General features: G+C 57.9%; 61 protein-coding genes and 1 tRNA gene (1 of these 62 cut by a window edge). 34 read left to right on the top strand and 28 right to left on the bottom strand.

All coding sequences use genetic code 11. The annotated features are described in order from the left end of the window. Positions 1-344: the start of an aspartate aminotransferase family protein gene (locus B6S09_RS12640; RefSeq protein WP_166670321.1), read on the bottom strand. 1,018 nt of this gene lie to the left of the window's left edge; the window shows 344 of its 1,362 coding nt (coding positions 1-344); the start codon lies at positions 342-344; its stop codon lies beyond the left edge, outside the window. 26 nt (positions 345-370) lie between these two features. Continuing rightward, positions 371-1,120 carry a gamma-glutamyl-gamma-aminobutyrate hydrolase family protein gene (locus B6S09_RS12635; RefSeq protein ID WP_094278857.1) on the bottom strand — a complete coding sequence of 250 codons (750 nt, stop codon included), beginning with the start codon at positions 1,118-1,120 and terminating at the stop codon, positions 371-373. Positions 1,121-1,395: 275 nt separating this feature from the next. Here B6S09_RS12635 and B6S09_RS12630 point away from each other — a divergent pair, with 275 nt between their 5' ends. The 5 genes from B6S09_RS12630 to B6S09_RS12610 all read left to right on the top strand — a co-directional run bounded on the left by B6S09_RS12630 (position 1,396) and on the right by B6S09_RS12610 (position 7,263). Next, a complete protein-coding gene (locus B6S09_RS12630) occupies positions 1,396-2,769 on the top strand; it encodes a glutamine synthetase family protein (RefSeq protein WP_094278856.1) in 1,374 nt (457 codons plus the stop codon). A 13-nt stretch (positions 2,770-2,782) separates the two neighbouring features. After that, entirely contained in the window at positions 2,783-4,729 is a 1,947-nt protein-coding gene (locus B6S09_RS12625; protein WP_094278855.1) for a Na+/H+ antiporter NhaC family protein, read from the top strand. Positions 4,730-4,839: 110 nt separating this feature from the next. Then, positions 4,840-6,111 (top strand): histidine kinase dimerization/phospho-acceptor domain-containing protein, encoded by a 1,272-nt coding sequence (locus B6S09_RS12620; RefSeq protein WP_094278854.1) that lies wholly within the window; start codon positions 4,840-4,842, stop codon positions 6,109-6,111. Continuing rightward, the gene (locus B6S09_RS12615; RefSeq protein WP_094278853.1) at positions 6,108-6,638 is read left to right on the top strand and encodes a response regulator transcription factor; all 531 of its coding nucleotides are present in this window, start codon (positions 6,108-6,110) and stop codon (positions 6,636-6,638) included. The genes B6S09_RS12620 and B6S09_RS12615 overlap by 4 nt, the downstream gene beginning before the upstream one ends. A gap of 136 nt (positions 6,639-6,774) precedes the next feature. After that, positions 6,775-7,263, top strand: coding sequence for a copper chaperone PCu(A)C (locus B6S09_RS12610; protein ID WP_094278852.1), 489 nt, complete (start codon positions 6,775-6,777; stop codon positions 7,261-7,263). Between the two features lie 19 nt (positions 7,264-7,282). On the opposite strand, the gene B6S09_RS12605 is transcribed toward B6S09_RS12610, so the two are convergent. Continuing rightward, positions 7,283-8,185, bottom strand: a complete 903-nt coding sequence (locus tag B6S09_RS12605) for a LysR family transcriptional regulator (protein WP_094278851.1) — start codon at positions 8,183-8,185, stop codon at positions 7,283-7,285. Between the two features lie 106 nt (positions 8,186-8,291). Between B6S09_RS12605 and B6S09_RS12600 the strand changes: the two genes are divergently transcribed. After that, the gene (locus B6S09_RS12600; protein WP_094278974.1) at positions 8,292-8,903 is read left to right on the top strand and encodes a LysE family translocator; all 612 of its coding nucleotides are present in this window, start codon (positions 8,292-8,294) and stop codon (positions 8,901-8,903) included. A 62-nt stretch (positions 8,904-8,965) separates the two neighbouring features. Here B6S09_RS12600 and B6S09_RS18740 read toward each other — a convergent pair whose 3' ends face one another. The 12 genes from B6S09_RS18740 to gcvPA form a co-directional block, all read right to left on the bottom strand. Then, positions 8,966-9,076, bottom strand: coding sequence for a hypothetical protein (locus B6S09_RS18740; RefSeq protein WP_279586673.1), 111 nt, complete (start codon positions 9,074-9,076; stop codon positions 8,966-8,968). Further along, a complete protein-coding gene (locus B6S09_RS18735) occupies positions 9,060-9,383 on the bottom strand; it encodes a CoA-binding protein (RefSeq protein ID WP_279586672.1) in 324 nt (107 codons plus the stop codon). Before B6S09_RS18735 ends, B6S09_RS18740 begins: the two co-directional genes overlap by 17 nt. Positions 9,384-9,413: 30 nt before the next feature. Beyond that, positions 9,414-10,259 (bottom strand): pirin family protein, encoded by an 846-nt coding sequence (locus B6S09_RS12590; RefSeq protein WP_094278850.1) that lies wholly within the window; start codon positions 10,257-10,259, stop codon positions 9,414-9,416. An 11-nt stretch (positions 10,260-10,270) separates the two neighbouring features. Then, positions 10,271-11,257, bottom strand: coding sequence for a glutathione S-transferase family protein (locus B6S09_RS12585; RefSeq protein ID WP_094278849.1), 987 nt, complete (start codon positions 11,255-11,257; stop codon positions 10,271-10,273). 119 nt (positions 11,258-11,376) lie between these two features. After that, entirely contained in the window at positions 11,377-12,063 is a 687-nt protein-coding gene (locus B6S09_RS12580; protein ID WP_094278848.1) for an ABC transporter permease, read from the bottom strand. Continuing rightward, positions 12,063-12,758, bottom strand: a complete 696-nt coding sequence (locus B6S09_RS12575; protein WP_094278847.1) for an ABC transporter permease — start codon at positions 12,756-12,758, stop codon at positions 12,063-12,065. Before B6S09_RS12575 ends, B6S09_RS12580 begins: the two co-directional genes overlap by 1 nt. 39 nt (positions 12,759-12,797) lie before the next feature. Next, complete coding sequence (locus tag B6S09_RS12570) at positions 12,798-13,541, bottom strand: transporter substrate-binding domain-containing protein (protein WP_094278846.1); 744 nt, start codon at positions 13,539-13,541, stop codon at positions 12,798-12,800. Positions 13,542-13,572: 31 nt separating this feature from the next. Continuing rightward, positions 13,573-14,340 (bottom strand): ATP-binding cassette domain-containing protein, encoded by a 768-nt coding sequence (locus tag B6S09_RS12565; RefSeq protein WP_094278845.1) that lies wholly within the window; start codon positions 14,338-14,340, stop codon positions 13,573-13,575. Positions 14,341-14,349: 9 nt separating this feature from the next. After that, positions 14,350-15,120: an SDR family NAD(P)-dependent oxidoreductase gene (locus tag B6S09_RS12560; RefSeq protein ID WP_094278844.1), complete on the bottom strand. Its 771-nt coding sequence runs from the start codon at positions 15,118-15,120 to the stop codon at positions 14,350-14,352. Between the two features lie 12 nt (positions 15,121-15,132). Further along, positions 15,133-16,254 (bottom strand): ATP-NAD kinase family protein, encoded by a 1,122-nt coding sequence (locus B6S09_RS12555; RefSeq protein ID WP_094278843.1) that lies wholly within the window; start codon positions 16,252-16,254, stop codon positions 15,133-15,135. Beyond that, complete coding sequence (gcvPB, locus tag B6S09_RS12550) at positions 16,251-17,837, bottom strand: aminomethyl-transferring glycine dehydrogenase subunit GcvPB (protein ID WP_094278842.1); 1,587 nt, start codon at positions 17,835-17,837, stop codon at positions 16,251-16,253. Before gcvPB ends, B6S09_RS12555 begins: the two co-directional genes overlap by 4 nt. Next, complete coding sequence (gcvPA, locus tag B6S09_RS12545; RefSeq protein WP_094278841.1) at positions 17,837-19,231, bottom strand: aminomethyl-transferring glycine dehydrogenase subunit GcvPA; 1,395 nt, start codon at positions 19,229-19,231, stop codon at positions 17,837-17,839. The genes gcvPB and gcvPA overlap by 1 nt, the downstream gene beginning before the upstream one ends. A gap of 123 nt (positions 19,232-19,354) precedes the next feature. On the opposite strand from gcvPA, the gene gcvA reads away from it, so the two are divergent. Next, a complete protein-coding gene (gcvA, locus tag B6S09_RS12540; protein ID WP_094278840.1) occupies positions 19,355-20,245 on the top strand; it encodes a transcriptional regulator GcvA in 891 nt (296 codons plus the stop codon). A 15-nt stretch (positions 20,246-20,260) separates the two neighbouring features. Here the strand turns inward: gcvA and trxC are convergent, their stop codons facing one another. From trxC to B6S09_RS12520, 4 genes are read right to left on the bottom strand one after another with little or no spacing between them, the layout of a single operon-like run. Further along, positions 20,261-20,698, bottom strand: coding sequence for a thioredoxin TrxC (gene trxC, locus B6S09_RS12535; protein WP_094278839.1), 438 nt, complete (start codon positions 20,696-20,698; stop codon positions 20,261-20,263). After that, positions 20,698-21,108 (bottom strand): META domain-containing protein, encoded by a 411-nt coding sequence (locus B6S09_RS12530; RefSeq protein ID WP_094278838.1) that lies wholly within the window; start codon positions 21,106-21,108, stop codon positions 20,698-20,700. The genes trxC and B6S09_RS12530 overlap by 1 nt, the downstream gene beginning before the upstream one ends. Before the next feature lie 58 nt (positions 21,109-21,166). Further along, positions 21,167-21,577 (bottom strand): META domain-containing protein, encoded by a 411-nt coding sequence (locus B6S09_RS12525; RefSeq protein ID WP_094278837.1) that lies wholly within the window; start codon positions 21,575-21,577, stop codon positions 21,167-21,169. Between the two features lie 9 nt (positions 21,578-21,586). Continuing rightward, positions 21,587-22,576, bottom strand: a complete 990-nt coding sequence (locus B6S09_RS12520; protein WP_094278836.1) for a 2-hydroxyacid dehydrogenase — start codon at positions 22,574-22,576, stop codon at positions 21,587-21,589. Between the two features lie 157 nt (positions 22,577-22,733). Between B6S09_RS12520 and B6S09_RS12515 the strand changes: the two genes are divergently transcribed. Both B6S09_RS12515 and B6S09_RS12510 read left to right on the top strand, forming a co-directional pair. After that, entirely contained in the window at positions 22,734-23,429 is a 696-nt protein-coding gene (locus tag B6S09_RS12515) for an MOSC domain-containing protein (RefSeq protein WP_094278835.1), read from the top strand. A 56-nt stretch (positions 23,430-23,485) separates the two neighbouring features. Then, positions 23,486-23,562 (top strand) — tRNA-Pro (locus B6S09_RS12510). A 157-nt stretch (positions 23,563-23,719) separates the two neighbouring features. Here B6S09_RS12510 and ybcJ read toward each other — a convergent pair. Continuing rightward, the gene (gene ybcJ / locus B6S09_RS12505) at positions 23,720-23,935 is read right to left on the bottom strand and encodes a ribosome-associated protein YbcJ (protein ID WP_094278834.1); all 216 of its coding nucleotides are present in this window, start codon (positions 23,933-23,935) and stop codon (positions 23,720-23,722) included. A 281-nt stretch (positions 23,936-24,216) separates the two neighbouring features. On the opposite strand from ybcJ, the gene B6S09_RS12500 reads away from it, so the two are divergent. The 14 genes from B6S09_RS12500 (at position 24,217) to phnP (ending at position 36,150) form a co-directional block, all read left to right on the top strand. Continuing rightward, a complete protein-coding gene (locus B6S09_RS12500) occupies positions 24,217-25,350 on the top strand; it encodes an aminotransferase class V-fold PLP-dependent enzyme (RefSeq protein WP_094278833.1) in 1,134 nt (377 codons plus the stop codon). A 288-nt stretch (positions 25,351-25,638) separates the two neighbouring features. Continuing rightward, positions 25,639-26,493 carry a phosphonate ABC transporter ATP-binding protein gene (gene phnC, locus B6S09_RS12495; protein ID WP_094278832.1) on the top strand — a complete coding sequence of 285 codons (855 nt, stop codon included), beginning with the start codon at positions 25,639-25,641 and terminating at the stop codon, positions 26,491-26,493. Continuing rightward, the gene (gene phnD, locus B6S09_RS12490; RefSeq protein WP_094278831.1) at positions 26,490-27,479 is read left to right on the top strand and encodes a phosphonate ABC transporter substrate-binding protein; all 990 of its coding nucleotides are present in this window, start codon (positions 26,490-26,492) and stop codon (positions 27,477-27,479) included. Before phnC ends, phnD begins: the two co-directional genes overlap by 4 nt. A 51-nt stretch (positions 27,480-27,530) precedes the next feature. Next, positions 27,531-28,316, top strand: coding sequence for a phosphonate ABC transporter, permease protein PhnE (gene phnE, locus B6S09_RS12485; protein ID WP_094278830.1), 786 nt, complete (start codon positions 27,531-27,533; stop codon positions 28,314-28,316). Positions 28,317-28,408: 92 nt separating this feature from the next. Next, positions 28,409-29,104 (top strand): phosphonate metabolism transcriptional regulator PhnF, encoded by a 696-nt coding sequence (gene phnF / locus B6S09_RS12480; RefSeq protein ID WP_094278829.1) that lies wholly within the window; start codon positions 28,409-28,411, stop codon positions 29,102-29,104. Then, positions 29,105-29,548, top strand: coding sequence for a phosphonate C-P lyase system protein PhnG (phnG, locus tag B6S09_RS12475; protein ID WP_094278828.1), 444 nt, complete (start codon positions 29,105-29,107; stop codon positions 29,546-29,548). It begins immediately after the preceding gene. Then, the gene (phnH, locus tag B6S09_RS12470) at positions 29,548-30,144 is read left to right on the top strand and encodes a phosphonate C-P lyase system protein PhnH (RefSeq protein ID WP_094278827.1); all 597 of its coding nucleotides are present in this window, start codon (positions 29,548-29,550) and stop codon (positions 30,142-30,144) included. The genes phnG and phnH overlap by 1 nt, the downstream gene beginning before the upstream one ends. Positions 30,145-30,147: 3 nt before the next feature. Continuing rightward, positions 30,148-31,239 (top strand): carbon-phosphorus lyase complex subunit, encoded by a 1,092-nt coding sequence (locus B6S09_RS12465; RefSeq protein WP_094278826.1) that lies wholly within the window; start codon positions 30,148-30,150, stop codon positions 31,237-31,239. Next, on the top strand, positions 31,236-32,093 hold the full coding sequence (locus B6S09_RS12460; protein ID WP_094278825.1) for an alpha-D-ribose 1-methylphosphonate 5-phosphate C-P-lyase PhnJ: 858 nt from the start codon (positions 31,236-31,238) through the stop codon (positions 32,091-32,093). Before B6S09_RS12465 ends, B6S09_RS12460 begins: the two co-directional genes overlap by 4 nt. After that, positions 32,090-32,944, top strand: a complete 855-nt coding sequence (gene phnK, locus B6S09_RS12455; protein WP_341802688.1) for a phosphonate C-P lyase system protein PhnK — start codon at positions 32,090-32,092, stop codon at positions 32,942-32,944. Before B6S09_RS12460 ends, phnK begins: the two co-directional genes overlap by 4 nt. An 8-nt stretch (positions 32,945-32,952) precedes the next feature. Then, positions 32,953-33,663 (top strand): phosphonate C-P lyase system protein PhnL, encoded by a 711-nt coding sequence (gene phnL, locus B6S09_RS12450; protein WP_094278824.1) that lies wholly within the window; start codon positions 32,953-32,955, stop codon positions 33,661-33,663. A 12-nt stretch (positions 33,664-33,675) separates the two neighbouring features. Next, positions 33,676-34,812, top strand: coding sequence for an alpha-D-ribose 1-methylphosphonate 5-triphosphate diphosphatase (gene phnM, locus B6S09_RS12445; protein ID WP_094278823.1), 1,137 nt, complete (start codon positions 33,676-33,678; stop codon positions 34,810-34,812). Positions 34,813-34,828: 16 nt separating this feature from the next. Continuing rightward, the gene (gene phnN, locus B6S09_RS12440; protein ID WP_094278822.1) at positions 34,829-35,395 is read left to right on the top strand and encodes a ribose 1,5-bisphosphokinase; all 567 of its coding nucleotides are present in this window, start codon (positions 34,829-34,831) and stop codon (positions 35,393-35,395) included. Beyond that, entirely contained in the window at positions 35,386-36,150 is a 765-nt protein-coding gene (gene phnP / locus B6S09_RS12435) for a phosphonate metabolism protein PhnP (RefSeq protein WP_094278821.1), read from the top strand. The genes phnN and phnP overlap by 10 nt, the downstream gene beginning before the upstream one ends. A gap of 56 nt (positions 36,151-36,206) precedes the next feature. Here the strand turns inward: phnP and B6S09_RS12430 are convergent, their stop codons facing one another. Then, the gene (locus tag B6S09_RS12430; RefSeq protein ID WP_094278972.1) at positions 36,207-37,889 is read right to left on the bottom strand and encodes a methyl-accepting chemotaxis protein; all 1,683 of its coding nucleotides are present in this window, start codon (positions 37,887-37,889) and stop codon (positions 36,207-36,209) included. Between the two features lie 273 nt (positions 37,890-38,162). On the opposite strand from B6S09_RS12430, the gene B6S09_RS12425 reads away from it, so the two are divergent. Genes B6S09_RS12425 through rmuC form a run of 3 tightly spaced genes read left to right on the top strand, consistent with a single transcriptional unit; the run spans position 38,163 to position 40,674 of the window. After that, entirely contained in the window at positions 38,163-39,080 is a 918-nt protein-coding gene (locus B6S09_RS12425) for a PfkB family carbohydrate kinase (protein ID WP_094278820.1), read from the top strand. Continuing rightward, positions 39,077-39,316 (top strand): hypothetical protein, encoded by a 240-nt coding sequence (locus B6S09_RS12420; RefSeq protein WP_094278819.1) that lies wholly within the window; start codon positions 39,077-39,079, stop codon positions 39,314-39,316. The genes B6S09_RS12425 and B6S09_RS12420 overlap by 4 nt, the downstream gene beginning before the upstream one ends. Then, positions 39,313-40,674: a DNA recombination protein RmuC gene (rmuC, locus tag B6S09_RS12415; protein WP_094278818.1), complete on the top strand. Its 1,362-nt coding sequence runs from the start codon at positions 39,313-39,315 to the stop codon at positions 40,672-40,674. The genes B6S09_RS12420 and rmuC overlap by 4 nt, the downstream gene beginning before the upstream one ends. Here the strand turns inward: rmuC and B6S09_RS12410 are convergent. From B6S09_RS12410 to def, 5 genes are read right to left on the bottom strand one after another with little or no spacing between them, the layout of a single operon-like run. Further along, positions 40,649-42,094, bottom strand: a complete 1,446-nt coding sequence (locus B6S09_RS12410; RefSeq protein WP_094278817.1) for a TrkH family potassium uptake protein — start codon at positions 42,092-42,094, stop codon at positions 40,649-40,651. The genes rmuC and B6S09_RS12410 overlap by 26 nt on opposite strands. 11 nt (positions 42,095-42,105) lie before the next feature. Next, complete coding sequence (gene trkA / locus B6S09_RS12405; protein WP_094278816.1) at positions 42,106-43,482, bottom strand: Trk system potassium transporter TrkA; 1,377 nt, start codon at positions 43,480-43,482, stop codon at positions 42,106-42,108. After that, positions 43,479-44,774, bottom strand: a complete 1,296-nt coding sequence (gene rsmB / locus B6S09_RS12400) for a 16S rRNA (cytosine(967)-C(5))-methyltransferase RsmB (RefSeq protein WP_094278815.1) — start codon at positions 44,772-44,774, stop codon at positions 43,479-43,481. The genes trkA and rsmB overlap by 4 nt, the downstream gene beginning before the upstream one ends. A gap of 25 nt (positions 44,775-44,799) precedes the next feature. Beyond that, positions 44,800-45,744, bottom strand: coding sequence for a methionyl-tRNA formyltransferase (fmt, locus tag B6S09_RS12395; protein ID WP_094278814.1), 945 nt, complete (start codon positions 45,742-45,744; stop codon positions 44,800-44,802). A 20-nt stretch (positions 45,745-45,764) separates the two neighbouring features. Continuing rightward, a complete protein-coding gene (gene def / locus B6S09_RS12390; protein WP_094278813.1) occupies positions 45,765-46,274 on the bottom strand; it encodes a peptide deformylase in 510 nt (169 codons plus the stop codon). A gap of 130 nt (positions 46,275-46,404) precedes the next feature. On the opposite strand from def, the gene B6S09_RS12385 reads away from it, so the two are divergent. The 6 genes from B6S09_RS12385 to hemF are packed head-to-tail and all read left to right on the top strand — an operon-like array spanning position 46,405 to position 50,882. Further along, entirely contained in the window at positions 46,405-47,208 is an 804-nt protein-coding gene (locus B6S09_RS12385; protein ID WP_094278812.1) for a hypothetical protein, read from the top strand. Continuing rightward, the gene (gene dprA, locus B6S09_RS12380) at positions 47,189-48,286 is read left to right on the top strand and encodes a DNA-processing protein DprA (RefSeq protein WP_094278811.1); all 1,098 of its coding nucleotides are present in this window, start codon (positions 47,189-47,191) and stop codon (positions 48,284-48,286) included. The genes B6S09_RS12385 and dprA overlap by 20 nt, the downstream gene beginning before the upstream one ends. Before the next feature lie 2 nt (positions 48,287-48,288). After that, the gene (locus B6S09_RS12375) at positions 48,289-48,762 is read left to right on the top strand and encodes a DUF494 family protein (protein WP_094278810.1); all 474 of its coding nucleotides are present in this window, start codon (positions 48,289-48,291) and stop codon (positions 48,760-48,762) included. A 48-nt stretch (positions 48,763-48,810) separates the two neighbouring features. Continuing rightward, positions 48,811-49,353 carry a DNA topoisomerase family protein gene (locus B6S09_RS12370; RefSeq protein ID WP_094278809.1) on the top strand — a complete coding sequence of 181 codons (543 nt, stop codon included), beginning with the start codon at positions 48,811-48,813 and terminating at the stop codon, positions 49,351-49,353. Between the two features lie 33 nt (positions 49,354-49,386). Next, on the top strand, positions 49,387-49,950 hold the full coding sequence (gene tsaC / locus B6S09_RS12365) for an L-threonylcarbamoyladenylate synthase type 1 TsaC (protein ID WP_094278808.1): 564 nt from the start codon (positions 49,387-49,389) through the stop codon (positions 49,948-49,950). A gap of 23 nt (positions 49,951-49,973) precedes the next feature. Further along, complete coding sequence (hemF, locus tag B6S09_RS12360; protein WP_094278807.1) at positions 49,974-50,882, top strand: oxygen-dependent coproporphyrinogen oxidase; 909 nt, start codon at positions 49,974-49,976, stop codon at positions 50,880-50,882. On the opposite strand, the gene hdfR is transcribed toward hemF, so the two are convergent. Beyond that, on the bottom strand, positions 50,879-51,730 hold the full coding sequence (gene hdfR / locus B6S09_RS12355) for an HTH-type transcriptional regulator HdfR (RefSeq protein WP_208321747.1): 852 nt from the start codon (positions 51,728-51,730) through the stop codon (positions 50,879-50,881). The two genes, hemF and hdfR, sit on opposite strands and share 4 nt — an antisense overlap. A gap of 157 nt (positions 51,731-51,887) precedes the next feature. On the opposite strand from hdfR, the gene aroE reads away from it, so the two are divergent. Both aroE and B6S09_RS12345 read left to right on the top strand, forming a co-directional pair. Next, positions 51,888-52,712 carry a shikimate dehydrogenase gene (gene aroE / locus B6S09_RS12350; protein ID WP_094278805.1) on the top strand — a complete coding sequence of 275 codons (825 nt, stop codon included), beginning with the start codon at positions 51,888-51,890 and terminating at the stop codon, positions 52,710-52,712. Beyond that, positions 52,709-52,969, top strand: a complete 261-nt coding sequence (locus B6S09_RS12345) for a DUF1488 family protein (protein ID WP_094278804.1) — start codon at positions 52,709-52,711, stop codon at positions 52,967-52,969. Before aroE ends, B6S09_RS12345 begins: the two co-directional genes overlap by 4 nt. Before the next feature lie 271 nt (positions 52,970-53,240). On the opposite strand, the gene B6S09_RS12340 is transcribed toward B6S09_RS12345, so the two are convergent. Further along, on the bottom strand, positions 53,241-53,777 hold the full coding sequence (locus B6S09_RS12340; RefSeq protein WP_094278803.1) for a gamma carbonic anhydrase family protein: 537 nt from the start codon (positions 53,775-53,777) through the stop codon (positions 53,241-53,243). Positions 53,778-54,274: the final 497 nt, after the last annotated feature.

Below are 54,274 nucleotides of genomic sequence, written 5' to 3'. Positions count from 1 at the left end.
GTAAAGAACACATGATTAATGTGCTCCGGGGCCAGCTCGGTGAGTTTTTTGGCCAGCTTGATTGCCGGCGGATGGGCGGTTTTGAAAAAGTTGTTGTAGTAGGGCAGCTCTGTCATCTGGGCGGCGGCGGCATCTACCAGTTCCTGGCGGCCATAACCCAGGTTAACACACCACAGGCCGGCCATGGCGTCGAGAATACGGTTCCCTTCTGAATCCACAATATAGATGCCCTCGGCACCGGTAATGATGCGGCTGTTGCAGCCCAGATCCTTGGTGTCGGTAAAGGGATGCAGATGATGACGGCCGTCTTGTTCGCGCAGGTCTTGGGTATTGTACTGATGCATGATGGTGTCCTTTTCGTTCATGTTGTTCAGGCGTTGACGCGCTGACGATAGTGCGCGCAGGCTTCGCCAAAGGCGGTAAAAATGGCGGCATAGAGCGGATGTTCATCGGTGCGCCACTCCGGATGCCACTGCACGCCCAGGGCAAAAGGCAAGGTGGGATCACTGATGGCTTCCACCAGTCCGTCCGGTGCCAGGGCCTCGGCCAGCAGGCCGTCGCCGAGGCGATCGATACCCTGTTGGTGTAATGAATTCACCTCGAAATTCAGCTCACCGGTGAGCCGGTACAGCAGGCCGTCCGGATTCAGGTTGAGGGAATGGGCCGGCTCATAGTGGCCATTGACACCAGGAGTGTCCGGCTCGCGGTGATCCATCAGTCCGGGAAGTTCCTGCAGCGGCTGGCGCAGGCTGCCGCCCCAGGCCACGTTCATTTCCTGCAGACCGCGGCAGATCCCCAGCAGCGGCAGTTGCAGCCGGCGGGCGGCGCGGATCAGCGACAGTGCGGATCCGTCCCGATCGGGATCCAGCCGGCATTCGGCAGGATCCCGATCCGCAGCATAGTGGCGTGGATCAACGTTGCTGTAACTGCCGGTCAGGCAAAGTCCATCGAGCCGGCTGAGGATCCCTTCATTCAGACCCTCGGCCAGGGCCGGCAACAGCACTACTTCTACCTGCGCTGAGTGGCGCAGGGCGTCCACGTATTTGTTGACCACCATGTGGCACTGATGCCCTTCAATTTGTCGCTGACAGGCGGTAACGCCGATCAGAGGCTTGTGCATTATTCTTTCCATTGTTGCACCTGCTTAAACCAGTTGGTTTATATATTCAACGGCTCTCGCCGTCGGCTTGATGGGATTATGGAAGCATGCTAATGAGGTAAAATCCAGCTAAAAAGCGTGTTATTTCGGTGTTTAGGTTTAAATAGTGTGATGTGGTTAACTATTTTTTACAACTATTTAACCTTTTTTGTTGCTGGGTGATTGCCTTGTTTTGTTCATTATCCTATAACAAATGGAATTATTGATGGTTATTAAAACGCAACATGGAGGTCACCATGAGTGACAGGGGCATGCAAGAAGCCCGGGAGTTTCTGGAACGAAACCCGGATATTAATTCCATCGATCTGATGATCGGTGACATCAACGGGGTGATCCGCGGTAAGCGCATTCCTCGTGACAGCCTGCTCAAGGCCTATGAGGAAGGGGTTTGCCTGCCGGCTTCGCTGTTTGCCCTCGACATCAATGGCAACACGATTGAAGAAACCGGGCTGGGCCTGGATCAGGGCGAAGGTGACCGGCTGTGCTTTCCGGTGCCTGGAACCCTGAGCCGGGTGCCCTGGCAGGACAGACCCTGTGCCCAGTTATTAATGAGCATGTATGAAAATGATCATAATCCCTTTGTGTACGATCCTCGCCATGTGCTGCAGAGGGTTCTGGATCGTTTTTCCACGTTGGGACTGACGCCGGTGGTGGCGGTGGAAACCGAGTTTTACGTGATCGATCGGGAGCGGGACGAAGAACACCAGCTGCAGCCACCGGTATCGCCGGTGAGCGGTAAACGGGATCGTCAGTGCCAAGTATATTCATTGTCGGATCTTGATGATTATTGCGACTTCCTTGAAAGCATTCAGCAAGCGGCGCTGACCCAGAATCTGCCGGTGGACACCGCTATTGCCGAGTGTGCTCCGGGCCAGTTCGAGATCAACCTCAAGCACAGACCCGATGCCATGCAGGCCTGCGATGAAGCGGTGTTGCTCAAGCGGCTGATCAAGGGCGTGGCGGCGCGCCACAGCATGGAAGCCACCTTTATGGCCAAGCCCTACAACCAGGAGGCGGGCAGCGGTACTCATATTCATGTAAGCCTGGTGGATAACGACGGCAATAACCTTTTCTGCGGTAACAACGAGCAGGCTCTGGGCAGTGAGCTATTGCAACAGGCGGTGGCCGGGGTGCTGGCGCTGATGCCCGAGTCGATGGTGGTGTTTGCACCCAATGCCAACAGCTACCGCCGTTTTCAGCCCGGCTATTATGTGCCCATGAGCCAGACCTGGGGTGCCGACAACCGCACTGTGGCGGTACGCGTGCCTGGTGGCAATCCCGCAGCCCGTCGTTTGGAGCACCGTGTGGCCGGTGCTGATGCCAACCCCTACCTGCTGGTAGCCAGCATTCTGGCTGGCATTCATTATGGCCTGACTCATCAGCTGCAAGCGCCCGAGCCCGCCACCGGCAACGCCTATGCCAGCCATCCTCCCAGTCTGCCCAACAGCTGGATCCAGGCTCTGGATCAGTGGCAGCGCAATGAGATCCTGCCGGAATATCTGGGCCAGGAGTTCTGCCGCGTGTACCACGCCAACCGTTACGGCGAACGACAACTGTTTATGCGCCATGTCAGCTCTCAGGAGTATGACTGGTATCTGCGTTCGGTCTGACAGGAGACAACCCATGGAAGGATGTAACTTTCGACGCTGGCTGATGCCGCTGCTGGCCCTGATCCTGCTGTTGCCCGGGCTGGCCCGGGCCAGTGGTCTCACCCTGGAGGCGCCCCCCCTGGTGCTGAAGGGGATTCCCTTTGAGGTAACAGTGAGCGGTGTCAGCGACCAGCCTTTATGGCTGGTACAGGGAGAAGAGCGGCTGCCGGTCATGCTGAATGACGGAGAGGCTATCATTGAGCTGGTGACCGGAGCCGACAGCCTGGCGCTCAGCCTGCAGGATGAAGCCGGCACCGTACTGGCCGAGGCCGGCAGCCCGGCTATTGCTGCCTGGTTGTCGGTGGTGCCGGCGATGTTGGCCATTGTGTTGGCGCTGGCGTTCCGGCAGGTGATTCTGGCACTGTTCGTTGCCATTTGTTGTGGTGGCTGGCTGGGATATGGCCTAGCCGGCGACAAGCTGCTTAACAGTGTGCTCGACTCGGTGAATGTACACGTGCTGGCTGCCGCCAGCGATTCCGAGCATATGTCGGTGGTGCTGTTCTGTCTGTTGATCGGCGGTATGGTGGGCATTATCTCCCGCAATGGTGGCACCGTCGGTATTGCCCGGCACATTACCCGTTTTGTGCGTGGCCGGCGCAGTGCACAGACCACTACCGGTCTGCTGGGTACTGCCATCTTCTTTGATGACTACGCCAATGCCCTGATTGTGGGCAATACCATGCGCAACATCACCGACCGGCTGCGGATCTCCCGGGAAAAACTGGCCTACCTGGTGGACTCCACCGCCGCTCCGGTATCTGCCATTTTGCTGGTGACCACCTGGATTGGTTTCCAGGTGGGATTGATTGACGAGGCGCTCCGGCTGGTGGACGGATTTGAGGGATCTGCCTACGGCGTGTTTATGGCTTCGATCAGCTACAGTTTTTATCCCATTCTGGCGCTGGTGTTTGTGTTTATGATCAGCCTTTCCGGCCGTGACTTTGGTCCCATGCTCAAGGCTGAGCAAAGAGCAGTGAGGCAGCAACTGGAAGCGGACGACGAACTCACCGACCGGGAAGCCATTGCCGAGGAAGCCAGCATTGACGCCAAGCCGGGTATTCCCCACCGGGCCCTGAACGCCATTATTCCGATGACGGTACTGGTGTTCACCACGCTTGGGGGAATCTGGTATACCGGGATGAGCGAGCTGGGTTTTCCTGACGAGGCCGGCCTGCGTGATGTGTTCGGTAACAGTGATTCCTTTACCGCCATGATGTGGGGCTCTCTGCTCAGTACTCTGGTTGCTCTGGTGATGACCCGTATTCAGGGGCTGCTGAGCATGGATGAGGCTGCGCACTACTGGTTTGAAGGGGTGAAGTCGATGCTGCTGCCCATCACTATCCTGATGATGGCCTGGGCGTTGTCGTCGGTGAATGAGACGCTGAATACCAGCGACTACCTGGTGAGCGTGCTCAGTGACAGCTTGCAGCCGGAGCTGATCCCGGTCAGTGTGTTTATGCTGTCGGCCTTTACTGCCTTTGCGACCGGCTCTTCCTGGGGGGTGATGGGTATCATGATGCCACTGGTGGTACCGCTGGCCTGGGCGGTGCTGCAGCATCACGGGCTGGCCGGGGACCCGCAAGCCATGCATCTGTTCTATGCCTCGGTGGCGGCGGTGCTGGCGGGGGCGGTATGGGGAGATCATTGCTCTCCGCTGGCTGAAACCACGCTGCTGGCGGCCATGGCGTCGGGTTGCGGTCTGGTAGAGCATGTGCGTACCCAGCTGCCTTATGCGCTGTTTGTGGGTGTGATCGCCACTCTGTTTGGCGTTGTGCCCGTGGCCTACGGCATGCCCTGGTGGCTGGGCATTGTTATCTGCTCTCTGGCCATGGCTGCCGGCCTGCGGTTGCTGGGCAAGCGTGCCGATGCGGAGGAAAGCGAGGCCGGTACTGCCGTGAGTGCCGAAACCGCGGCTTCATAATCACAGGCCGGTCTTCACTAGCCTTAAGCCGGGAGTGCGACATTTCGCCGCACTCCCGGCGTTTTTGTCTGTGCTACCATGACGCTTTGTTTGCGTTTTGTTTTGTTGCCATGACCAAACCTCTCTCAGCTACCCTGCCGCTGCTCGATCTGGACAGAGTATTGCGCTTCAGCCTGTATAGCCGCTGGGCATTTTCGGCCGTGCTTGGTAGCAGCCTGCTGGTGTTTTACTCAATGCAACTGGCCCTGCCCTTGCTGCCTCTGGCGGCGGTGGCGGCGAGCATGGCCGGCGTGAACCTGTGGCTGAGCCGTAACTGGCGTAACGGCCGGCCAGCGCAGTGGCTGCTGGCTCTCGGCCTGCTGCTGGATATACTGGCGCTGGCCATTGTACTGGGGCTGACCGGCGGTGCCAGTAACCCGCTGGCGGTGCTGTTTTTGCTGCCGCTGGTGATGGCGGCGCTGGTGTGTCCGCCACGCTTTTCATGGTGGCTGACGGCCCAGGCCACCGGGCTGTATTTAATGCTGTTCTTCTGGTACTTACCCCTGCCGGCGGAGCAACATACCGGCCATGGTGATCATGAAGCACTGTTTAACATGCATCTGGTGGGGATGTGGCTGACCTTTGCGCTGTCGGCGGGGCTGATTACCGCCTGTGTGTCGCGCCTGGTGCGCATACTGGGGGAGCGGGAGCGCCGGCTGAACCAGGCCTACCAGAGGCAGGATACCGACGAGCGCTTGCTAGTACTGGCGATGGAGGCGGCGAGCCTGACTCACCAGTTGTCCACTCCTCTTAACAATCTGTTTTTGCTTAACGAAGAGCTGCGCGAAACCTCCAATCTGCCGGATGAAGTGCAGGAAGATTTGCAACTGGCCCATGCACAACTGAAGCAGTGCGCCGAGATCCTGAGCAGGCTCAAGCACCAGAGCCAGGCAGAACAGGAGCCGGTATGGCTGTATCGTGCCCTTGGTGAGCGCCTGGCGCAGTGGCAGAACCTGAGACCGGAAGTCCGGGTTGAGTGGCAGCGTCCGGCCGCTTCGCAAGACCGGGAAGTGCGGCTTAGCCCGCTGTTCTGGCCAGCGCTGTTTAATATACTTAATAATGCCGCCGATGCCGGAGAGGGACGAATAGATCTGCACACCCGGCTGCACCGCAACGGTGACTGGGAGTTGGGGGTGCACAACCGCAGCGGCGTGCTGAGTGAGGCCCAGCTGCGCCGGGCCGGGCTGGATCAGTTTGACTCGGTCAAACCCGCAGGTCTGGGCCTGGGTGTCTGGTTGTCGCACGCCACCCTGTCGCGGCTGAATGGTCGGCTGGAGCTCAGTAATCACGCCGAGGGCGGCGTTTATGCTCGTATTTTACTGCCACTGGAATTCATCTCATGATGACCGATTTTTTGCTGGTAGATGATAACGATACCTTTGCCCGTCTGCTGTGCCGGGGGTTTAAACGCCGGGGTCTTAGTTTGGAATGGGCGCAGACCGGCGCTGCGGCCCTGGCGTTGCCGGCTCGTTATCAGGGTATTTTGCTGGATCTGAACCTGGATGGGGAAAGTGGCCTGCAATTGTTGCCGGAGCTGGTTTTAGCTCAGCCTCAGGCGCGTATTGTGGTGCTCACCGGCTATGCCAGCATCAGCACCGCCATTGCCGCCATCAAGTTGGGAGCGGTGCAGTATTTGCCCAAACCGGCAGAAATCGACGCTATCCTTGCTGCCTTTGAGGAAGATGATGCCGAGCAGGCGGCCAGCATCAATATTGAAGAGGAGTCTCCTTCTCTTAAACGCCATCAGTGGGAATATGTACAGTTTGTGCTGCAGCAGCATGACGGCAATATTTCGGCCACCGCCAGGGCCCTGGGTATGCACAGACGCTCTCTGCAGCGCATGCTGCAAAAACATGCGGTGAGTCGCTGACAACTGCGACAATGTGCCGCATGGTGAGTGTGGCTTATTTTTTTTAGTATGAGCGGGACTCGTCTTTCACTGCCCGTGAAAAGAATTCCGGCGGTGCCAATCGGTACCGCATTTTTTTATCTTAAGGAGTGAAAACATGAACATAATCCGTAGCACGCTCGCTTCCCTGTTGTTGCTGAGCACCACCGGCGCCATGGCCCATGACTATAAGCAGGGCGGGTTGCATATCGATCATCCATGGAGCCGTCCGGCCCCGCCGATGGCTTCGAACGGCAGTGCTTATCTGGTGATCAACAATAATGGCAAGGGCGGTGATGTATTGCTCGGTGCCGAGAGCCCGGTGGCTGAACGGGTAGAGATCCACACGCATATCATGGACGGCGACATGATGAAAATGCGCCAGCTCAAAAACCTGCCGGTGCCGGCAGGTGAGACGGTGACGCTGGCACCGGGTGGTCATCATCTGATGCTGATGGGCCTGAAGCAGGTTCCGAAAGAAGGTGAACGTTTTCCCCTGACCCTGCATTTTGAACAGGCAGGCCAGGTGAAAGTGGAAATTTCAGTGGATGCGAATGATTCCCAAAAGATGGAAAAGGCTTCCGACGCAGGCCATCATCACCACTAACCGCCAAAAAGAACCTGTCTTAAGGGCAACATTTTCCATCGTTGCCCTGTGCTTCTGCCGGGGTTGGCACACACTGTGCCATTTGTGCCTGTAACCAGCGGGTGAACCTTTGTTCGAGTTCTGCCGGTGCCTTGTCCTGGTGCAACAACACGTAGTCATGACCGGATGGTACGAACCCAAAAGGAGCAATCAGGTTTCCCCGTTTCAGATCATCCATGATCAGCGGGTAGGGGCCCAGTGCCGCGCCCAAACCGTCTACCGCTGCCTGGATGCAGAAATAAAAATGCGCAAACGTTTGTTGCGGGTTCTGCATGAGTGATAGCAGTGGATGGCCTGAGAGCCACTGCTCCCACGCCCTGGGTCTGGTTTGGCTGTGGAGTAATTTAATCGAGCCAGTATTGGCTTGAACTTGCTGCCAGTATTCCGGAGAAACCACGGGGCCGACCCACTCTTCAACCAGAGAGAGCTTCGGGTAGTTGTGTAACTGCTCAAAGTCATCTCTCCGGATGGCCATTGACAGGCCTGTTGCTCCCAGGGTGACGGGGCCGCCAGCCGTTGATAAACGGATATCTGCGTCGCAACCCTCATTGAAGCCTGACAGGCGCGGCATTAACCACCTCATGGTGAGCGTCGGCTCACAGGACACCTCCAGGCACTGATGCTTTTGTTGGAGCAGTTTGCTGACACCGCTTTCCAGTGTCTGAAATGCCTGTTCGGTATAGGTTTTAAGCAGTTCCCCTTCCCTGGTCAGAAAAACATGCCGGCCCCGTTTGTAGAACAGAGGCTGGGACAGATAATGCTCCAGCACTTTGATCTGTTTGCTCACTGCACCGTGAGTAATGTTGAGTTTGTCCGCCGCCTCGCTGTAGGTGGCAGAAGAGGCGGCCACATGGAAAATGTGAAAGGACCTGAGATGTCTCATATGTGATTATTTCTCACAGATGGGGGAATTTATTTCGATTATAGGCAGCGTTAGTGAAGCCTACAATCACCCTTATTCACCACATAAAATCAAATCAGAGGTAGATATGGAGCTTGCTGGTCTTGCCTTGCTGGGCATGCTGATCGTTATCAGTCCGGGCGCAGACTTTGTTCTGGTATTAAAAAACAGCCTTAACCGGGGAAGGCTGGCCGGTGTTTGGAGTGCTGTCGGGATCAGCCTTGCCATCACTGTTCATATTGCTTATTCGATGCTGGGGATAAGTTACCTTATTTCACAGAATGAATGGCTGTTCAATCTTGTCCGTTATGCGGGGGCCCTGTACTTAATTTATTTGGGATTGAAGGGGATTTTCGGGGCACAACGCCAGAGCGGAGGAGAACCGGAAACAACGGAAAACGGCGACGGCTGGCGGTTCCTGGTTCAGGGCTTTCTGTGCAACTTACTGAATCCCAAAACCATGTTGTTTTTCCTCAGTGTCTTTAGCCAGGTTCTGTCACCGGAGGCAGAAAGCCAGCACATGGCGCTCTTTTATGGCGTGTACATGGTTGTGCTGCATGGGATTTGGTTTTCTATGGTGGCGGTGCTATTTACTGCTCCTGGTCTGAAAACCGTGTTACTCGGAATGAAACACCGGCTGAATCAGGCCTGCGGTGCAGGTCTGGTCATTTTTGGGGCCATGCTGGGACTGAAATCCTAACCGGCAGTCAATATCGCCCGCCAGATGTTGGAGCAGGACATCTGGCGGCTCATTCATACGTGTTAACCCAGCAATTCCCGGTGTACGACCTTGATGCAGCGGTTTTCCACATATTCCAGCTCGGCCTCGACGGCGGCTTCTGCCGCCGCGGCACAGCTAATGCCTTCCTGCAGCCACAGGCACTGTGCCTGATGCTCTATAGCTTCGCTGGCGATGTCGGCAGCATATTCCCCCCCGACGGAACACGTTCACCAGCTGGACCGGGTGATCCAGATCTTCCAGGCCGGCCACGCAGGTTTCTCCCAGGATCATGGCTCCGGCCAGCTGAGGGTTAACCGGAAAAACCCGGTATCCTTGCTGTTTCAGATATTCCATCACCTGATAGCTGGCCCGTTCGGGACGGTTCGAGGCTCCGACGACGGCAATATTCCGGGTATTGGCAAGAATCGTTTTCAGGCGTTGCTGTTCAGACACTTCCATGATGACTTCCTGCTGGTTTAAAAAAGCCTGTTATACCAGCTTGCCTGCCCGATAATCCATCATCGCCTGCTCTATTTCCGCTTGTGTGTTCATGACAAAGGGACCGTATTGCACCACAGGTTCATGCAGTGGCCGCCCGGCCAGTAATAATACCCGGCCACCGTGGCTGTCGGCCGTCAGCATCAGGCGGTCACCCGGGCTGAGCAGAGCGCTTTGTCCTTTGGGTAACGTCTGCTTATCGACCTTTATATCGCCCTCAAAGGCATAGAGCAGGGCGTTGAGTTCCTGTACCACAGGCAAGCTCAGTTGCGCCCCGGAAGACAGGTGAATATCGACAATCAGAGGCTGGGTATGATTGCTGTGGATCGGACCCTGCCAGGTATTGCCACCCAGGGTCAGGTTACCGGCCAGCAGCACCAGTTCGCCGTTTTCCTCAAGGGGAATGCGCGGCAGCTTGGCGGCGGGAATATCCCGGTAACAGGCCGGTTGCATTTTGAGTGCTGCCGGCAGGTTGAGCCAGATCTGAACGCCCTGCATGCGGCCGGCCTCCTGCTGGGGCATCTCCGAGTGGATGACGCCCCGTCCGGCTGTCATCCACTGTACGTCGCCGGGGCGCAGGTGGCCCTCGTTGCCCATATGATCCCGGTGCATCATGTGGCCGTCGAGCATGTAGGTTATGGTTTCAAAGCCCCGGTGCGGATGGTCGGGAAAACCGGCAATGTAATCGTCAGCCTTATCCGAAGCGAAGTGATCCATCATCAGGAAAGGATCCATGCGTTGTTCCGGGCGCTGGCCGAGGACGCGGCGCAGGCGTACGCCGGCACCATCCTGAGTGTCCAGAGCCGGGTAGATGTCGGTAATGGTTCTCAATGTCATGATATCGCTCCTTACAAAAACCGTTCGGCCCGGTCGTGGGCCTGCCACCAGTCCTGCTGCGGTCCGATGGAAATAATACCGTGAGGATTGATGGTATCGTGGCTGCGGAAGTAATGATGGCGGATGTGCGCCATGTTCAGGGTGTCGGCCACGCCGGGTTGCTGGTAAAGATCCCGTAAAAAGCCATAAAGGTTTGGATAATCACTGATCCGCTGGCGATCGCATTTGAAATGAGTGTGATATACCGCATCAAAGCGGACCAGGGTGGTCCACAGCCGGATGTCCGCTTCGGTCAGCCGGCTGCCCAGCAGCCAGCGCTGCCGGCCCAGCCGTTGCTCCAGCTCGTCCAGGGTTGCAAACAGTGGCCGAATGGCCTCGTCATAGGAGGCCTGGGAGGTGGCAAAGCCGGCCTTATATACGCCGTTATTGACATGCTGGTAAATGTGCCGGTTCAGGGTGTCGATGTCTTTCCTGCTCCCGGCCGGGTAGTAATCACCGGCAGTCGCACCTGCGCCGTTAAAGGCGCTGTTGAGCATGCGCACAATGTCTGCCGACTCGTTGCTGACGATAGTCTGGCGCTGTGTGTCCCACAATACCGGCACCGTGACCCGGCCCGAGTAATGTGCGTCGGCCTGGGTGTAGAGCTGGTGCAGGAAGTTGTGCCCGTACAGGCGATCGCCGGTGGCTCCCTCGAAATCGGTAGCAAAGGTCCAGCCGTGCTCTTTCATCAGCGGATGCACCACCGACACCGTGATCATGTTTTCCAGGCCTTTCAGCCGGCGCAGGATCAGAGCGCGGTGGGCCCAGGGACAGGCCAGGGACACATAAAGATGATAACGGCCCGGTTCGGCGGCAAAGCCACCCTGACCGGTGGGGCCGGGGCTGCCGTCTGCGGTGAGCCAGTTTCTGAACTTGCTTTCACTGCGCTGAAAGCGCCCTTCATGCTTGCCGGTGTCGTACCAGACGTCGTGCCAGATGCCCTCGATCAGCTTGCCCATAAGCAGCCCTTCTGTGTGTTTCGGATATATCAATCATTATGGGCAAACCGAGCGGTGGGACACAGCGGAGAAATTCGTCCGACTGTTTCAAATATTATGATGTCTTCCAGCCTCCGGTCCTATCCCGCTTGGCGGTAGCGGTTGAAATGGCATTCCAGCACCCGGAAGCCGGTCAACACCAGCAGGGTCAGCACCAGATAGATGGCGCCGGCAGCCATAAACAGCTCAATGGGGGTATAAGTTCGGGCGATCACCGTGCGTGTGACACCGGTCAGATCCATCAGGGTAATGGTGCTGGCCAGGGCACTGCCCTTGAGCATCAGAATGATTTCATTGCCATAGGCGGGCAGCATGGTGCCGAAAGCCCGAGGCAGCAGGACGCGCCTGAGCATGAGTGACGGTGGCATGCCCAGTACCTTGCACGCTTCTATTTCACCGGCCGGAATGGATTGCAGGGCGCCTCTCAGAATTTCTCCGGTATAGGCGGCGGTATTGAGACTGAAGGCCAGCACGGCACAAAAATAGGGCTGGGCAAACAGAGCCCATAGCGGGCTGTCGCGCAAGGGTTCAAACTGGGAAGCACCGTAGTAAATGAGGAAAATCTGCACCAGCAGTGGCGTGCCCCGAAAGAAAAAGATATAGGCTTTGGCCGGACGCTGCAGCCAGCTGTGTGCAGACAGACGACACAGTGCCAGCGGCAGCGCGAGCAGAGCACCAATGAGACAGGACAGTGCGACCAGCTCGAGGGTGACCCAGACGCCTTTCAGCAGCCGGGGCCAGTATTCCAGAATGACACTCCAGTCCATTACAGACCTCCGTTAAATCCTTTGCGGCTGCGTTGTTCCAGCCTGGCCAGCAACTGCATGGTTATCCAGGTCAGCAGCAGATACATCAGGGTGGCGGTGAAATAGAAGGTGAAAGGCTCCCGGGTATAGGTGACGGCAAGAGAAGCCTTGCGCATCAGCTCCTCCAGGCCAATGACCGAAACCAGGGCGGTATCCTTGAGCAGTACCAGAAAAAGGTTGCCCAGCCCGGGCAGAGCGGTACGCCAGAGCTGGGGCAGGGTGATGCGCCAGAAGCAGCGCAGCCGGCCCATGCCCAGAACCCTGGCGGCCTCATACTGACCGGAGGGAATGGCGAGAAACGCCCCCCGGAACACTTCTGCGGCATAGCCACCAAAGGCCAGTGCCAGAGCCAGGACGCCCGCAATGAAGGGGCCCACTTCAATGTATTGCTGGTAGCCGAACCAGTTGCCGGCCAGCTGAACCAGCTGGGAGGCGCCGAAGTAGATCAGCAGAACCCCCAGCAGCTCGGGAACGCCACGGATGACGTTGGTATACAGCCTGGCCAGCCCGGCCAGCAGGCGACTGGATGACAGACGTGCACAGGCCATGGTCAGGCCGATGCCCAGCCCCAGTACCAGCGCGCAGAATGCCAGTTTTATGGTCATGAGAGTCCCCAGCATCAGCTGGGGCCAGAAACCGTGGAGTTCCCACCACATGACTTCCTCCTTACTCGATGGCTTGAGATGATGCGAGAATCAGTAGATGGAAAAGGGAAAGTATTTTTCGTTGATGCTCTGGTAGGTTCCATCCTGCAGAATGGCCGACAGTGCCTGATTTAACCGGTTCCTGAGCGGATCTCCCTTGCGGACTGCTATGCCGATGATATCTTCCCTGGCAAAGGACCCTCCCTTGAACTCGAACTGCTGGCCGTTGCCGGTTTGCAACCATTGATGGGTAGGCAGCTCGTCGGACAGGAACAATTCCAGCCGTCCCGACTGCATGTCCAGGTACACGTTTTCCTGGTTGTCATAGAGCTTGATCTGCACCACGTCGGCGAGGTGATCTTCCAGATACTGGCTGGCGATAGTGGCACGCTGGGCGCCAACGACCTTGCCTTTCAGCGCCTCGGGAGAGACATCGACCTCGGCACCGCGTGGGCCCACAAAGCGCAATCCGCCGGAGTAATACCTGTCGGTAAAGTCCACCTGGCGCAGGCGCTCTTCGGTAATGGACATGCTGGAGACGATGGCATCAAACTTGCGGGTACGCAGTCCGGGGATCATGCCATCCCAGTCATTGACCACAATGTCGCATTCCGTCTGCATTCGCGAGCAGAGCGCACGAGCGATATCGACATCAAAGCCGCTTACCGCGCCCTGTTCGTCGACATAGTTGAAGGGAGGCCAGGCGCCTTCGGTGGCGATGCGGATCTGTTCGCCAGCCCAGGCTGGAGCATGGCACAGGGTGCCGAGCAGTAGTACCAGTGATGTTTTCTTCATGTTGTAAATCCTCCTTGATTGACCTCAACGGTCAGTAACAACTCTGCAGAAATTCCCGGCAGCGTTGTGAACGGGGTTGTTCAAACAGCTGCCGTGGCGGTCCCTTTTCCTCAACCCGGCCCTGGTGCAAAAACATCACCTGGCTGGATACATCACGGGCGAACCGCATTTCGTGAGTGACAATGAGCATGGTTCTGCCTTCCTCGGCCAGATCGCGGATCACGTTGAGCACTTCCGATACCAGCTCGGGATCCAGGGCCGAGGTCGGCTCGTCAAACAACAGAATATCGGGCGACATGGCCAGAGCGCGGGCGATGGCCACCCGCTGCTGCTGACCACCGGACAACTGGGCCGGATAGTGCTGTTCGCGGTTTTCCAGGCCAACCCGCCTGAGCAGCGCCATGGCCTGCTCCTCGGCTTCTTCCCTGGACTGACCACGCACATGTACCGGCGCTTCCATAATGTTTTCGAGCACGGTCATGTGAGGCCACAGGTTGAAGCTTTGAAACACGAACCCCAGCCGCAGACGCAGCCGGCGCAGCTGGGTGTGATCTGCGGCATTCAGTTGCCCGTCCGACTCCGGTTGCAGTTGCAGGTGCTCACCGAATAAACGGATTTCGCCCCCGGAAGGGCGTTCCAGCAGGTTGGCGCAGCGCAGCAGCGTACTTTTTCCCGATCCGGAAGAGCCGATGATGGAGATCACTTCTCCCTCATGAGCCTGCAAATCCACTCCCTTGAGAATATCGCTGTCACCGAAGCTCTTGCGTATCTGAAGCAGTTCCAGAGCCAGTGGTTTCATAATGACTCCTTACGCCGAGCCGGCGAGGCCGCCGCCATCCACGATCAGGGCGCTGCCGGTCACAAAGGAGGCCTGATCGCTGGCCAAGAACAGTACCGCCCTGGCGATGTCTTCCGGTGTGCCAACCCGCTTCAGCGGGCGATCAATACCGGCTTCCACCAGGGCCATTTCGGCCTGTCCCAGTTGCAGGGCCTCATCGCGCAGCATGTTGGTATCGGTATCACCGGGGCAGACACAATTGACCCTAATTTTCTGAGGGCCGTGATCTATGGCCATGGCCTTGGTCAGCAAGACCACGGCTCCCTTGGACGCGCAGTAAGAGACGGCATCCTTGCCGGCCAGAATGCCCCATCCGGAAGCGGTATTGACAATGGCGCCACCGCCCTGGGCCCGCATGATGGGAACGGCATACTTGCACATCAGGAAGATGGACTTCACATTGGTGTTCATCACCGCATCCCATTCCTGTTCGGTCGTATTCACCACATCGGCACGACGGGTGATGCCGGCATTGTTGAACAGCACGTCCAGCCGGCCGAAGGTTTCAAGCGTTCGCTGCATGACGTTCTGGCATTCGATGGCCTTGGAAACATTGGCCTCAATAAAGACGGCTTCGCTGCCCTGATGCCTGATTTGGGCGGCAGTTTCTTCCCCCAGCTCTTGGTTCATGTCCACCACCACCACCCTGGCGCCTTCGGCGGCGAAGGCCAGGGCACTGGCCCTGCCTATACCACTGGCGCCGCCGGTGACCAGTACAACCTGTGAGTCAAATCTGTTCATGTCATTACTCCTTTAATAATGTGCCGCACACACGGGGTAACAGGTTTCTTCCCCGGGGCCGGTCACGATGCGGTGATATCCATTGAAATGTTGATCCAGTTCGGCCGAACCACTGTCGCTGAGCAAAGGCCGGCCGGCCAGCTCTGCCAGCTTGGCGGGCGTAGCAAGCAATCGCAGCCGGGCATGGCGGGGAGCGGTAAACAGTTCGGGAGCGATTTGCTGATTACCGCGTCCCAAAATGAAGCCTTGTCCGCCGATGCAGGTCACCATGACTTCCCAGGGGGGCCGGGATTCCAGCGCCAGCAACTGGCGACGATTGACGTCCAGCGCCAGGGGTTGCCGGTTCCGGTATACATCAACGCCCAGCAAGGTACCGCCGCCCAGGTACTGTTTCAGGGCATAGGTGGTCGATCCCGGGCCGAGCACATACAGGGTGTCGGGTTGCATCTGCCGGTGCAGATAATGGGCAATGGCGGTTGCGGCGGCTTCATCACGACCGGGGTGACGGGCCTTGGCTCCCTGCAGGCGATGCCCGCACTCCGGCACCGGCAGGTAGCCATAGAGCCGGGGCGACACCTTGCCCTGCCGTAGCAATGACTCGTCAAGATCCATGACTTCGCGTTGCTGGCAGCTTTGCTGCCAGCGGGGACGCCCATTCAGCTCCTGAATGACGCGCGCCGCAGAAGACGGGCTGACGGCATAGACTGCAGACTGGATCTTGACCCCGGCCGGAATGCCGAGCACCGGGCATTGCCCCTGAGTGCTGTCCAGCAGGTCACGGGCGGTGCCGTCGCCACCCACAAACAGCAGCAGGTCGGCACCGGCGGCGAGCATGGCTGCTGCCGCATCCCGAGTATCCCGGGCCTGGCTGGGCCGGGCGTGTTGATAACAGCGTTCGGGACTGAACCCCAGCACGGTCAGCAGCGCATGACCCATATCCGGGCCGGCGCTCAGCCAGCGAATAGCGGTTTCGGCACGGGTCAGTGCTGACAGTGTCTGCCTTGCTCGGTGCAGGGAGCCTGGCTCCGAGCCCAGGGCCATGGCCCTGGTCTGAATCTCGGCCCCATCGCTGCCTTTAAGCCCGGCCGGGCCGCCAATGCCGGCAATCGGGTTCAATATGAAGCCGATTTTCATGCCTGCCGCCCGGCCAGCTTGCGCTGGTAGCCTCGCCAGGTAACGGCCCAGCGTTCAGGGTCGTCAAGGCATTCATCATTGATCTGGTGAATGGGGCAGTTATGGGGAGCCGAAGCGACCAGCTCCGGCTGCCGGTAGGCCTCATCCACCACATGCGCCAGGGTATCGACATATTCGTCGATGTCTTTCATGGAGTAGGCTTCAGTAGGCTCCAGTGTGGCCGGTTGAGGGACAACATAGGGATGATGGCTGGTCCAGTAGTGCTGACCAAAGTCGGCCAGGCGCAGGCCCAGTTGCTCGGTGGTGATCCCGGTTTCCTCATACAGTTTTTGCCAGCTGTAACGCACCTGCTCAATGCGCGGACCATTGCCGGTATAGGGCACTTCTATGCCCGGCAGCTCGAGCAGCCGCTTCATCAGATAGTTGTTATTGAGTACGGCCATCTCGGAGACGGCCTTCAGGCCGTCTGCCCCCAGGTTCATCACCCAGGCATAGGCGCGCATGACAATGGAAGCACAACCCGTCCAGGCTCCCACCTTGCCGATGCTGAGCGCCCCGGCCTCGGCCAGCCGGGGGCCGTCAGCAGAGGCTTCCACCACAGGGTAAGGCAGGAAGGGGGCCAGCGCCTCGGTCACACCCATGGCGCCTACCGCCGGACCACCACAGGCATGAGGCGTGGCAAAGGTCTTGTGCAGATTGAAATGGCAAAGGTCAAAGCCGGCATCCCGGGCCCGGGTAATACCGAGCAGGCCATTGGCATTGGCCTGGTCGTAGGCACACAGCCCGCCGACCTGATGCACCATGTCGACCATCCTGGCGATATCGGGATTGAAAATGCCGGTGTCTTCGGGGTTGGTGATCATCATTCCGGCGGTGCGTTCCGACAGCACGGCGGCCAGCGCATCCATACTGGGATAGCCTTGTTCTCCCGGGTACAGGGTGATCACCTTGAAGCCACAGAGCTTGGCACAGGCCGCGTCGGAAGGATGGCTGAACATGGTGGTAATGATTTCATCACGTTGTCCGGCTTCGCCCCGGGACTCATGGTAGGCCCTGATGATGGCCGCATTGGCGTAGATGGCAGAAGAGCCGCCTCTAGGCTGGAACGATACCCTGTCCATGCCCGATACATCCTTCAGAATGGCTTCCATACGGGTCATGATGTCAAGAATGCCGGTAACGGTGCTTTCGTGCTGCCGAGGGTGAAGTTCGGTCATTTTGGGTTGCCGCCCCAGCTGCTCGTTGACCTTGGGGTTGTACTTCATGGTGCAGGTGCCCTGGCCGATATCGATATTCAGATCGGCGCCCAGGTTCTGCTGGGACAGTCGCAGGTAATGACGTAAAACCCGGTTCTGGGACAGTTCAGGCAGTGCCGGTGCCTGACGCCGGCGCATGCCGGCCGGCAGCCGAGCGAGCACGTCGCCTGCTGCGCCTTTGATGTCTTCTTCGGCGGGAGGGACCAGTATGCCCCGTTCCCCCGGCGTGCTCAGTTCAAAAATAATGGGCTCGTCCCACCGGGCCTGATGATAACGACGAGGGCGCGGGCGTCCGTTTTCGAATCGGTGCTGGGTGATGTTTTCCATTACTCAATGATCTCCTTCAGAGCATAACAGAGGGTGTCGATATCGTGCTGGGTGTGTACTTCGGTGATGCAGAACAGGGCGCTTTGCCCCAGTGCCGGAAAGTCGCAGGACAGATCATGGCCGGCAAAAATACCGCGCTCTCTCAGGGCCTGACTGATGTCGGCTACTGACTTGCCGGTGGCATCAAAATTGACCACGCATTCCTTAAAGTGCGCCTGGCCGGAGAAGGGCAAGGTGACGCCGGGCAACTCACTCAGACGGGCCATGGCATAGGCAAGCCGCTCCATAATGCCCTGGCCGAGCTCGCTCATGCCGTTGGGACCCATGGTGGCGAGGTAGACACCGGCGGTAATGCCCCAGAGGGCGGAAGCGGTACCGACAAACTCGTTACCGTTTTCCCGCTTGCTGAATGAAGTGCGGTCGAACGCGACATCGCCAAAGCCATATTCGCCGGGCTCTTTGGTGGGTGCGATGCCAAACAGCCGGGAAGGGTACTGCATGACCAGTTCCGGGGTATCGTGACTGGCAATGAATCCACCGTGGCCGCCGCCATACTGCATATGAATGCCGAGGGACTGAATATCACCACATACCAGGTCAGCACCGTAATCCGCCGGTGGTGCCACCACCCCGAGCGAGGACGGATCCACCGCAACTACGGCCAGAGCGCCGGCATCATGCGCCATACGGGTAAGCTGCTGACCGTCCTCTACCTGGCCCAGAAAGGCGGGGACCTCGAAATAGAGCGCGGCGCAGTCATCATCCAGCTGACGGTTAAGCTGTTCCATATCGAACAGGCCGGTGTGCCTGTCCATGGGCACCATGACCAGGTCGAGGCTGGACCGGCAATAGGTGCGTATCATGGCCAGTTTGTCCGGGTTGATATTGGCGGGGAGCAGCACCTTGCGCCGCCCGGTATGCCGGCTGGCCATGCTCAGGGCGGAGGCGCAGGCCTGAAAGCCGTCGTAGCAGGGAACGCTGACTACCTCCATATTGAGCAGTTCGCCCATCATGGAGCAGTACTCGAACATTGCCTGAAAGCGGCCATGGTCATCATAGGGTTCGCCGGCATAGGCGGTCAGGAATTCCGATCGGCCATTAATTTCGTCGCACACCGCCGGCACATGATGCTGATAACAGCCGCCACCGAGGAAGCTGATCACCTCATGGCAACCGGTGTTGGTGCCGAGCAGCCGGTCAACATGACGCTTCAGCGCATATTCGGAAGTAAAGGGTTCAGGGAAATTTAACGGTCTGTTCAACCTCAGCTCGGCGGGTATACCGGCCAACAGATCTTCTATCGATTCGACCCCGATGGCGGCGAGCATCTGTTCGCGTATGCCGGGTGCGGTATTGGGAATGTAGGGATATATCTGCCCTGTGTTGCTGGTCATCACACTCTCTCCTTGGCCACTTTATTGATGGGTTGTTAACTTTCGGTTAATCCTAGAGCGGTGTCAGACTGGCCTCAATTGACTAATATTGAGTCATTGATTAAACAGGATTTAACCATACCCATGAAATACCGTTTACCTCCCATGACATGCCTGCAGGTCTTTGAGGCGTGTGCCCGGCATGGCAGTTTTCGCAGGGCGGCCGATGAACTCTGTATTACGCCGCCGGCCGTGACGCATCAAATCAAGCAGCTGGAGGCCTGGCTCGATGCGCCCCTTTTTCGGCGCCTGAAAAGGGGGATTTGCCTGACCGAGCAGGGAAAGCGACTGTCCCGGGAGCTGGAGCCGCAATTGACGGCCCTTGCCCGTACTCTGAATGACTACAGAACGGCGCAGCCGTGTCAGTTGACTCTGTCGCTGACCCCGGCCTTGTCTACCAAATGGCTGGTCACCCGGCTGGGGCGTTTCTGGCATAAACATGCCGATATCGAGCTGAAACTTCATCACTCACTGGCGGTGGTGGATCTGTTGGGCGGTGAGGCGGACATGGCTATTCGCTGGGGAGAGGGCGAATGGCCGGGCTTGGCGGCGGAGCCGTTATTATCGGGTGATTTGAAGCCGGTCTGCTCCCCGGCCTTGCTGGCCGGCCGGCGGCTGACCGATCCGACGGAACTGGAAGAATTCGTGCTGCTGCACGAGGACAGCCGTGATGACTGGCAACGCTGGCTGGCCCTGCACGGACTGAACCTGACCAATGCGGAGAAGGGCCCTATCATCGATGATGCTGGCAGTTTGCTGCTGGCTACGGCGGCAGGGCAGGGAGTGGCTCTGGGACGGGTGGAGGTACTGGCAGACGAGCTGGCTGCCGGGCGGCTGGTGTGTCCTTTTGATACGGCTCTGCCTTCCCAAAAAGGGTACTGGCTGGTGTACCCTCATGCCCTGAAAGAAGGGGAGGCGGCGATGCGATTGCGTGAGTTTTTGCTCGAGGAGGCGGCGGGACGAGCCAATGGCTGACACCGCCGCCGGCTTTCAGTGAGTGAGTTGCCGCTGCAGCCACTGCGCCAGTTGCCCGGCGGACAGGGCACCGGACTGGCGGGCGATTTCCTTTCCATCCTGAAAAGCGATCAGGGTGGGGATGGAGCGAATGCCAAAGCGGGCTGCGGCCTGTGAGTGGAGCTCGGTGTTGAGCTTGGCCAGGCGCAGCCGGCCGGCGTGTTCGCTGGCGGCGGCCTCAAAGACCGGTGCCATCATTTTGCAGGGCCCGCACCAGGGTGCCCAGAAGTCAATGATCAGCGGCAGGCTTTCATTGGCGAGCAGCCGGTCGAGCCTGGGGCCATCCAGCTCCAGTGTGGTGGGCGGGACGAGTGCTGCCTTGCACTTGCCGCATTTTGGCCCTTGTTGCAGGCGTTCTCCCGGAACCCGGTTACGGGCCTGACAGGCCGGGCAAACAAGAAACTGTTCGTTCATTACTGACTCCTGTCAGCCAGTTCATAGGAAAGGGTGTACTGTTCGCCCTTCAGCTCCAGTTGCTGGTCGTCATGGCTGACAATGGCACCTTCGGTAAGGGTCATGAGCACGGCGGTTTCTACTTGCTGAACGTCCGGCAGACAGGCCATCTGGGTCGATGCCAGCGGTTCTGCTTTCAGTTTGCCCTGGGTCAGGGTGGCGCTGCCAAAGAAGCGGTTACAGCCGGCCCTGCCGTTAATAGATAAGTGCTCGCCGATTTCAAGTTCTGATTGAATATCACTGTTAACGGTGATGCCGTCGATGGCGATCAGCTTCCATTGATGGTGCTGCAGATCCGATTCAACGACTTTCAGTCCACCGCTGCAGGCGGTTAATAGCAGGGCGGTGGTGGTGGCAAAGGCGAGTTTCATACATGCTCCTGGGTTAATCTTGTTATTACTGGGCGGACAAACAAGAAACTGTTCGTCATTACTGGACCCAGTCGGCCAGCTGATAGGTGAGTGTATGTGTATCGCCTTTCAGCTCCAGCAACTGGCCATCCTGCTTAATGACTGCTCCGTTATTCAGCGTATCAAGCACTGCGCTTTCTACCTGTTGGGCTTCCGGAGCACAGGCCATGCGTGTGGTGCCCAGGGTCTCGGCCTTAAGTACGCCCTGTGTCAGGGTAGCGCTGCCAAAGAAGCGGTTACAACCGGCCCGTCCATTGATGGAAAAGTGCTCTCCAATTTCCAGCTCCGATTTAAGTTCGGCATTTACAGCCACGCCATCAATGGCCGTCAGATTCCAGTGATGGTGCTGCAGATCTGATTCCACCACTTTCAGTCCGCTGCTGCAGGCGGTTAATAACAGGGCAGTGGTGGCGGCAAAGGCGAGTTTCATACATGCTCCTTAGTTAATCTTGTTATTACAGGGCAGACTATCGGCGAGACATTGCAAATTGTCGAGGGTTACCCGGGCAATGGCGGATAGCGCTTCATTCGTCAGAAAGGCCTGGTGCCCGGTGAGAATGACGTTAGGATAGGCTGAGAGCAAGTGGAAGGTCTCGTCTTGTATGATCTGACAGGACTTGTCTTCAAAAAATAAATGTTCCTCTTCTTCGTACACGTCCAGTCCCAGATGGCCAATTTTTCCACTGTTGATGGCATCGATGGCATCCCGTGCGTTAAGCAGGCCTCCCCGGCTGGTATTGATGATCATGACCCCGTCTTTCATTCTGGCAAAGCTGTGGCGATTAAGCAGGTGGTGGTTGTCAGAGGTGAGCGGGCAATGCAGGCTGATCACGTCTGATTCGGCAAACAAACGGTCGAGGGCTACATAACTGGCACCCATGGCCTGTGCTTCTTCATCCTGAACCGGATCGTGTACCAGCAGGCGCATGCCAAGCCCCTTGAGAATACGCAGGGTCGCCAGTCCGATTTTCCCGGCACCAATAATGCCGGCGGTTTTTCCGTGCATATTGAATCCCACCATGCCGTTAAGAGAAAAATTGGCATCCCGGGTGCGCTGATATGCTTTGTGAATATGGCGGTTGAGGGTCAGCATCAGACCGACCGAGTGTTCAGCCACGGCTTCAGGGGAGTAGGCCGGTACTCTTACTACTGCCATGCCGGCCTTGGTGGCGGCCTGCCAATCCACGTTGTTATAGCCAGCGCAGCGCAGTGCAATATATCTGACACCGCCCTTAGCCAGCTTATGAACAACCTCTGCATCCAGGTGATCGTTGACAAACACGCACACTGCGTCGAAGCCATGGCCAAGCACCGCTGTTTTACTATTCAGGGCTGCGTCGAACCAGGTGATATTAAAGCCGTGGTGGCGATTTTCCTCACTAAAGTGCGCTTGCATGTAGGGGCGGTTGCTGAAAAAGGCAATGTTCATAAAGGCGGCTCCGTTTGCCCGGATATATCAAAATTATTGAACGCTGTGCGTACCTTTTTCAAGCTCTGGCGTGGTTCTGCAGACATAAGTCGGGCGCTTGCCCGGGGCTGGAAAAGGTGTTTTTATATGGCATCTTTTTTAACCGTTTCGGGCTCTTATGCAAGTCACTCTGCTCACCGGAAAGGCGAAGCCGCTGACACCGGTTATTGACAGCGCCATCGACAAGCGCCCCGTTAGCCAAGCTCTGTTTTGCAGCCATGTCGGGCTGGAAGGGGACGCGCAGGTTTCCACCCGTTTTCATGGCGGCCCGGAGCGGGCACTGCACTATTACCCGGCCGAGCACTATCCGGTATGGCAACAGTGGTTTGAAGGCATGGGGCTGAGGGAATACAGTCCCTGCCTGATTCCGGGAGCCTTTGGTGAAAACCTGTCCGGCACTGGGCTCACCGAGGAAACTGCCTGTATTGGTGATGTGTTCCGGCTGGGTGAGGCCCTGGTGCAGATCAGCCAGCCCCGTTCGCCTTGCTACAAGCTCAATGCCCGTTTCGGCCACGATTTTTTTTCCGTACTGATGCAAGCCAATGGCCGCACCGGGTGGCTGCTGCGGGTGCTGGAAGAGGGCAGGGTGACCCCCTCCGCCTCCCTTGAACTGGTGATTCGGCCCTGCCCGGACATGTCGGTAAAGCGAGCCGGCGATATTGTGTTCAATCGTGGCTTTGATGCCGAGGGGCTGCGTGAGCTGGCCGCTCTTGAACAATTATCCCCCAACTGGCGTAAAAAAGCGGCAGATTATCTTGCCGCCGGCCAGGTGGATGACTGGAGCAGGCGATTATTGGGCCCGAAAGCGGGTTAAAGATAAAAAAGGGCTTGCAAGGCGGGTAGTGTTTCGGTACATTCTCGCCCCGTTAACGGCATGTAGCGCAGCCTGGTAGCGCACTTCGTTCGGGACGAAGGGGTCGGAGGTTCGAATCCTCTCATGCCGACCAGCTTCTCAGAAAAGCCCCGCAGTAATGCGGGGCTTTTCTGTTTTCAGGATATGGCTTCGTCCACGACAACATCCTCTTAGTCTGTTTGGCTATTACGCCCCAGGTGCTGTCGTCATTCTTCTTTATGTAAAAGGGACCGTTCGGCCCCTTTGGGTGGTTACTCGCTGACGGTCACCGTCTGACCGTTGAAGCGAACTTCCTGCCCGGCCACTATTTTGCAACGTTTGCGTACCTCTACCTGGCCGTTGACGGTGACGGCACCGTCATCGATGACTGTCTTGGCCATCGCACCCGAGTCGCACCAGCCCAGCACTTTCAGCAGGTTACACAGAGGGATAAAGTCGTTGCCTTCCAGGCTGAATGTTTCGCTCATAAACGTTCTCTTGAATGGTGATGTGGTTTGTCAGATTGATGAAAAATAGTTTTAACTTTTACATTTTTGCTTAACTTTTGGTTTTATTGATTGTTTTTTTGCTGTTTTACCATCGGCAGGGCATGATAAATGGTTCAGGCTGCACCGTCCGCTGCGCTTTGCTCACTCATGATCTGTCTCTGGCTTCCTGAAGGAAGGGGATATCATGCAGAGTGTGGCACTGCCTGGTGGTGTGTTTGCTTCCCTGTCTTCAGTATCAGTTACGTTATTAAGAGGTGATTATGTCCGGATTACTGCCCAATATCGACCCCGATGGTTTGCTGGAATACTCCGTGGTTTATACCGACCGCGCGCTCAACCACATGTCCGCGCGTTTTCAGCAGGTAATGAAGGACATTTCCGCCAGCCTGAAAGAGCTTTATCACGCCCACTCTGCGGTGATCGTGCCCGGCAGTGGTACCTTTGGTATGGAAGCCGTGGCCCGTCAGTTTGCTACCGACAAACACTGCCTGGTGGTGCGTAACGGCTGGTTCAGTTATCGCTGGAGCCAGATCTTTGAAGCTGGCAAGATTCCGGCCTCTGAAACCGTGCTTAAGGCCCGCACCATTGAATCGGGCCCTCAGGCTGCCATGGCTCCGGCACCGATTGAAGAGGTGGTGGCAGCCATTCGCGAGCAGAAGCCCGATCTGGTGTTTGCCGCCCATGTAGAAACCGCCGCCGGCATGATCTTGCCCGACGACTATATCCGTGCCATGGCCGATGCCGTGCATGAGGTGGGTGGACTGCTGGTGATCGACTGCATTGCATCCGGCACCACTTGGGTGGATATGGAAGCCTGTGGAGTCGATATTTTGCTGAGTGCACCGCAAAAGGGCTGGAGCAGCTCTCCCTGCTGTGGTCTGGTGATGCTGAGCAAACAGGCGCGTGAGCGTATCGACGGTACCGAAAGCAGCAGCTTTGCCATTGATCTTAAAAAGTGGCTGCAAATCATGGAAACCTACGAGCAGGGTGGGCATGCCTATCACGCTACCATGCCCACCGATGCCCTGACCGCATTCCGCGATACCATTATGGAAAGCCGGAAAACAGGCTTTGAGCTGCTGAAGCAGCGTCAGCAGGAACTGGGCGATCGGGTGCGTGCGGCACTGGCGGCGCGGGGCATCAAGAGCGTGGCCGCCGACGGCTTTGCCGCCCCGGGCGTGGTGGTGTGCTATACCGACGACGCCGGCATCAAGAGTGGCAGTAAGTTTGCCGCCGAAGGCCTGCAAATCGCCGCCGGTGTGCCGCTGGCCTGTGACGAACCTGCTGATTTCCAGACTTTCCGCCTGGGTCTGTTTGGCCTCGACAAACTGCAGAATGTGGACCGTACGGTTGCTACCTTTGAAGCTGCGCTGGATCAGGTGCTGAAAGGCTGAACCGTCAGCACCCTGTAAAAGATGCCAGGCCGCCTTTCGGGGCGGCCTTATTTTTTGTTCACGCCGGCCGGCGGAAATAATCAGTATGAAACTTTGTTTAATCTTCCCGCTAGACAAGTGCCAGCCTTATTCCGCGTTAAATTTTTAATCCTTTCAATAACAGCTGGTTAGTCATCAACACTGGACTGAACCAGTTCTCTGCTGTCTTCCGGCTGACTTAATTCTTCAATAAAAACGTCATCTTTGCTCAGCACCATGGCTCGCGTATTCAACGTGAGGCCGCTGGCTATGAACAACAACATCATTGAAGTCAGGAGTCTGAACAAGACCTTTGACAACAAGAAAGCGCTGAAAAACATCAGTCTGGACATCGCTCATTCCGGGATCACCGCGCTGCTGGGCCCTTCCGGCTCGGGTAAATCCACTCTGCTGCGCCATCTGAGCGGGCTGGCGCTGTCCGACAAGCAGGACGGCACCGAAATTCGCGTGATGGGCGAACTGGTACAGGCCCGTGGCCGCCCGGCATCCGGCGTACGCTGCTGCCGGGCTCGTGCCGGTTATATTTTTCAGCAGTTCAACCTGGTTAACCGCCTGAGTGTACTGACCAATGTGCTGATCGGTGCGCTGGGCAGCACTGCACGTTGGCGCACCCTGACCGGCCGTTTTACCCAGGCACAGCGCCAGCAGGCGATGCAGGCACTGGAGCGGGTAGGCATGGCAGCCTTTGCCGGGCAACGGGTATCCACCCTGTCCGGCGGCCAGCAACAGCGAGTGGCGATTGCGCGCTCGCTGATGCAGCAGGCACGTATCATTTTTGCCGATGAACCCATAGCGTCGCTTGATCCTGAGTCGGCCCGCACCGTCATGGAACTGCTGCGTGATATCAATCAGCATGAAGGCATTCCCGTGGTGGTCACCCTGCACCAGGTGGATTACGCGCTGAAATACTGTCAGCAGCTGGTTGCCCTGCGTGAAGGCGAAATTTTCTATCAGGGGACGGCAGAAGACATTACCCCAGAGGCGCTGAGCGCCCTTTATGCCCGTTCGCAACCGCTTTCTTCTTTGACGGGAGCGGCAGCTGCCAGCCCCCGGACTCCAGCACTTTCCTTTGTAACCGGTTCAATCCAAGGACAACTGTCATGATGCATACACTGAAAAAATTCGTGGGTGGTGCTGCTTTGCTGAGTGCCGCCGTGACTACGTCGGTAGTTGCTGATGAGCAAGCACTGTCGACCATTAACTTCGGCATTATTTCTACCGAGTCTCAGCAGAACCTCAAGCAGAGTTGGGAGCCCTTTCTGGCTGATATGGAAAAGCAACTGGGAATCGAGGTAGAAGCCTTCTTCGCCCCCGATTACGCCGGCATTATTCAGGGCATGCGTTTTGACAAGGTCGACATCGCCTGGCTGGGCAACAAGTCGGCCATGGAAGCAGTAGACCGTGCCGGCGGGGAAATCTTTGCCCAGACCGTCAGTGCGGATGGTCAGCCCGGTTACTGGAGCCTGCTGATTGCCCATAAAGACAGTGAGCTGGCTTCCGTTGATGATGTGCTGGCACAACGCAAGGAACTGATATTTGGCAACGGCGATCCCAACTCTACTTCCGGTTTCCTGGTGCCTTCCTACTACGTGTTTGCCCAGAAAGACGTTTCCTCCCAGGAGTTCAAGCGGACGCTGAACTCCAGCCATGAAGTCAACCTGTTCGCCGTGCTTAACAAGCAGGTAGATGTGGCCACCAACAACACTGAAAGTCTGGCCCGCTTTGCCGCCCGTGAGCCGGAAAAAGCCAAAAATATCAAGGTGCTGTGGAAATCACCTCTGATCCCGGCCGATCCCATCGTCTGGCGCGAAAACCTGCCGGAGGCCACCAAGCAGATGGTGTATGACTTCTTTATGAACTACAGCCAGTCTGCCAGCCCTGAGCAAAAAGAAATCCTGGCGGCACTGGACTGGGATGGCTTTAAGGCATCCAGCAACTTGCAACTCTTGCCCATTCGCCAACTGCAGTTGTTCAAGGACTTAAAAGAGCGGGAAAACAATAACGCCGATGCCAATGAAATTGCCCAGATAAAGCAACAGCTGGCCGCACTGAACCGCCAGATGTCAGCACTGGATGCCATGACCAATTAAGTTCCGGCCAAGGCCGGTTATACCGGCCTTGAATGCCCATCGGAGATGAACATGAATACAGATGTTGTAATGCAGCCCGGCCCGGCCTTGCGCCTGTGGCAATGGGTTAAATGGATACTGCTGGCACTGGTGCTGGCCTGGGCCTGGCAGGGCGCGGAAATGAACCCCGCCGTGCTGGTGCGGGATGCAGGCAATATGGCCGAACTGGCCTCCGGCTTTTTCCCGCCCGATTTCACTCACTGGCAACTGTATCTGAAAGAGACGGTGGTCACCCTGCAGGTGGCACTCTGGGGCACGCTGCTGGCCATTGTGTTGTCGGTGCCATTTGGTCTGTTATGTGCCGAAAACCTGTTTCCCCAGTGGGTATGTCAGCCAATGCGCCGGCTGATGGATGCGGCCCGCGCCATCAATGAAATGGTGTTTGCCATGTTGTTTGTGGTGGCGGTCGGTCTGGGACCCTTTGCCGGTGTGCTGGCGTTATTCGTGCATACCACCGGGGTGTTGTCGAAGCTGTTTTCCGAGGCGGTGGAAGCCATTGAACCCGGCCCCATTGAAGGCGTGCGGGCCACCGGTGCCGGCAAGCTGGAGGAAATCATTTATGGCGTGCTGCCTCAGGTGATGCCGCTGTGGATCTCCTACTCACTCTATCGTTTTGAGTCCAATGTCCGTTCCGCCACCGTTGTGGGCATGGTGGGTGCCGGTGGGGTAGGCGTATTACTGTGGGAAGCCATTCGCAGTTTTCAGTTTGAGCAGACGGCCGCCATTATGATAGTGGTCATTGTTACCGTCAGCCTGCTTGATTTTGCATCCCAGTTTATTCGCAAGAAATATATCTGATTAATTTGCCCCCACTTGTCTAGACAAGTGGCAAGGGAAAGTGAGGGCGTTATTTCCTCGACCAAAAGCGTTTAACCAGTCGGAGGGGTGTAATGAAGGTGTATCTGACGATCAGCCGGCAGCTGGAAATGGATATTCGGGATTATTTCAGCCCGGGAGATTACTTGCCGCCGGAAGCCCGGCTGGCCGAACGCTTCGGGGTAAACCGGCACACGGTCAGGCGAGCCATTGACGAGCTGGTGGCCAATGGACTGGTCCAGCGTCATCAGGGCAAGGGCAACATGGTGTTGCGTCAGCCCCAACAGTACCGCCTGCATGAAGGTGCGCATTTCACCGGCTGCCTGCTGGAACAGGGTTCACTGCCCAGCAGCCAGGTCATTTGTTCCCGGCTGGTTACGGCCAGTGACAAACTGGCAAGGGAACTAGGAATAGAGCCGGAGCAAAAGATTATTCAGCTGCAGACATTGCGGCACATGGAGGGAATTCCCCGCTGTGTGATTAATCATTACCTGAGTGACCCACAATGGTGGCCGGCAATAAAGCATTTTCAACAGGGCTCCCTGCATGGTTTTTTAAAACGGGCGCTGTCGGTGGAATTAAAAAGGGAATCCACCCGGCTGGGAGCGAGGGCGCCTTCCAATGAAGAATGCCGGTTATTGCAAATTAATAAGTCGGTTCCGGTGATGAGAATAAAAACCCGGAACCAGTTAAAGGGCTCGAATCGTATTGCGGAGTATTCCGTCAGTTCGGCCCGTGCCGATTTAATTGAATATGTCGTGGAGCATTAAATGAATACAGCACAACGCAAGCAGTGGATGTCGGTGCTGGCGCGCGCATCCTGGCGCGAGCTGGAGTCTCGCTGGCAGGGACTGGCCCTGGCACCCGACTATGAACTGATCCGGGCACCGGAAGTGGGCCTGGCCCAGGTACGAGCGCGTATGGGGGCCACCGGCAGCCAGTTCAACCTGGGTGACATTACCATCACCCGGGCCGTGATCCGGCTGGCCGGTGGCGAGCTTGGCTATAGCTATGTGGCTGGCCGCAACAAGGCTCACGCTGAGCTGGCCGCGGTGATCGACGGTCTGATGCTGAGCCCAGAGGTCGGTGAGCGGCTGACCCGGGAGCTGATTACGCCGCTGGCTGCGCACAAGGCCGAGCAGGAGGAGCTGCGCCGCCGGGAAGTGGCGGCCAGCAAAGTGGACTTTTTTACCATGGTGCGGGGAGAAGACTGATGACCGCTATTACCAAGGCGTTTGCCGATGCCGTTCACGACAGCCAGACCTGTTTCCGCCGTCTGCTGACTGCCATGTCAGAGCCGGGCACCCGAGTCGAGCTGGATCGCGCCGGTGCCTTTGGCACCCTGGGTGCAGGTGCCGTGCAGGTGCTGCTGACCCTAGCTGATCACCAGACCCGGTTGTGGCTGTCTGCCAGCCTGCAGACGGACCAGGACACCCTCGACAACCTGCGTTTTCATGTGGCGGCCCCGCTGGTGAGTGAGCCGGCCCAGGCTGACTTCGCGGTGTTGGCCCGAGCTGATCTGGACAGTATCGGGGCTTTACTGCCATCACTGCCGGTCGGTACCGAGGAATATCCGGATCAGGGTGCGACCCTGGTGATCGAAACCGACTCCCTCGACCAGGGTGTGGTGGCGGTGCTGTCGGGCCCCGGTATTGCCAGCGAGCGTTCCGTGCAGCTGGGCAACCTGCCGTCGGCCCTGGTGTGTTGGCTCAGTGCGCGTGATCTGTCTTCGCCCCTGGGCGTGGATCTGGTGCTGGTCTGTGAGCGCGAGCTGATCGCGATTCCCCGTTCTACCCGAGTAGAGGTGTAACCCATGTATGTAGCAGTTAAGGGTGGTGAAAAAGCCATTGCCGCCGCACATCAGTTGCAGGCGCAGAAACGCCGCGGTGATACCACTCAGCCCGAACTCAGTGTGGTCCAGGTGGAGCAGCAACTGGCCGGAGCCGTGGATCGGGTGATGACCGAAGGCGGCATTTATGACAAGGAGCTGGCGGCACTGGCGGTAAAACAGGCCGGTGGCGATCTGGTAGAAGCTATTTTCCTGCTGCGCGCCTACCGCACCACGTTGCCGCGGCTGGCGGTCACCGAGCCGGTGGATACCGCCAGGATGCGCATTGAGCGCCGCATTTCGGCCACTTACAAGGATTTGCCCGGTGGTCAGGTGCTGGGCCCTACCTACGACTATACCCATCGCTTGCTGGACTTTGCCCTGCTGGCCGAAGGCGAACATGCCGGCCCGACTCCGGTGGTAACCGAATCTGAGTCCTGTCCCCAGGTGTCGGTCATGCTGGAGCGGCTGGAGCTGCTGGTGGAGGAGCGTGATGGTGGCGGCGGCGAGCCTGCCGATGTCACCATGTCTCCGGTGACCTTCCCTTGTGAGCGTTCGGCCCGGCTGCAGCAGCTGGTGCGCGGCGATGAGGGCTTTTTGCTGGCATTGGGCTATTCCACCCAGCGCGGTTACGGCCGCAATCACCCTTTTGCCGGTGAAATCCGTTCCGGCGAGGTCACCCTGGAGCTGGTGCCCGAGGAGCTGGGCTTTGCCATCGAGATCGGCGACATCGAGCTGACCGAGTGTCAGATGATCAACGGCTTTGTCGGTGACAAGCAGCAAAAGCCGGCCTTTACCCGTGGCTATGGCCTCACCTTTGGTTTTGGCGAGCGCAAGGCTATGTCGATGGCGCTGGTGGATCGGGCGCTGCAGGCCCCGGAGTACGACGAGCAGGTGGCTGGTCCGGCCCAGGACGAGGAATTTGTACTGGCCCATGCCGACAACGTGGAAGCGGCGGGCTTTGTATCGCACCTCAAGCTGCCTCATTACGTCGATTTTCAGGCTGAACTGGAACTGCTGCGCCGCATGCGCAGGGAACATGAACAGGCCCATGACGAGCAGGAGAAGCAGGCATGAACACTCAGCACGACATTCAGCACCAGGGCTACAACTACGCCTACCTGGATGAACAGACCAAACGCATGATCCGGCGAGCGCTGCTCAAGGCGGTGGCCATTCCCGGTTACCAGGTACCCTTTGGCGGCCGTGAAATGCCCATGCCTTATGGCTGGGGCACCGGCGGGGTGCAGCTGACTGCGGCGCTGGTCGGCCAGGACGACATCCTCAAGGTGATCGACCAGGGTGCCGACGACACCACCAATGCGGTATCCATCCGCGCTTTCTTCCAGAAGGTAGCCGAAGTGGACACCACCGAAGTGACCACCGAGGCCAGCCTGATCCAGACCCGTCACCGCATTCCCGAAACGGCGCTGCAGCCGGGGCAGATTCTGGTGTATCAGGTGCCGATCCCGGAGCCGCTGCGTTTTATCGAGCCGCGGGAAACCGAGACCCGCAAGATGCACGCCCTGGAGGAGTACGGCATCATGCACGTCAAGCTGTACGAGGATATCGCCCGTTACGGCCAGATTGCCACCGCCTACGCCTATCCGGTGCGGGTTAATGAGCGTTACATCATGGATCCCTCGCCGATCCCCAAGTTCGATAACCCCAAAATGGACATGATGCCGGCCCTGCAGCTGTTTGGCGCTGGCCGGGAAAAACGTATCTACGCCATTCCCCCCTACACCCGGGTCACTAGTCTGGACTTTGAGGACCACCCGTTTGAAGTGCAGCAGTGGGACGAACCCTGTGATATCTGCGGCGCTACTGACAGCTTCCTTGATGAAGTGGTGACCGACGACCAGGGCAGCCGGGTCTTTATCTGTTCCGATACCGACTACTGCCGTCAGCAGCTGGAGCAGCAGGCATGAACCAACATATATCCATGACGGGAGAACCCCAGATGACACCGCGAGAGACCACCGTCCGGCTGCCGGAGCAGGCGCTGCTGTCGGTCCGCAACCTGACCAAACTGTATGCCCCGGGCAAGGGCTTTGCCGAGGTGTCCTTTGATCTCTATCCCGGAGAGGTGCTGGGCATTGTCGGAGAATCCGGTTCGGGCAAGAGCACCTTGTTGAGTGCCATTTCCGGCCGGCTGGCGCCGGACGACGGTGAAGTGCTGTACCTGCGCGGCAGTGCCGGCAGCCAGCTGGAGCAGGTTGTGAGCCTGTACCAGATGGCTGAAAGTCAGCGTCGGCAGTTGCTGCGCACCGACTGGGGCGTGGTGCATCAGCATCCCCTCGACGGCCTGCGGCCGCGGGTGTCGGCCGGCGGTAACATCGGCGAACGGCTGATGGCAGTGGGCCAGCGCCATTATGGCAACATTCGCGAACAGGCGCTGCAATGGCTGCAGGATGTGGAAATTCCCGCCGATCGTATCGACGACATGCCGATAACCTTTTCCGGCGGCATGCAGCAGCGGCTGCAGATTGCTCGCAATCTGGTGACTCACCCCAGGCTGATCTTTATGGACGAGCCCACCGGTGGCCTGGATGTGTCGGTGCAGGCCCGTTTGCTGGATCTGCTGCGCCGTCTGGTGTCTGAGCTGGGCCTGGCGGTGATTATCGTGACCCACGATCTGGCGGTGGCCCGGCTGTTGTCGCACCGGTTGATGGTGATGAAGCAGAGCCGGGTGGTGGAAACCGGGCTGACCGATCAGGTGCTGGACGATCCCCAGCACCCCTATACCCAGTTACTCGTGTCTTCCGTATTGCAAAGCTAGGAGCCGTCATGACCTTTGCACTGAAAGTTTCCGATGTTCACAAGACCTTTGTGCTGCACAACCAGAATGGCATTCGCCTGCCGGTGCTGTCCGGTGCTTCCTTGAATGTGGCAGCGGGAGAATGCGTGGTGCTGCATGGCCGCTCCGGCAGTGGCAAATCCACATTACTGCGTACCCTGTATGGCAATTACCTCACCGATTCGGGGCAGATCGAGGTAAGGCATCAGGAACAATGGCTGGACATGACTCAGGCCAGCCCCCGCGACCTGGTGAACGTGCGACGTCAGACCATTGGTTGGGTCAGCCAGTTTTTGCGGGTGATCCCCCGCATCAGCGCTCTGGAGGTAGTGATGCAACCGATGATCGAGCAGGGCGGTGACCGGGCCGAAGCCAAGCAGAGGGCCGAGCACCTGCTGACCCGGCTCAATGTGCCGGAACATCTGTGGCAGCTGGCACCGGCGACTTTTTCCGGCGGCGAGCAGCAGCGGGTGAATATCGCCCGGGGGTTTATCGCAGACTACCCGGTGTTGCTGCTGGATGAGCCGACTGCTTCTCTCGATGCCGCCAACCGGGCGGTGGTAGTGGAGTTAATCCACGAAGCCAAGGCCCGGGGCGCCGCCATTGTCGGTATTTTTCACGACGAGGATGTACGCGAGCAGGTGGCAGACCGTCTTTATGATATTCAGTCCCGTGTCGACGGCCGGCCGGTAATGCATTAAGGGAGCGAAAGCATGATTATTACCAATGTGAATCTGGTGCTGGAAAACGAGGTGGTCAACGGCTCGCTGGAGGTTCATGGCGGCGTTATTCGTGCCATGGCTGACAGCCCCAGCCAGCAGCCCGGTGCCATTGACGGCGAGGGCGGGTGGTTGTTACCTGGTCTGGTGGAACTGCATACCGACAACCTGGACAAGCACTTTACGCCCCGGCCTAAGGTGAACTGGCCGGCGTTGCCGGCCATGCGTGCGCACGATGCCCAGGTTGTGGCGGCCGGCATCACCACGGTACTGGATGCGGTGGCGATTGGCGATGAACGTGACGGCGGAACTCGCCGGGACAACCTGGATCGCATGATCCATACCGTGGTGGACAGCGAGCGCCGTGGCCTGAACCGGGCTCAGCACCTGCTTCACCTGCGCTGCGAGTTGCCCCACGAGACCACGGTGCCGCTGTTTGAACACTATTCCGGGCTGCCGGAAGTGCAACTGGTGTCACTGATGGATCACTCCCCTGGCCAGCGCCAGTTCGTGAACCCGGTAAAATACCGGGAATACTATCAGGGTAAATACCGGCTCGATGATCGGCAGATGAATGAGTTCGAACAGCACCAGCTGGCGTTGTCGGCGCGCTGGTCTGCCCCCAACCGCAATGAAATTGCCCGTCAGTGCCGGGAACGGGGCGTGTCCCTGGCCAGTCACGATGATGCTACCCAGGCCCATGTACAGGAGTCGCATGAGCTGGGCATGGTGCTTGCCGAGTTTCCGACCACGATAGAGGCGGCCCGGGCGTCTCATCAGCACGGCCTGATGGTGATGATGGGTGCGCCCAATGTGGTGCGTGGCGGCTCTCATTCCGGCAATGTGGCTGCTCATGAGCTGGCTACGCTCGGGGTGCTGGATGTACTGTCATCTGACTATTATCCGGGGAGCCTGCTTGAAGCGTTATTCCGCCTGGCCTTTGATGAGCGCAATGCACTGGCGCTGGCCGAGACGGTACGGCTGGCTACCCGCAACCCGGCGCACAGCCTGGGACTGACCGACAGAGGCGTACTGGCAGAAGGCAAGCGTGCCGATCTGGTGCTGGCCAGGCAGTATGATGATCAGGTGTTTCCGGCCCGGGTTTGGTGCCGGGGTGAACTGGCATATTGATGAAGGAGGGAGCAGCATGAACCAGCTGCCTGGCAGACTGTTTTACGTGATGGGGCCATCCGGTGCCGGCAAGGACAGTTTTATGCAGTTGGTGCGGGCTAGGCTGCCGGGCGAACTGCTGGTGGCCCATCGCTACATCACCCGGGCTGCCTTTGCCGGTGGTGAAAATCATGTCGAACTGTCCCTGACTGAGTTTCAGCGGCGCTGCGAGCTCGGCCTGTTCGCCCTGCACTGGCAGGCCAACGGCCATTGCTATGGGTTGGGCTGTGAGCTCGACAGCTGGCTGGCATCGGGGCTGGATGTGATGGTCAATGGCTCCCGGGCGAGCCTGACCCGGGCTCAGGATCGCTTCGGCGAATGCCTGGTACCGGTGCTGGTGATGGTGGACGCCGAAACCCTGGCCAGCCGGCTGCGCGCCAGGGGGCGGGAAAGCGAAGATGAAGTCCAGCAGCGGCTGGTGCGGGCTTTGGCTCATGGGCAGGGGTTGCCGGACTCGGTCTGGCGACTGGATAACTCCGGCTCTCTGCAGCAGACCCTGCAGCAGTTCGAACGGTACCGGCGGGGAGAGCATTTATGCGTCTGACCCTGCTGGGCACCGGCGCGGCCGGTGGCATTCCTCTTTACGGCTGTGATTGTACCGACTGCCGGCAGGCCCGGGCCGAGCCACCATTTGGCCGGGCACCCTGCTCGGCGCTACTGGAATGGGGAGAGCACCGGTTGCTGCTGGATGCCGGCCTGATGGATCTGCACCGGCGTTTTGCTCCCGGCACGCTGAGCGGTATTTTGCTGACCCACTTTCATGTGGATCATGTGCAGGGACTGTTTCACCTGCGCTGGGGGCCGGCGGCACCGATACCGGTGTGGTGTCCGAATGATCCCAACGGCTGTGCCGATCTGCTGAAGCACCCCGGTTGCCTCGCATTTCGGCCGGAAATGGCCCATGGCCGTGGCTTTCAGCTTGATGGCCTGCAGATAACGCCGCTGGACCTGGTTCATTCCCGGCCGACCCTGGGTTATCTGTTTGAGTACGATGGTCGCCGGCTGGCCTATCTCACCGATACCATTGGGCTGCCCCCGCACAGCCTGGCGTTGTTGCAGGCTCTGCCGCCACTGGATGTGCTGGTGCTGGACTGCAGTTTCGGGCCCGGTGTCGAGGGGCGCAATCATAACGGGCTGGATCAGGTGATGGCGCTGTGTGCGCAACTGAAACCGGCCAGAACGGTGCTGACTCATATTGGCCATGATTTTCACCGCTGGTTGCGGGTATGTTCGTTGCCGCCGGGGGTGGAGGCGGGTCGTGACAATATGGTGATAATCCCCGGCGAACCGGATCATTAACGTCCAGTGGTTAACATCGGGTGATAAAAAAGGCCACCTTGCGGTGGCCTTGCTGATCAGACGGGTTGCAGACGGGTGGCCGAGATCCCGCTCTCCGGCAATTCGGCTTCATTCTCCTGCAGCCGGAACCGGGCTATTTGTTGTATCAGCTGACTGGAAGACAGGTGTACCCGCTGGCTGCTGCCGGAAATCAGATCCGCCACCTGCAGTGCTTCCTGCGCTCCTTCGTTGATGTTGATCAGGTTGCGGTTGATCTCTTCTGCCACCGCCGACTGCTCTTCGGAAGCAGTGGCGATCTGGGCGTTCATGTCATTGATGCTCTGCACCTCGTTGAGGATCTGCTCCAGATCCCGTCCGGCTGCGCGCACCACATCCATGCTGATAGCGGCCTGCTCCTGGCTGTTGGTCATGTGATCGGCCACGGTGCCAGCGTGATTTTGCAGTTGCTGGATCATGCGCTGGATTTCACCGGTCGATTCCTGAGTCCGCATCGCCAGGGAACGTACTTCGTCGGCGACCACTGCAAAGCCCCGGCCCGACTCGCCGGCCCGGGCCGCCTCAATGGCGGCGTTGAGCGCCAGCAGGTTGGTCTGCTCGGAGATATTGCGAATGACCTCCACGACAGAGTCAATTTGCCGGGTCTGGCTTTCCAGCTCCTGCATGGCCTGACCCGCTTCACCCACCGAGTCGGCCAGCTGTTGCATGCTGTCGATACTGCGTACCACGTCGTCACGGCCCATGCTGGCTTCCTGGTTGGCTTTTTCCGCCGCCGCCGAGGCATCACTGGCATGGCGAGCCACTTCATGCACGGTGGCGTTCATCTCGTTCATGGCGGTGGCAACCTGGTCTACCTCATTGAACTGGCTTTGCATGCTGGCACGGGTTTGTTTGCTTTTGACGCTCAGGCCTTCGGCCTCTCCATCAAGCAGGGTGGCTGCGGTACGTACCTGAGCCAGCAGAGCGCACAGTTGCTCTCCCATGTCATCGACGCCCCGGGACAGCTGTCCGATTTCATCGGTACGGGTAGCGCCGGTGCGGGCGCGGAGATCTCCTTTGCCAAAGCGGGCGATGACTTCCTGCACTCGGGTGACTGAAAAGGTGAGGGAGCGGGTGATGACGGTGATCAATGCCAGTGCAACCAGAATAATCAGCGCCATCAGCCCCAGCGATTTACCCGCCTGCTCCCAGAACAGGGCATTTACATCGCTCAGGTAAACGCCGCTGCCAATCACCCAGCCCCAGGGGGCAAAGCCCTGCACGTAGGATACTTTTTGCTGGGGACGATCAAACTGAGGGCCGATATAGGTGTAGTCGACAAAACCGGCCCTGCTGCTGCTCACTTTGCTGACCATGGCTTGCCAGTGATACTGGCCATCAGCGTCGGTGATTTGCTTCATGTCCCGGCCTTCTTCATCGGGCTTCAGGGGGTGCATGACCAGTCGGTGCTGCATGTCGTTGATCCACATATAGCCACCTTCGCCGTAGCGCAGGGCACGTATGGCCGTTAGCGCCAGTTCCCGGCTGCGGGTGTCACCCAGCTGCTGGCGTTGTTCGTAATAGTAATTAACCAGGGAAACCGCGCTTTCTACCTGTTCCTTCACTTTTTCCTTGCGGGCCTTGAGCAGTTCGTTGTGCAGGCCGACCATGGCTGAGCCCTGCACCAGTAACAAACCGATAAACAGGGTAGCGACCATCACCATCAGCTTGTTACGCAAGCTGAGGTTGTTGAAAAATTGCATATCCATCCTCGAGCGGGTTGAGGGTGGCTTGTAAGCCTCTGGCTATCCGGCAACGATCATTCCAGACTACAGGCTAAAGCGTCCCGTGCTTGTTAATATTTGAGTTAATGATGGTCAGAACGACCATTAAAGCAGCATAGCAGTCATAACCCTACAAAAGGTAGCTTAATGAGTCTTTTGGTCGTTGATTTGGGTCAAACCTTTGATAAACAGGGGCTGGTGCCGGCGGTGATACGGGCGGTAAGATGCGGGCTCGTGCAATAAGGAGTGACCATGCCGGAAGTAAACACTGGCCGCAAGAGCATGATATTGCTGGCCAACCTTAACTGTGATCATGTGCTGCAGCTGGACATGCCATTGACTGCCGGAGGCCGGCTACATTACCGGGATGACGGGCGGCGGCTTGGCGGCGGGGCAGCCAATACGGGGGTTGGTTTGTGCTGGGCCGGCCACAAAGTGATGCCGGTCTCCCGGGTGGGCCGGGACGAGGCCGGAGACTGGCTGCTACAGCAGGCGATGGAGCTTGGCCTCAATCTCGATTACGTGGAGCGGTTTGAGGGCATTACCGGCGAGCTGCTGGTGCTGGTCGACAGCCTGGGCGAGCGGACAATTCTGCGTGAGGCCCGGGTACCGGTATTGCCAGCCAGGTTGCCCGGGGAGCCGGTTGACTGCCTTTACGTGAACACCGAAGGGGCGGAAGTGGCAGAGTATATGACGGCCATGAATGCTCATAGCCTGGTTGTAAGCCAGTGTCCACGTCAGCCCTGGCCTCGTCCGTGCCGGATTATGATCGCTTCTGCTGCCGATCTGGGGAACGTCACCGATCCCTGGATGCATGCCCGCAGCCTGGCCGGAGACAGCCTGGAATGGCTGGTGCTGACCCACGGAGAGCAGGGTGCCGAAGCCATTTCTGCCGGGCTGCGTCTTTATGTACCTGCCCCTACAGTAGATGTGGTCGATGCCACGGGGGCTGGTGATGCCTTTGCCGGCGGTCTTATTCATGCATTGGTTAACGGGGCTTCAATGAGTGAATGTCTGGCCGAAGCCGGTCACTGGGCGGCATGCACTTTGTCATCATCGTCTTCCATTCCCTCCGAACGGTTGCGCCATTATCTTGCCGGTGAGCTGAATTCTGCTCCTGCCACTGATAAGCTTATGAAAAATAAAGCTAACGGAGTTCGGCCGGAGTGAATGACAGCTTTTTTATCAGCGTGCTGGCGGGGTGCTGGCGCTGGTCGGTATTTTTGATGTTTCCGTTGCTGGTGTTTGGCTATGTGGAACTGACGGGGATGCCCCTGAGCGAGTTTGACAATGGCGTCAACCATCATAAGTGGATGCTGGTCTCTCTGTATTTTTTGTATGTGTTGTTATGGTGGCGGCTTAATCGTCGTGTTGTCTCTCTGATTATGCGGCGGAAATGGCGATGACAGAATGGCTGCCATCATACTGGCCAATGGGGTTGGCGGTACTGTCGGTACTGGCTGGCTGGGGGCTGACCCGACTGACCATGGGGGCTCGCCTGCAACTGGCGGCTCAGCAGGGCAAGCACGGTCAAGAGGCGCTGGCAGAGCGCACCGCCGAGTTGCAGGAAACCCGTCAGCGTCTGGAGCAGCAGCAGCAGCTGGTGCTGAAAATGAACGGCCGTCTTAAGGAATATGAGACCCTGCTGCGCCAGGAACGACAGTGGGCGGCAGAAAAGCAGGCCGAGTTTGAGGCCAGTGAAGCCCGGCTGCAGCAGCAGTTCGAAAACCTGGCTCAGCGTATTTTTGAACAGAAAACTCATAACCTGCGTGAACTGAACCAGAACAGCCTGGATGCGCTGCTCGGGCCGTTGCGTGAGCAGCTGGAAGGATTCCGTCGCAATATGCAGGAAACCTATGCCGACGAGAGCCGTCAGCGCCACAGTCTGAAATTTGAAATTGAACGCCTGGCCGAGCTGCACCGGCAGATGAGCGCCGACACTAATGCCCTGACCCGGGCCTTGAAAGGGGACAGCAAGCAGCAGGGCAACTGGGGCGAGGTGGTGTTGTCACGAGTGCTTTCCGAGTCTGGCTTGCGTGAAGGGCATGAATACAGCACCCAGCAAAGCCTGAGCAATGCTGACGGCAAGCGCTACCAGCCCGATGTGATCGTGCACTTGCCCCAGGACAAGGACATCATTATTGACGCGAAGGTATCGCTTACCGCCTATGAGCGTTATTTCAACGGGGAAACCGAGCCTGATCGTGAACAGGCTCTGCGTGAGCATGTGGCATCGGTGCGGGGCCATATCCGCGAGCTGGGCCGAAAGGATTATCACCAGTTGCAGGGAGTCAAAACCCTGGATTATGTGCTGATGTTTGTGGCGGTGGAACCGGCCTTTCTGGTTGCGGTCGAGCACGAACCCGGGCTGGTGAAATATGCCCTTGACCATAATATTCTGCTGGTCAGCCCGACCAACCTGCTGGTCGCATTGCGTACCATAGAGAACCTGTGGCGGGTTGAGCGGCAAAACCAGAATGCACGGCGTATCGCCGAGTCTGCGGGTAAAATCTATGAAAAATTACGGCTGTTTACCGAAGATATGGAAGCGGTAGGGGCGTCACTGCGGCGTGCCGATGACAGCTATCAGCGGGCGATGAAACGGCTCAGTCAGGGGCGGGGCAACCTGGTGCGTCAGGCTGAAGCCTTTCGTGAGCTGGGAGTCGAGGTGGTTAAACCCTTGCCTGAGCACCTGCGGGAGGTGGCGAGCTCAGCGGCACCGGATGTGCCGGTACGCCTTAGTGGCGCCAGAACCCCGGAATAAGCAGTACGGCGACGGTCAGAATTTCCAGCCGGCCCATCAGCATGCCCAGTGCCAGCAGCCACTTGGCAGCACCGGGCAGAGTAGCAAAATTGCCGGTGGGGCCGATCAGTTCTCCGATGCCCGGCCCGACGTTGGCCACCGCGGTCACTGCCGCGGTAATGGCTACCTGAGGTGGTAATGACATCAGGCTCAGCCCCAGTGCCAGCAGCACCATAGTGGCGATGTAACCGAAAATAAAGGTGATCAGAGAACGCACGATATCGTCACTGACGATACGGCCATTGTAGCGTTGCGGTAACACAGCTCTGGGGTGCATCAGCTGATAAAGCTGACGGCGGAACAGTGCCATGCCCACCTGCAGCCGGAATATCTTGAAACCGCCGGCAGTAGAGCCGGAGCAGGCACCGCACAGCATCAGCAGGGCGAACAGCACCAGCGGAAACGGTCCCCAGGTACCGAAGTCTTCCAGGCCATAGCCAGTGGTGGTGATCACCGATACCAGGTTGAACAGGCTGATGCGAATGGCGTCCGGCCAGGGGTAGCGATCCGTGCCCCACAGATACAGACTGAGAATGAACCCGGTGGCCAGTACCAGCCAGAAAAAACCACGAACCTGGGCGTCCCGGAACAGGCCCAGCTCTCGGTGTCGCAGGCTGGAAACCATCAGCAGAAAGGGTAGGCCGCCGATGAACATGAACAGGGTGCCTACCCAGTGAGCTGCCGGGGTAAAATGGTTCATGGAACTGTCGGAAGTCGAGTAGCCGCCGGTGCTTAATGTGGTCATGGCATGATTGACGGCCTCAAAGGCATTCATGTCCGACAGGGCATAATAACCCAGACTGCACAGGACGGTGAGTGCGAGGTAGAGCAGCACAATGCGTTTGGCCATGGTGGCTGCTCTGGGGGCGCTTTTATCTGACCAGTCCGAAGACTCGGTCTGAAATAGTTTCATGCCCCCCACATTGAGATAGGGCAGTACCGCCACCGCTGCCACGATAAAGCCCACACCGCCCAGCCATTGCAGGATGGAGCGCCACAGCAGTATGTCCGGCGGCATGTCGTCCAGCCCCGAAAGCACGGTGGAGCCGGTGGTGGTGACTCCCGACATGGTTTCGAAAAAGGCATCGGTAAAGCTGATATGGCTGATAAACACAAAGGGCAGGGCACCAAACACACAGACCGTGAGCCATACCAGGGTGGTGAGCAGGAACATCTCCTTGACCCTGAGCCGTATTTGCTCGCGCCGGCCCCAGGCCAGCAGCCCCAGTGCCGCTGCGTGAGTGAGCAGAGTGGCTTGCAGAAACTCTTCAAAACCTGGGCTGCGGCCGGTGAGTGCAAGCAGGGTGGGCAGCCACATAAACAGCGCCAGCTTTGACAACGCCATTCCGAGAATGAAGGCGATGGGGCGCAGGTTGAACATGGCAGCCTCGTTTACAAAAAGAAGGGGCTGGGCTGGAACAGCCGCTCCACCTCGGGAATAAACTTTTTGTCGACCAGAAACAGCACCACGTGGTCGTTTTGTTCAATCACGGTTTTATCATGACCAATCAGCACTTCATCACCCCGCACAATGGCCCCGATGGTGGTGCCTGGTGGCAGCTTCAGCTCTCCTACCATACGGCCTACTACCCGAGAGGTGGTACTGTCGCCGTGGGCGATGGCTTCAATGGCTTCTGCTGCGCCCCGGCGTAAGGAATATACATTGACGATATCGGCCCGACGCACATGCGTCAGCAGCGCTGAGATGGTGGCCTGCTGGGGCGAGATGGCCACATCTATGGTGCCGCCCTGCACCAGATCGACGTAGGCTCCGCGCTGGATCAGTACCATCACCTTGTGTGCCCCCATCTTCTTGGCGAGCATGGCCGACATGATATTGGCTTCGTCCTGGTTGGTGACGGCAATAAATACGTCAACCTGGTCGATATGCTCTTCAATCAGCAGTTCCTGATCAGATGCATCACCACAAAACACCATGGTGTGCTCCAGCATTTCTGAGAGCTGCTCAGCCCGTTTGGGACTGTGTTCAATCAGTTTAACCGAATAATTTCGTTCCAGCCGTCTGGCCAGGCCGGCACCGATGTTGCCTCCGCCCACAATCATGATGCGTTTGTAGTCGTTTTCCAGCCGTTGCAGCTCCGACATGACGGCACGAATATGACCGCTGGCAGCCACAAAAAAGACCTCATCGTCGGCTTCAATGATGGTGGTGCCTTGAGGACGAATGGGTCTGTCCTGACGAAAAATGGCCGCTACCCGGGTATCGATGCTGGGCATATGATCCCGCAGAGTAGAGAGGGCATTGCCGACCAGGGGGCCGCCGTAATAGGCCTTGATTGCTACCAGGCCGACCTTGCCTTCGGCAAAGTCGACGACCTGCAGGGCTCCCGGATACTGGATCAGCCGGTAAATATACTCGGTGACCAGCTGCTCGGGGGCGATCAGGTTGTCGACCGGAATAGCCTCATTCATAAACAGCCGCTCGCGCTCTGCCAGAAATTCCGGCGAGCGGATGCGGGCTACCTTGTTAGGGGTGTTGAACAAGGAATAGGCGACCTGACAGGCGATCATGTTGGTTTCGTCACTGTTGGTTACTGCGACCAGCATGTCCGCATCCTGGGCTCCGGCTTCACGAAGTACTGCCGGATAGGCACCGTGGCCGTTGACCACCCGCAAGTCGTATTTGTCCTGCAGTTCGCGCAGGCGTTCGGTGTTGGTGTCAACAATGGTGATATCGTTGTTCTCACCCACCAGGTTTTCCGCCAGGGTGCCGCCTACCTGGCCGGCCCCCAGAATGATGATTTTCATGCCTGTTTCGCTATCCTGGCGTAATAGAAACCGTCCCGCTCATCGTCCCCGGGCAGCAATTGCCAGCCCGGCTGTGCCACCGTATCGCCGGCATGCAGGGGCTGGTGCACCGCGTCCGGGGTGCGGGCCAGAAAGGCCTTGATCTGCTCCCGGTTTTCGTCGGGCAAAATGGAGCAGGTGGCGTACAGCAGCATACCTCCGGGCTTAAGCTGTTGCCACAGGGTATCGAGAATTTGCGACTGCAGTGCAGCCAGCTGAGCAATGTCTTCGGGCCGGCGCAGCCACTTGATATCGGGATGACGACGGATGACACCAGTGGCAGAGCAGGGAGCATCCAGCAGAATGCGATCGAATGGTGGGCCCTGCCACCAGTCTTCGGGGCGGGATGCATCGCCTTGCAGCACGGTGGCGGTCAGGCCGATGCGCTCCAGGTTTTGATCTACCCGCTGCAACCGGTCGGCATCCATGTCGATGGCGACCAGCTGGCTCAGCGCCGGCTGGCGCTCCAGAATATGGGCGGTCTTGCCTCCGGGGGCGGCGCAGGCGTCGAGCACCAGCTCGCCCGGCTGTGCGTCCAGCAACTGTGCTGCCATTTGCGCGGCGGCGTCCTGCACCGAGCAGTGGCCTTGAGCAAACCCGGGCAGGGTGGACACGTCTGCCGGGCGCGCCAGTCGCAGGGCCTGGGCGGCCAATGGATCCGGGCTGGCCTCAATGCCATTGTCGGCCAGCAGGGACATATATTGGTCCCGGCTGTGGTGGCCTTCATTTACCCGAATCCACATGGGGGGGTGACGGTTGTTGGCAGCCATGATGGCTTGCCACTGTTCCGGGTAGGCCTGTTGCAGCCGCTTCATCAGCCAGTTGGGGTGGGCCTGCTGCAACTGAGGCAGAGCGTCGACTTTTGCTTCCAGTTCCTGCTGCTGGCGCAGCACATTGCGCAGCACACCATTCACCAGGCCTTTAAAGGGATCGGCCTTGATCCGCTTGCAGGCGGCAACGGTTTCTGCCAGCGCAGCATGGGCCGGAATGCGGGTATACAGCAGCTGGTACAGTCCCACCAGCAGCAGGGCGTGCACCGGCTGGTATTTTCCCTTGAGCGGTTTTTCCAGCAGCTGTTTGGCGATGGCATCGAGACGGCTGTACCAGCGCAGGGTGCCAAAACACAGCTCCTGCAGCAGGGCACGATCCTTGGGGGCCACCTCCTGCTGATAGCGGGGCAAAAGGGCTGACAGGGACTGACCCTGATTGATCACCCTGTGAACAATGTTGGCCGCGGCGGCGCGAGTTTTCATGGCGTTCTCTTAATGTGGGCGGTGATCAGGGCAATTGAGTACCGGGGACAAACCAGTCTTTGCGGGCGTTAAGCAGATCCTGACAGCTCATGGCTTTTTTGCCCGGAGGCTGCAGGCTGATCAAACGCAACACGCCCTCGCCAGTGGCGACATCAATACCGGTTTTGCCAGCGGCGAGAATGGTGCCCGGAGCCGCTGAGGTGGCTTCAGTCAGCACCTCGGCTTGCCACAGCTTGATATTGTGCTCTGCGACCATAAAGTAGCTTACCGGCCAGGGATTGAAGGCGCGCACGCAGCGTTCCAGTTGTCCGGCAGGCAGGGTCCAGTCGATGCGAGCCTCTTCCTTGCTCAGTTTCTCGGCGTAGTTGGCCTCGGCATCGTTTTGCGGCTCGGCCACAGCGGTGCCGTTGGCCAGCTGTTCAAGGGTGTGCAGTAGCGCCTGGGGACCGAGTCCGGCCAGCTTTTCATAGAGGCTGGCGGAGGTGTCGCTGGGTTCGACAGACAGGCTCGCCTTATACAGCATGGCACCGGTGTCCAGCCCCTTGTCCATCTGCATGATGGTAACGCCGGTGTCGGTATCGCCGGCCCAGATAGCGCGCTGAATGGGGGCCGCACCGCGCCAGCGGGGCAGCAGGGAGCCATGTACATTAATGCAGCCCAGTCGCGGCGTATCAAGTACCACCTGCGGCAGGATAAGGCCATAGGCCACCACCACCATGAGATCGGCATCCAGGGCGGCCAGTTCGGCCTGAGCTTCTTCGTGACGCAGGCTCTGGGGCTGGTATACCGGCAGGCCGGCCTGCTCGGCGGTTATTTTCACCGGGCTGGGCGTCAGCTTCTTGCCCCGGCCGGCGGGGCGGTCGGGCTGGGTGTAAACGGCAATAACATTGTGGCCGGCGTCCAGCAGTGCCTGCAGGTGGCGGGCTGCGAAATCGGGAGTGCCGGCAAAAACGAGGTTGAGTTTGCTCAAAAGACGTCCTTAGCGGTAAATCAACGTTGTTCCTGGCGGACCATTTTTTCCATTTTCTGACGAATACGCTGGCGCTTGAGCGGCGACAGGTAGTCGACAAACAGTTTGCCCATCAGGTGATCCATCTCGTGCTGAATGCAGATGGCCAGCAGATCGTCTGCTTCCAGCTCAAAGTGCTCGCCGTTGCGATCCTGAGCACGGATTTTGACTTTTTCAGCTCGAGGAACCAGGGCGCGGGCACCGGGCACTGACAGGCAACCTTCCTCAATGCCGGTGCTGCCATGCGATTCCAGAATTTCCGGGTTGATCAGGACCAGCGGGTTTTCGCGGTCTTCGGATACATCAATCACAATAAGCCGCTGATGAATGTCGACCTGAGTGGCTGCAAGGCCGATACCTTCTTCGGCGTACATGGTCTCAAACATATCATCTACAATGGTCTGTAACTCCGGGGTAAAGGTGTCTACCGGTTTGGCAACGGTGCGCAGTCGCTCGTCGGGAAAGCGTAATACTTCTAATACTCTGGCCATAACTACATAATTTTCCTGTATTCGGTTCTGTCAGTATTTTAGCCATTTGCAACAAGAAAATCAGCAACAGTCGGTCGTGCGCGGCAGGTGATACTGGTAACCGGAACAGTTCGTCCATAAGGCGTCTGACATGATGAAACCGGGAAAGTGGCTGTTAACCGGCATATGGCTGACAGCGTGTGGCGCAGTGCAGGCGGGTGTTGCACCGGGGCCTGATGCGGAGGTGTCGCCTCCGGAGCAGAGTATGCCGGGCAGTGTTCCCATTGCATTATCTGCAGTGACTCAGGCCCTTAAACACTTTCAGTTGCTGACGGTCGCAGAGACCGGTGCCGCTCCCAGGCTACTGCGCAGCCGTCATGAACGGGTTTTGCTGCATAACGGGGAGCAGGCCTATGTGCGTGGGCGGCTGCATCTCGGGCAACAGTACGGGGTATACCGGGACATGGGAGAGTTGGTTGATGAACGCACTCAAACTCACTACGGGCACAGGATTATGCTGACCGGTATGGTTACCGCCAGGGCACAACTGCAACCCGAGTTGACAGGCGTTGCTATTAATAGTCTTAGCCGGGACATACGGGCCGGAGACCTGTTGCTGCCTTGGTCTGCCAGGGGAGAGCCGTCCGCTGTTTATGACGCCGTGCCCGGACCGGCGTTGGCCGCTGGCCGGGTGCTGGCCATCGGCCACGAAGGGTCGGTTGCGATCCCCTATGATGTGGTATGGCTTAACAAGGGCCGGCGAGACGGAGTGCGTGAAGGGCATCTGTATGACGTATTCCGGCCGGCTGATGTACTGCCCTCTCTGGCGGTGGCCCGTGTGATGCTCATTCAGACTCGTGAGCATGCCAGTGCCGCTCTGGTGATTGACAGCCGGGAGACGGTGCGGGCGGGTGATGAGTTGGGTGAACCGGCATATGACGAACTCAGCTTCTGAATCGCATTCGTTGCTGCCCTGGCTTGCCCTGCAACAGGCTGCGGGTTTGGGACCGGTGCGCGGCTGGAAACTGTGGCAGCGCCTTGGCTCAGGCTGCAGCGATGCCGGATGTCTGAGTGAAGCTGATATCAATGAAGCCCTGCGTACTCAGTTGCTGGCTTCGCAGCAGGAATTGCTGGAGAAAGTGTTACAGTGGCTTCATTCCGGACCTGACCGGCATATTCTGACGCGTGCGGATCCCCAGTATCCCGAGCAGCTGAACCGGCTATCTGCTGCGCCTTTGTTCTTGTTTGTGGAAGGCAATGTGAACGTGCTGCATCTGCCACAGCTGGCGGTAGTAGGCAGTCGCCACCCTTCTTACGTCGGTAAGGAAAATACCCGTATGCTGCTGCCGCCGCTGATCGCCGCGGGCCTGGCGATCACCTCCGGGCTGGCGATGGGCATTGACGGGCTTGCCCATCAGGCCGCCCTGGATGCCGGCGGCGTGACCCTGGCGGTATTCGGTTCCGGACTGGCACAATGCCATCCCAAGCGCCATGTCCGTCTGGCCCGCCAGATAGTGGAAAGTGGCGGGGTGCTGATTTCGGAGTGTTATCCCTGGGACATGCCCCAGGCGTTTCAGTTTCCCCGTCGTAACCGGATTATCAGTGGCCTCAGTCTGGGGGTACTGGTGATGGAGGCGGCAGAACGCAGTGGCTCTCTGATTACTGCCCGCTTTGCTCTGGAGCAGAATAGGGAGGTGTTTGCCGTACCTGGTGCGCGCCAGAACCCACAGGCGGCAGGCTGTAACCAGCTGATCCAGCAGGGAGCCAAACTGGTATGCAGTCCTGACGATGTGCTCGAGGAACTGGCGGGTTTCTCTGCGGCGGCGGTCAAAATTCACGATACTGCCACGGAGCAATCATTGCCTTATCCGGACTTGTTGGATACCGTAGGTTTAGAGGCAACGGCACCGGATGTGATTGCGGAACGTTGCCGGCAGCCGGTGCATGAGGTGCTAACCCGGTTGGTCGAGCTGGAACTGGCTGGCTGGGTGGAATCCGTGCCCGGAGGTTATGTCAGAGCGAGGAGGAGCTGATCATGTTCGAAGTACTGATGTACTTGTTCGAGACCTACATCCATGCAGATGTAGACACCATGGTGGATCAGGATGAACTCGCCGAAGAACTGACTGACGCGGGCTTCAGCAAGGAAGAGATCCTTAAGGCGCTGGCCTGGCTGGAACGTCTGGCCGAGCTGCAGGAGGCGGATGAGCCTCCTTCCTGGGCGCGTTCTGCTCCCGATTCGTTTCGTATTTACACCCCGGAAGAGCTCTACAAGCTCGATACCGATGGTCGCGGTTTTCTGCTGTTCCTTGAACAGATCAAGGTGTTGAATGCTGAAACCCGGGAGATCGTTATCGATCGGGTGATGGAGCTGGATTCACCGGTGATTGAACTGGACGATCTCAAGTGGGTGGTTCTGATGGTGTTGTTCAATGTGCCCGGCAGTGAGTCGGCTTATCATGAGCTGGAAGACCTGCTGTTTGAACAACCCGACGGAGTGGTTCACTGAACCCGGCCGCGCTGGTAGACTTCACGTCAGTGAATTCGGAGGCGCGGCATGTCGAAAATCGATCCCAGTCTGTTCAGTGGTCTGCCGTCGGCTCAGCCCGGCGAGGCCTGTCCGCGTTGTGGCGCAGCGCTGCAGTTGCGCCATGGCAAGCATGGTGCCTTTCTTGGCTGCTCGGCCTATCCTGATTGTGATTATCTGCGGCCGCTCAAGGTCATTGAGCATGACGATGACGTAGAGAAACCCCTTGAAGGCAGCGTTTGCCCTTTATGTGGGCATACCTTGGCTATTCGCAAGGGGCGTTACGGACTCTTTATCGGCTGTTCTCATTATCCTGCCTGTCATTATGTGGCCGATATCAACGACCAGGGCAACGGCGATCCGGCCTGTCCGGTATGCAGTAAAGGGCACCTGGTGGCCCGTACCTCCCGTTATGGTAAGCGTTTTTACGCCTGCGATGCCTATCCCGGTTGCCGCTATATTATCAATGATAAGCCGGTGGCCAAAACCTGCCCTGACTGTGGCTTTGGCATTTTAACCGAGCGTAAAGGCCGGTTATGTTGCCCTCAAAAAGGCTGTGGTTATCAGCAATAAGCGGTTTTTATTCAAGAAGGAAATTCAGTTTCAATGACTCAGCAAGTGCTCTTTACCGCCGTTGAACATCTGGAGAACGGTGGTGTGATTGGTTATGCCACGGAAGCAGTATTTGGCATTGGATGCGATCCTGATAACGGTGAAGCGGTGCAACGTGTACTGACCATCAAGGAGCGCCCGATCGACAAAGGGCTGGTGCTGATCGCTGCCGACGTTAGTCAGCTGTTGCCTTATCTGGACCTGACCCGGTTGCCGGAAGGCCGCCTGGAAGTGATTCTGGCCAGCTGGCCCGGGCCTTACACCTGGATTATTCCGGCCCGACCTGAGGTGCCAGAGTGGCTGAAAGGGCGTTTCGATTCATTGGCAGTGCGAGTCACTGATCATGCTCAGGCTCATGATCTCTGTCTGGCTTATGGCAAGCCGCTGGTATCGACCAGTGCCAATAAAAGTGGTCAGGAGCCGGCTCGAAGCTGTGCTGAGTTGACTGACAGCCTGGGTAATGAACTGGATTATATTTTACCCGGAGACACCGGCGGTCGAGCCAACCCTTCGCTGATTCGCGATGGCATCACCGGTGCTGTATTGCGTCCGGCCTGACTGTATATCAATAAGGAATCATGATGAGTACCAAACCGGATACTGCCGCCGTAAAAGCGTTTTTACTCGAACTTCAGGACCATATCTGCCGTCAGCTGGAGCAGGCCGATGGCTCCGGCCGTTTTGTGGAAGACAGCTGGACCCGGGAAGAGGGCGGTGGTGGCCGCAGCCGGGTGTTGCGGGACGGTGCAGTGATTGAGCAGGGCGGCGTCAACTTCTCTCATGTACATGGTGCCGCCATGCCTGCGTCGGCTACGGCTCACCGGCCCGAGCTGGCCGGTCGCTCCTTTGAAGCCATGGGTGTGTCGCTGGTGATCCATCCACGTAACCCCCATGTGCCCACCAGTCACGCCAACGTACGTTTTTTTATTGCCGAGAAGGAAGGTGCCGATCCGGTTTGGTGGTTTGGTGGTGGTTTTGACCTGACCCCTTTCTATCCAATAGAGGAAGACTGCCGGCACTGGCATCAAGTGTCCAAAGATTTGTGTGAGCCCTTTGGCGAGGATGTTTATCCCAAATACAAGGAATGGTGCGACCGGTACTTTTACCTCAAGCACAGAGACGAAACCCGTGGTGTGGGTGGCCTCTTTTTCGATGATCTCAATGACTGGACCTTTGAGCAGTGTTTTGCCTTTATGCAAGCAGTGGGACAGGGCTACCTGGACGCCTACCTGCCGATCATCAAGCGGCGCAAAGACACGCCTTACGGTGATACCGAACGCCAGTTCCAGCTCTACCGGCGCGGGCGCTATGTCGAGTTCAACCTGGTGTATGACAGGGGCACCTTGTTTGGCTTGCAGACTGGTGGCCGTACCGAGTCCATCCTGATGTCGATGCCGCCGCTGGTACGCTGGGAATATAATTGGCAACCAGGGGAGGGTACTGCCGAAGCCAGGCTGCAGGAGTACCTGGTTCCCCGGGACTGGGTTTAAGCGTCAGCCTCCGCACCGAACAGCTCGATCACCTTGTCGATCAATGCCTGGCGCTCGCCGCCAGGCAAAAAGGCGGCATACACTTCCCGGCTGATGGTGGGAGTGTCATCCACCAGAAACAGGCGTTCCTGATCCTGGTATTGCCGGATCATGGAGCCAGGCAGAAATGCGCTGCCACCATGATGCAACAGGTATTCCAGGGCTATCCGTACCGAGCCGGTATGCAGCAGGGGAGGCGTAGTGGCGTTGAACAGCTTGGCGTGCTGGGTATTAAAAGCGGTGCCCCAGTCGATACGAATATAGTCCTGGGCCATGGCCCGGGCGGCATCAAGACCCGGATAGGTGGATACCAGCTGTAACTCCATGGTGTGAGTGGCAATGTGGCGCACACCTTCAATGCGGGCCGGATCGGTGAGAAAGGCCAGATCCAGGGTGCGGCTCAGCAGTGCCCGGGTCATTTGTTCTGGGGTGCGAATGTCAGCTCTGAGTGACAAGGCCGGCAGCTCGCAGTAAAGCCGGTGCAGACCGTCCTGTAGGTAAGCATCCCACAGGTTAGCGGTGCCGGCTACGGCCAGTTGTTGGGTTTGTCGTTCGCTAAGCGCCACTTCGTGTTGAGCCCGGGCCCAGGCCAGCAGCATAGACTCGGCATGGGGGATCAGTGCTTCGCCCGATGAGGTCAGCTGAATATTATTGCGCAGCCGGGTGAACAGGGTTACACCCAGCTGGCTCTCAAGCTGACGAATGCGAAAGCTGACCGCTGACGGGGTAAGGTAAAGATGCTCTGCTGCCTTGCCGAAGTGGCGGGTGCGTGACACTTCCAGAAAGGTCTTTAAAAGTTCGGTATCCAAGGCCAACCACAGTTATTTTGTTCGTTAGCGCAAAATCTATTCGTTTTGGCAGCTAATGCAACCAAAAAAACATCATTTGTGGCAAGATAATCCCAACTTTCCACATCACTGTGGCCGGCATACTCCGGTTTCATCCTGTTTGCAGTCGAGAATCATCATGGACAGATATGTCGTTATTGGCAATCCTATTGCCCACAGCCAGTCACCCTTTATTCATCAGGCCTTTGCCGAGCAGACCGGGCAGGTTCTCAGCTATGAACGGCTGTTGTTGCCACTGGATAACTTTGCCGGCGGTCTGGCGGACTTTGTGCAACAGGGCGGATTTGGCTGCAATGTGACTGTGCCTTTTAAAACCGATGCGCTGGCGGTGGCCGATGTGCTGAGTGAACGGGCCATGCTGGCGGAAGCGGTTAACACCCTCAAGGTGCAGGAAGATGGCCGTTTGTTTGCCGACAATACCGACGGTGCCGGACTGGTGATGGATCTCAAGCGACTGGGTGTGCCCTTGGCGGGGCAGCGCATTTTGTTACTGGGTGCCGGTGGCGCAGCCCGGGGTGTGATGGGCCCGCTGCTGGCTGAGCAGCCAGCAGCACTGATTGTCACCAACCGTACCCACGCCCGTGCCGAAGAGCTGGCAAAACGCTTTGCCGGGCTGGGGCCGGTATCCCATCAACCACTTGAGGGGCTGCATGGGGCATTTGATCTTATCATCAACAGTACTTCTGCCAGCTTGCAGGGAGAGCGGCTGAGTCTGCCAGCCAGCCTTTGTCATTCGAACACACGCGTCTACGATATGATGTATGGCAAGGAAGACACTCCTTTTATGTGCTGGGCGGCCGAGCAAGGAGTTACCCACCGTTATGACGGTCTGGGTATGCTGGTAGGGCAGGCGGCAGAGAGCTTTTATCTCTGGCGTGGTGTACGTCCCGAGATGGAGCCGGTAATGCAGGCGCTCAGAGCCAGGCTGGAGCAGGAAAGATGAATCAGGACATTATCGTTGGCGACGAAGTTTACTGGCAGCCCGAAGAGCAGCGGCTGGTGTTCAGTACTCACTGGCAGGGGCGGCAGGTGCCCTGCTTTATTACTCAGCACCGGCTGGAGCACCTGGCCGGCCAGCAGTTGCCCGATGAAGCCAGTGCCATACTGGCCTTTGAGCAGGTGCGCTTCGATATTGAAGAGCTGGTCTGCGAGCGCATAGAAGCAGAAGCCTTTGCGCCGGATGGCAGCATCAGCCTGTAAGGGTTGTATCTTAGTTGCAAATAGTATCGTTTGCGGAACTGTGCACCTCGTCAGTTAAAGGGGACTGCTTATACTACATGCCGTAAACCCATCTATGAGGGCTCCTTTGCGCCATCCCTGGCGCAAAGGTCACGGCGAAGCAGACACCCTTTGCTCTCCTTAGCAAGTTTGATACTGACTGGCAGCGCACTGATAATGTCGAAGCTTCCTGAAGCGACAGGTTTGAAGTGTGTCGGCGGAGTACAACTGCGCAGATACTCCGCATGACGTTTCAGTTCTGCTGCAGATATTCATTTTTCAGGCGTACATAGTTGTCGGCCGACTCGGGCAGAAAGGCTTTTTCTTCCTCGGTCAGCGGGCGGGCCTGGCGTACCGGTGAACCGAAATACAAAAAGCCTGATTCCAGCCGTTTACCCGGCGGCACCAGGGTGCCGGCACCAATTATCACATCATCTTCCACCAGGGCTCCGTCCAGAATAATGGCACCCATACCTACCAGTACCCGATTGCCAATGGTGCAGGCATGCAGCATTACCTTGTGCCCGATGGTGACGTCATTGCCGATCAGCAGCGATAAACCATCGGGAAGTGATGCACTCTTGCGGGTGACGTGCAGTACGCTGCCATCCTGAATATTAGTGCGTTCACCAATACGGATATGGTTTACGTCTCCCCGGGCTACGACCAGTGGCCAGATACTACTGTCGTCCCCCAGCTGCACATCACCATAGATTACGGCAGATTCCTCCACGAACGCGCGTTCGCCAAGAGTGGGAACAATATCCTTATAGGCCTTTAATGGTTTCATGACTTTGTCTCTGTATTGGGGGTGGCAAGCGCAATATAGTACCGGAACGCAGAAAAAAGTGCATTTTCTGTGTATAACTCTGTGGTTAACGTGTGGTTTTGCTGGGTTGTTGAGCGGTTGGTGATAAAGGGCGTGTTTTTATCAAAAAAGCCCTTGCGCAAAATCCGCGGCTCCCTATAATGCGCACCCACTGACACGGGGCAACACGCCAACGGTCACAAACGTTGAAAGCGAACAAAACAAAGTTCAAATCAACGCTTGACGAACACCAAGAGTTGCGTAGAATACGCAGCCCTGACCAGCGAAAGCGGTCACGCTCTTTAACAATTTATCAAGCAAACTGTGTGGGCACTCGCAGTCGATTGAGAAACAAAAAATATTGTTTTTCAATGATTTGTGAAGTGCACTAGAAATAGCAGCAATTCAGATATTCATTGAGCATCAAATCTTTAATTGAAGAGTTTGATCATGGCTCAGATTGAACGCTGGCGGCAGGC

The sequence above is a fragment of the Oceanimonas baumannii genome (assembly GCF_002245495.1).
Lineage (GTDB): Bacteria > Pseudomonadota > Gammaproteobacteria > Enterobacterales > Aeromonadaceae > Oceanimonas > Oceanimonas baumannii.
This window is presented reverse-complemented; position numbering and strand designations above follow the sequence as displayed.

What these genes read in the sequence shown, in the direction of transcription:
- B6S09_RS12605 (WP_094278851.1), bottom strand. Translation starts at nt 8,185, where the DNA reads ATGAGACATCTCAGGTCCTTTCACATTTTCCATGTGGCCGCCTCTTCT.
- B6S09_RS12590 (WP_094278850.1), bottom strand. Translation starts at nt 10,259, where the DNA reads ATGACATTGAGAACCATTACCGACATCTACCCGGCTCTGGACACTCAG.
- trxC (WP_094278839.1), bottom strand. Translation starts at nt 20,698, where the DNA reads ATGAACGAACAGTTTCTTGTTTGCCCGGCCTGTCAGGCCCGTAACCGG.
- gcvPB (WP_094278842.1), bottom strand. Translation starts at nt 17,837, where the DNA reads ATGGAAAACATCACCCAGCACCGATTCGAAAACGGACGCCCGCGCCCT.
- B6S09_RS12555 (WP_094278843.1), bottom strand. Translation starts at nt 16,254, where the DNA reads ATGAAAATCGGCTTCATATTGAACCCGATTGCCGGCATTGGCGGCCCG.
- B6S09_RS12585 (WP_094278849.1), bottom strand. Translation starts at nt 11,257, where the DNA reads ATGGGCAAGCTGATCGAGGGCATCTGGCACGACGTCTGGTACGACACC.
- B6S09_RS12560 (WP_094278844.1), bottom strand. Translation starts at nt 15,120, where the DNA reads ATGAACAGATTTGACTCACAGGTTGTACTGGTCACCGGCGGCGCCAGT.
- ybcJ (WP_094278834.1), bottom strand. Translation starts at nt 23,935, where the DNA reads ATGAGCGAAACATTCAGCCTGGAAGGCAACGACTTTATCCCTCTGTGT.
- B6S09_RS12620 (WP_094278854.1), top strand. Translation starts at nt 4,840, where the DNA reads ATGACCAAACCTCTCTCAGCTACCCTGCCGCTGCTCGATCTGGACAGA.
- B6S09_RS12465 (WP_094278826.1), top strand. Translation starts at nt 30,148, where the DNA reads ATGTATGTAGCAGTTAAGGGTGGTGAAAAAGCCATTGCCGCCGCACAT.
- def (WP_094278813.1), bottom strand. Translation starts at nt 46,274, where the DNA reads ATGGCCAGAGTATTAGAAGTATTACGCTTTCCCGACGAGCGACTGCGC.
- B6S09_RS12500 (WP_094278833.1), top strand. Translation starts at nt 24,217, where the DNA reads ATGTCCGGATTACTGCCCAATATCGACCCCGATGGTTTGCTGGAATAC.
- dprA (WP_094278811.1), top strand. Translation starts at nt 47,189, where the DNA reads ATGACGAACTCAGCTTCTGAATCGCATTCGTTGCTGCCCTGGCTTGCC.
- phnN (WP_094278822.1), top strand. Translation starts at nt 34,829, where the DNA reads ATGAACCAGCTGCCTGGCAGACTGTTTTACGTGATGGGGCCATCCGGT.
- B6S09_RS18735 (WP_279586672.1), bottom strand. Translation starts at nt 9,383, where the DNA reads ATGGAAGTGTCTGAACAGCAACGCCTGAAAACGATTCTTGCCAATACC.
- B6S09_RS12600 (WP_094278974.1), top strand. Translation starts at nt 8,292, where the DNA reads ATGGAGCTTGCTGGTCTTGCCTTGCTGGGCATGCTGATCGTTATCAGT.
- B6S09_RS12625 (WP_094278855.1), top strand. Translation starts at nt 2,783, where the DNA reads ATGGAAGGATGTAACTTTCGACGCTGGCTGATGCCGCTGCTGGCCCTG.
- B6S09_RS12425 (WP_094278820.1), top strand. Translation starts at nt 38,163, where the DNA reads ATGCCGGAAGTAAACACTGGCCGCAAGAGCATGATATTGCTGGCCAAC.
- hemF (WP_094278807.1), top strand. Translation starts at nt 49,974, where the DNA reads ATGAGTACCAAACCGGATACTGCCGCCGTAAAAGCGTTTTTACTCGAA.
- phnC (WP_094278832.1), top strand. Translation starts at nt 25,639, where the DNA reads ATGAACAACAACATCATTGAAGTCAGGAGTCTGAACAAGACCTTTGAC.
- B6S09_RS12460 (WP_094278825.1), top strand. Translation starts at nt 31,236, where the DNA reads ATGAACACTCAGCACGACATTCAGCACCAGGGCTACAACTACGCCTAC.
- gcvPA (WP_094278841.1), bottom strand. Translation starts at nt 19,231, where the DNA reads ATGACCAGCAACACAGGGCAGATATATCCCTACATTCCCAATACCGCA.
- B6S09_RS12565 (WP_094278845.1), bottom strand. Translation starts at nt 14,340, where the DNA reads ATGAAACCACTGGCTCTGGAACTGCTTCAGATACGCAAGAGCTTCGGT.
- B6S09_RS12615 (WP_094278853.1), top strand. Translation starts at nt 6,108, where the DNA reads ATGATGACCGATTTTTTGCTGGTAGATGATAACGATACCTTTGCCCGT.
- phnH (WP_094278827.1), top strand. Translation starts at nt 29,548, where the DNA reads ATGACCGCTATTACCAAGGCGTTTGCCGATGCCGTTCACGACAGCCAG.
- B6S09_RS12530 (WP_094278838.1), bottom strand. Translation starts at nt 21,108, where the DNA reads ATGAAACTCGCCTTTGCCACCACCACCGCCCTGCTATTAACCGCCTGC.
- B6S09_RS12630 (WP_094278856.1), top strand. Translation starts at nt 1,396, where the DNA reads ATGAGTGACAGGGGCATGCAAGAAGCCCGGGAGTTTCTGGAACGAAAC.
- B6S09_RS12520 (WP_094278836.1), bottom strand. Translation starts at nt 22,576, where the DNA reads ATGAACATTGCCTTTTTCAGCAACCGCCCCTACATGCAAGCGCACTTT.
- B6S09_RS12575 (WP_094278847.1), bottom strand. Translation starts at nt 12,758, where the DNA reads ATGTGGTGGGAACTCCACGGTTTCTGGCCCCAGCTGATGCTGGGGACT.
- B6S09_RS12430 (WP_094278972.1), bottom strand. Translation starts at nt 37,889, where the DNA reads ATGCAATTTTTCAACAACCTCAGCTTGCGTAACAAGCTGATGGTGATG.
- B6S09_RS12525 (WP_094278837.1), bottom strand. Translation starts at nt 21,577, where the DNA reads ATGAAACTCGCCTTTGCCGCCACCACTGCCCTGTTATTAACCGCCTGC.
- aroE (WP_094278805.1), top strand. Translation starts at nt 51,888, where the DNA reads ATGGACAGATATGTCGTTATTGGCAATCCTATTGCCCACAGCCAGTCA.
- B6S09_RS12345 (WP_094278804.1), top strand. Translation starts at nt 52,709, where the DNA reads ATGAATCAGGACATTATCGTTGGCGACGAAGTTTACTGGCAGCCCGAA.
- B6S09_RS12340 (WP_094278803.1), bottom strand. Translation starts at nt 53,777, where the DNA reads ATGAAACCATTAAAGGCCTATAAGGATATTGTTCCCACTCTTGGCGAA.
- B6S09_RS12410 (WP_094278817.1), bottom strand. Translation starts at nt 42,094, where the DNA reads ATGTTCAACCTGCGCCCCATCGCCTTCATTCTCGGAATGGCGTTGTCA.
- phnK (WP_341802688.1), top strand. Translation starts at nt 32,090, where the DNA reads ATGAACCAACATATATCCATGACGGGAGAACCCCAGATGACACCGCGA.
- B6S09_RS12385 (WP_094278812.1), top strand. Translation starts at nt 46,405, where the DNA reads ATGATGAAACCGGGAAAGTGGCTGTTAACCGGCATATGGCTGACAGCG.
- B6S09_RS12570 (WP_094278846.1), bottom strand. Translation starts at nt 13,541, where the DNA reads ATGAAGAAAACATCACTGGTACTACTGCTCGGCACCCTGTGCCATGCT.
- phnE (WP_094278830.1), top strand. Translation starts at nt 27,531, where the DNA reads ATGAATACAGATGTTGTAATGCAGCCCGGCCCGGCCTTGCGCCTGTGG.
- B6S09_RS12370 (WP_094278809.1), top strand. Translation starts at nt 48,811, where the DNA reads ATGTCGAAAATCGATCCCAGTCTGTTCAGTGGTCTGCCGTCGGCTCAG.
- B6S09_RS12515 (WP_094278835.1), top strand. Translation starts at nt 22,734, where the DNA reads ATGCAAGTCACTCTGCTCACCGGAAAGGCGAAGCCGCTGACACCGGTT.
- B6S09_RS12375 (WP_094278810.1), top strand. Translation starts at nt 48,289, where the DNA reads ATGTTCGAAGTACTGATGTACTTGTTCGAGACCTACATCCATGCAGAT.
- phnG (WP_094278828.1), top strand. Translation starts at nt 29,105, where the DNA reads ATGAATACAGCACAACGCAAGCAGTGGATGTCGGTGCTGGCGCGCGCA.
- gcvA (WP_094278840.1), top strand. Translation starts at nt 19,355, where the DNA reads ATGAAATACCGTTTACCTCCCATGACATGCCTGCAGGTCTTTGAGGCG.
- B6S09_RS12580 (WP_094278848.1), bottom strand. Translation starts at nt 12,063, where the DNA reads ATGGACTGGAGTGTCATTCTGGAATACTGGCCCCGGCTGCTGAAAGGC.
- phnP (WP_094278821.1), top strand. Translation starts at nt 35,386, where the DNA reads ATGCGTCTGACCCTGCTGGGCACCGGCGCGGCCGGTGGCATTCCTCTT.
- B6S09_RS12635 (WP_094278857.1), bottom strand. Translation starts at nt 1,120, where the DNA reads ATGCACAAGCCTCTGATCGGCGTTACCGCCTGTCAGCGACAAATTGAA.
- phnL (WP_094278824.1), top strand. Translation starts at nt 32,953, where the DNA reads ATGACCTTTGCACTGAAAGTTTCCGATGTTCACAAGACCTTTGTGCTG.
- trkA (WP_094278816.1), bottom strand. Translation starts at nt 43,482, where the DNA reads ATGAAAATCATCATTCTGGGGGCCGGCCAGGTAGGCGGCACCCTGGCG.
- tsaC (WP_094278808.1), top strand. Translation starts at nt 49,387, where the DNA reads ATGACTCAGCAAGTGCTCTTTACCGCCGTTGAACATCTGGAGAACGGT.
- rmuC (WP_094278818.1), top strand. Translation starts at nt 39,313, where the DNA reads ATGACAGAATGGCTGCCATCATACTGGCCAATGGGGTTGGCGGTACTG.
- B6S09_RS12610 (WP_094278852.1), top strand. Translation starts at nt 6,775, where the DNA reads ATGAACATAATCCGTAGCACGCTCGCTTCCCTGTTGTTGCTGAGCACC.
- phnM (WP_094278823.1), top strand. Translation starts at nt 33,676, where the DNA reads ATGATTATTACCAATGTGAATCTGGTGCTGGAAAACGAGGTGGTCAAC.
- phnD (WP_094278831.1), top strand. Translation starts at nt 26,490, where the DNA reads ATGATGCATACACTGAAAAAATTCGTGGGTGGTGCTGCTTTGCTGAGT.
- rsmB (WP_094278815.1), bottom strand. Translation starts at nt 44,774, where the DNA reads ATGAAAACTCGCGCCGCCGCGGCCAACATTGTTCACAGGGTGATCAAT.
- phnF (WP_094278829.1), top strand. Translation starts at nt 28,409, where the DNA reads ATGAAGGTGTATCTGACGATCAGCCGGCAGCTGGAAATGGATATTCGG.